45 protein-coding genes, 4 tRNA genes, 1 pseudogene and 1 riboswitch (2 of these 51 cut by a window edge) are annotated in these 57671 nt (G+C 59.9%); of the genes and pseudogenes, 35 read left to right on the top strand and 15 right to left on the bottom strand.

Going from position 1 to position 57671, the window contains the following annotated elements; all coding sequences use genetic code 11:
- From KSS91_RS22455 to argR, 4 genes are all read left to right on the top strand, one after another.
- On the top strand, window positions 1-99 hold the 3' portion of the coding sequence (locus tag KSS91_RS22455; protein ID WP_015096505.1) for an ABC transporter permease. Its footprint begins 600 nt before the window's first position; 99 of the gene's 699 nt are visible here — the last part of the coding sequence; the start codon falls outside the window, past its left edge; its stop codon occupies window positions 97-99.
- Window position 100: 1 nt separating this feature from the next.
- On the top strand, window positions 101-1213 hold the full coding sequence (locus tag KSS91_RS22450; RefSeq protein WP_217836154.1) for a M14 family metallopeptidase: 1113 nt from the start codon (window positions 101-103) through the stop codon (window positions 1211-1213).
- Between the two features lie 27 nt (window positions 1214-1240).
- A complete protein-coding gene (locus tag KSS91_RS22445; RefSeq protein WP_007971015.1) occupies window positions 1241-2005 on the top strand; it encodes an ABC transporter ATP-binding protein in 765 nt (254 codons plus the stop codon).
- Between the two features lie 159 nt (window positions 2006-2164).
- Window positions 2165-3157: a transcriptional regulator ArgR gene (gene argR, locus KSS91_RS22440; RefSeq protein ID WP_015096503.1), complete on the top strand. Its 993-nt coding sequence runs from the start codon at window positions 2165-2167 to the stop codon at window positions 3155-3157.
- 7 nt (window positions 3158-3164) lie between these two features.
- Here the strand turns inward: argR and KSS91_RS22435 are convergent, their stop codons facing one another.
- Entirely contained in the window at window positions 3165-8102 is a 4938-nt protein-coding gene (locus KSS91_RS22435; protein WP_217836153.1) for a dermonecrotic toxin domain-containing protein, read from the bottom strand.
- Between the two features lie 310 nt (window positions 8103-8412).
- Here KSS91_RS22435 and KSS91_RS22430 point away from each other — a divergent pair, with 310 nt between their 5' ends.
- The 7 genes from KSS91_RS22430 to astE all read left to right on the top strand — a co-directional run bounded on the left by KSS91_RS22430 (window position 8413) and on the right by astE (window position 16325).
- Complete coding sequence (locus KSS91_RS22430) at window positions 8413-9633, top strand: aspartate aminotransferase family protein (protein WP_015096501.1); 1221 nt, start codon at window positions 8413-8415, stop codon at window positions 9631-9633.
- Between the two features lie 214 nt (window positions 9634-9847).
- Window positions 9848-10867 carry an arginine/ornithine succinyltransferase subunit alpha gene (gene aruF / locus KSS91_RS22425; RefSeq protein WP_007971023.1) on the top strand — a complete coding sequence of 340 codons (1020 nt, stop codon included), beginning with the start codon at window positions 9848-9850 and terminating at the stop codon, window positions 10865-10867.
- 87 nt (window positions 10868-10954) lie between these two features.
- The gene (gene astA, locus KSS91_RS22420; RefSeq protein ID WP_217836152.1) at window positions 10955-11980 is read left to right on the top strand and encodes an arginine N-succinyltransferase; all 1026 of its coding nucleotides are present in this window, start codon (window positions 10955-10957) and stop codon (window positions 11978-11980) included.
- Window positions 11977-13446: a succinylglutamate-semialdehyde dehydrogenase gene (gene astD / locus KSS91_RS22415; RefSeq protein WP_217838463.1), complete on the top strand. Its 1470-nt coding sequence runs from the start codon at window positions 11977-11979 to the stop codon at window positions 13444-13446. Before astA ends, astD begins: the two co-directional genes overlap by 4 nt.
- Before the next feature lie 161 nt (window positions 13447-13607).
- Window positions 13608-14954 (top strand): N-succinylarginine dihydrolase, encoded by a 1347-nt coding sequence (gene astB, locus KSS91_RS22410; RefSeq protein ID WP_015096499.1) that lies wholly within the window; start codon window positions 13608-13610, stop codon window positions 14952-14954.
- Window positions 14955-15014: 60 nt separating this feature from the next.
- A complete protein-coding gene (locus KSS91_RS22405) occupies window positions 15015-15302 on the top strand; it encodes a topoisomerase II (RefSeq protein WP_103397753.1) in 288 nt (95 codons plus the stop codon).
- Between the two features lie 12 nt (window positions 15303-15314).
- Window positions 15315-16325, top strand: coding sequence for a succinylglutamate desuccinylase (astE, locus tag KSS91_RS22400; protein WP_217836151.1), 1011 nt, complete (start codon window positions 15315-15317; stop codon window positions 16323-16325).
- Between the two features lie 143 nt (window positions 16326-16468).
- Here astE and KSS91_RS22395 read toward each other — a convergent pair whose 3' ends face one another.
- Complete coding sequence (locus KSS91_RS22395; protein ID WP_217836150.1) at window positions 16469-16978, bottom strand: 6,7-dimethyl-8-ribityllumazine synthase; 510 nt, start codon at window positions 16976-16978, stop codon at window positions 16469-16471.
- 103 nt (window positions 16979-17081) lie between these two features.
- Window positions 17082-17252: riboswitch (FMN riboswitch) on the bottom strand.
- Between the two features lie 198 nt (window positions 17253-17450).
- On the opposite strand from KSS91_RS22395, the gene ltaE reads away from it, so the two are divergent.
- The 7 genes from ltaE (at window position 17451) to KSS91_RS22360 (ending at window position 23419) form a co-directional block, all read left to right on the top strand.
- Window positions 17451-18455, top strand: a complete 1005-nt coding sequence (gene ltaE, locus KSS91_RS22390; protein ID WP_217836149.1) for a low-specificity L-threonine aldolase — start codon at window positions 17451-17453, stop codon at window positions 18453-18455.
- Between the two features lie 146 nt (window positions 18456-18601).
- The gene (gene alaS / locus KSS91_RS22385) at window positions 18602-21223 is read left to right on the top strand and encodes an alanine--tRNA ligase (protein ID WP_095963655.1); all 2622 of its coding nucleotides are present in this window, start codon (window positions 18602-18604) and stop codon (window positions 21221-21223) included.
- 91 nt (window positions 21224-21314) lie between these two features.
- Complete coding sequence (locus tag KSS91_RS22380) at window positions 21315-22556, top strand: aspartate kinase (protein WP_007971040.1); 1242 nt, start codon at window positions 21315-21317, stop codon at window positions 22554-22556.
- Between the two features lie 188 nt (window positions 22557-22744).
- Window positions 22745-22933, top strand: a complete 189-nt coding sequence (csrA, locus tag KSS91_RS22375) for a carbon storage regulator CsrA (RefSeq protein ID WP_002554426.1) — start codon at window positions 22745-22747, stop codon at window positions 22931-22933.
- A gap of 62 nt (window positions 22934-22995) precedes the next feature.
- Window positions 22996-23086 (top strand) — tRNA-Ser (locus KSS91_RS22370).
- A gap of 107 nt (window positions 23087-23193) precedes the next feature.
- Window positions 23194-23270 (top strand) — tRNA-Arg (locus KSS91_RS22365).
- A gap of 72 nt (window positions 23271-23342) precedes the next feature.
- Window positions 23343-23419 (top strand) — tRNA-Arg (locus tag KSS91_RS22360).
- A gap of 19 nt (window positions 23420-23438) precedes the next feature.
- Here KSS91_RS22360 and KSS91_RS22355 read toward each other — a convergent pair.
- On the bottom strand, window positions 23439-23957 hold the full coding sequence (locus tag KSS91_RS22355) for a cell envelope protein SmpA (protein WP_217838462.1): 519 nt from the start codon (window positions 23955-23957) through the stop codon (window positions 23439-23441).
- Window positions 23958-24278: 321 nt separating this feature from the next.
- Here KSS91_RS22355 and mgtE point away from each other — a divergent pair, with 321 nt between their 5' ends.
- Window positions 24279-25721, top strand: coding sequence for a magnesium transporter (gene mgtE, locus KSS91_RS22350; protein WP_007971042.1), 1443 nt, complete (start codon window positions 24279-24281; stop codon window positions 25719-25721).
- Between the two features lie 379 nt (window positions 25722-26100).
- Here the strand turns inward: mgtE and KSS91_RS22345 are convergent, their stop codons facing one another.
- The 3 genes from KSS91_RS22345 to KSS91_RS22335 all read right to left on the bottom strand — a co-directional run bounded on the left by KSS91_RS22345 (window position 26101) and on the right by KSS91_RS22335 (window position 27262).
- Entirely contained in the window at window positions 26101-26427 is a 327-nt protein-coding gene (locus tag KSS91_RS22345; RefSeq protein WP_003178899.1) for an Arc family DNA-binding protein, read from the bottom strand.
- A gap of 412 nt (window positions 26428-26839) precedes the next feature.
- Complete coding sequence (locus KSS91_RS22340) at window positions 26840-27019, bottom strand: PA3371 family protein (protein WP_217836148.1); 180 nt, start codon at window positions 27017-27019, stop codon at window positions 26840-26842.
- Window positions 27020-27040: 21 nt separating this feature from the next.
- Window positions 27041-27262, bottom strand: a complete 222-nt coding sequence (locus KSS91_RS22335; protein WP_126047121.1) for a hypothetical protein — start codon at window positions 27260-27262, stop codon at window positions 27041-27043.
- Between the two features lie 290 nt (window positions 27263-27552).
- Here KSS91_RS22335 and KSS91_RS22330 point away from each other — a divergent pair.
- Together KSS91_RS22330 and KSS91_RS22325 are read left to right on the top strand one after the other, a co-directional pair.
- Window positions 27553-27629, top strand: a tRNA-Arg gene (locus KSS91_RS22330).
- Window positions 27630-27898: 269 nt separating this feature from the next.
- Window positions 27899-34336, top strand: a complete 6438-nt coding sequence (locus KSS91_RS22325; protein ID WP_225923711.1) for a DUF5801 repeats-in-toxin domain-containing protein — start codon at window positions 27899-27901, stop codon at window positions 34334-34336.
- A gap of 285 nt (window positions 34337-34621) precedes the next feature.
- Here the strand turns inward: KSS91_RS22325 and KSS91_RS22320 are convergent, their stop codons facing one another.
- Together KSS91_RS22320 and KSS91_RS28530 are read right to left on the bottom strand one after the other, a co-directional pair.
- Complete coding sequence (locus KSS91_RS22320) at window positions 34622-35335, bottom strand: response regulator transcription factor (protein WP_217838460.1); 714 nt, start codon at window positions 35333-35335, stop codon at window positions 34622-34624.
- Window positions 35335-35460 carry a hypothetical protein gene (locus KSS91_RS28530; RefSeq protein WP_256589392.1) on the bottom strand — a complete coding sequence of 42 codons (126 nt, stop codon included), beginning with the start codon at window positions 35458-35460 and terminating at the stop codon, window positions 35335-35337. The genes KSS91_RS22320 and KSS91_RS28530 overlap by 1 nt, the downstream gene beginning before the upstream one ends.
- A gap of 614 nt (window positions 35461-36074) precedes the next feature.
- Here KSS91_RS28530 and KSS91_RS22315 point away from each other — a divergent pair.
- From KSS91_RS22315 to KSS91_RS22300, 4 genes are all read left to right on the top strand, one after another.
- On the top strand, window positions 36075-37679 hold the full coding sequence (locus KSS91_RS22315) for a tetratricopeptide repeat-containing response regulator (protein WP_217836147.1): 1605 nt from the start codon (window positions 36075-36077) through the stop codon (window positions 37677-37679).
- Window positions 37676-38368 (top strand): sensor histidine kinase, encoded by a 693-nt coding sequence (locus KSS91_RS22310; protein ID WP_095963672.1) that lies wholly within the window; start codon window positions 37676-37678, stop codon window positions 38366-38368. Before KSS91_RS22315 ends, KSS91_RS22310 begins: the two co-directional genes overlap by 4 nt.
- Window positions 38369-38569: 201 nt before the next feature.
- Window positions 38570-39814, top strand: a complete 1245-nt coding sequence (locus KSS91_RS22305; protein WP_172435664.1) for a glutamine synthetase family protein — start codon at window positions 38570-38572, stop codon at window positions 39812-39814.
- 70 nt (window positions 39815-39884) lie between these two features.
- A complete protein-coding gene (locus tag KSS91_RS22300; protein WP_126047110.1) occupies window positions 39885-41255 on the top strand; it encodes an MFS transporter in 1371 nt (456 codons plus the stop codon).
- 64 nt (window positions 41256-41319) lie between these two features.
- Here KSS91_RS22300 and KSS91_RS22295 read toward each other — a convergent pair whose 3' ends face one another.
- From KSS91_RS22295 to flgA, 4 genes are all read right to left on the bottom strand, one after another.
- Complete coding sequence (locus KSS91_RS22295) at window positions 41320-42066, bottom strand: flagellar brake protein (RefSeq protein ID WP_217836146.1); 747 nt, start codon at window positions 42064-42066, stop codon at window positions 41320-41322.
- 93 nt (window positions 42067-42159) lie between these two features.
- Window positions 42160-42627, bottom strand: coding sequence for a flagella synthesis protein FlgN (locus tag KSS91_RS22290; RefSeq protein WP_217836145.1), 468 nt, complete (start codon window positions 42625-42627; stop codon window positions 42160-42162).
- A 48-nt stretch (window positions 42628-42675) separates the two neighbouring features.
- A complete protein-coding gene (flgM, locus tag KSS91_RS22285; RefSeq protein WP_095963677.1) occupies window positions 42676-43002 on the bottom strand; it encodes a flagellar biosynthesis anti-sigma factor FlgM in 327 nt (108 codons plus the stop codon).
- Between the two features lie 168 nt (window positions 43003-43170).
- Window positions 43171-43929, bottom strand: coding sequence for a flagellar basal body P-ring formation chaperone FlgA (flgA, locus tag KSS91_RS22280; RefSeq protein ID WP_217836144.1), 759 nt, complete (start codon window positions 43927-43929; stop codon window positions 43171-43173).
- Between the two features lie 83 nt (window positions 43930-44012).
- Between flgA and KSS91_RS22275 the strand changes: the two genes are divergently transcribed.
- The 6 genes from KSS91_RS22275 (at window position 44013) to flgE (ending at window position 49126) form a co-directional block, all read left to right on the top strand.
- On the top strand, window positions 44013-44945 hold the full coding sequence (locus KSS91_RS22275) for a chemotaxis protein CheV (RefSeq protein WP_015096472.1): 933 nt from the start codon (window positions 44013-44015) through the stop codon (window positions 44943-44945).
- A gap of 45 nt (window positions 44946-44990) precedes the next feature.
- The gene (cheR, locus tag KSS91_RS22270; protein ID WP_007980127.1) at window positions 44991-45818 is read left to right on the top strand and encodes a protein-glutamate O-methyltransferase CheR; all 828 of its coding nucleotides are present in this window, start codon (window positions 44991-44993) and stop codon (window positions 45816-45818) included.
- A 352-nt stretch (window positions 45819-46170) separates the two neighbouring features.
- A complete protein-coding gene (flgB, locus tag KSS91_RS22265; RefSeq protein ID WP_217836143.1) occupies window positions 46171-46578 on the top strand; it encodes a flagellar basal body rod protein FlgB in 408 nt (135 codons plus the stop codon).
- Window positions 46579-46581: 3 nt separating this feature from the next.
- Window positions 46582-47025 (top strand): flagellar basal body rod protein FlgC, encoded by a 444-nt coding sequence (flgC, locus tag KSS91_RS22260; RefSeq protein ID WP_007937507.1) that lies wholly within the window; start codon window positions 46582-46584, stop codon window positions 47023-47025.
- Between the two features lie 15 nt (window positions 47026-47040).
- Window positions 47041-47763, top strand: coding sequence for a flagellar hook assembly protein FlgD (gene flgD, locus KSS91_RS22255; RefSeq protein WP_095963681.1), 723 nt, complete (start codon window positions 47041-47043; stop codon window positions 47761-47763).
- 31 nt (window positions 47764-47794) lie between these two features.
- Window positions 47795-49126, top strand: a complete 1332-nt coding sequence (flgE, locus tag KSS91_RS22250; RefSeq protein WP_217836142.1) for a flagellar hook protein FlgE — start codon at window positions 47795-47797, stop codon at window positions 49124-49126.
- A 249-nt stretch (window positions 49127-49375) separates the two neighbouring features.
- On the opposite strand, the gene KSS91_RS22245 is transcribed toward flgE, so the two are convergent.
- Window positions 49376-52267 (bottom strand): ribonucleoside-diphosphate reductase subunit alpha, encoded by a 2892-nt coding sequence (locus KSS91_RS22245; RefSeq protein ID WP_015096468.1) that lies wholly within the window; start codon window positions 52265-52267, stop codon window positions 49376-49378.
- Between the two features lie 740 nt (window positions 52268-53007).
- Between KSS91_RS22245 and KSS91_RS22240 the strand changes: the two genes are divergently transcribed.
- Both KSS91_RS22240 and KSS91_RS22235 read left to right on the top strand, forming a co-directional pair.
- Entirely contained in the window at window positions 53008-53730 is a 723-nt protein-coding gene (locus tag KSS91_RS22240) for a response regulator (protein ID WP_007980115.1), read from the top strand.
- Window positions 53727-55337, top strand: a complete 1611-nt coding sequence (locus tag KSS91_RS22235) for an ATP-binding protein (RefSeq protein ID WP_217836141.1) — start codon at window positions 53727-53729, stop codon at window positions 55335-55337. Before KSS91_RS22240 ends, KSS91_RS22235 begins: the two co-directional genes overlap by 4 nt.
- Window positions 55338-55461: 124 nt before the next feature.
- On the opposite strand, the gene KSS91_RS22230 is transcribed toward KSS91_RS22235, so the two are convergent.
- Entirely contained in the window at window positions 55462-56187 is a 726-nt protein-coding gene (locus KSS91_RS22230; protein WP_217836140.1) for a 4'-phosphopantetheinyl transferase family protein, read from the bottom strand.
- A gap of 36 nt (window positions 56188-56223) precedes the next feature.
- Window positions 56224-56301 (bottom strand): annotated as a pseudogene (locus tag KSS91_RS28360) (hypothetical protein); the annotation flags it as partial.
- Window positions 56302-56512: 211 nt separating this feature from the next.
- On the opposite strand from KSS91_RS28360, the gene KSS91_RS22225 reads away from it, so the two are divergent.
- Together KSS91_RS22225 and KSS91_RS22220 are read left to right on the top strand one after the other, a co-directional pair.
- Window positions 56513-57115, top strand: a complete 603-nt coding sequence (locus KSS91_RS22225) for a porin family protein (RefSeq protein WP_217836139.1) — start codon at window positions 56513-56515, stop codon at window positions 57113-57115.
- A 120-nt stretch (window positions 57116-57235) separates the two neighbouring features.
- Window positions 57236-57671 carry the 5' portion of a response regulator transcription factor gene (locus tag KSS91_RS22220; RefSeq protein WP_015096464.1) on the top strand. It continues 242 nt past the right edge of the window, so the window shows 436 of its 678 coding nt (coding positions 1-436); the start codon lies at window positions 57236-57238; the stop codon falls past the right edge of the window.

Here is a 57671-nt window from a genome sequence, read left to right as displayed (position 1 = left end):
GCCGGCGTGTTCTACCTGTGCCTGACCTTCATCCTGGTGAAGCTGTTCAAGATGGCCGAGCGCCGCTGGCTGGGCTACCTGGCCCCGCGGAAGCACTGATATGGAACGCATCGATCATGCTTTGCCGTGGAGCCACCTGGGCAGCGAACGCCGGATTTCGGTGTTCCGCTTTGGTAGTGGCGAGCGCAAGGCGTATATCCAGGCCAGCCTGCACGCCGATGAGCTGCCGGGCATGCGCACGGCGTTCGAGCTGAAAAAGCGTCTGGCCGAACTCGAAGCAAAGGGCTTGCTCAACGGTGTGGTCGAACTGGTGCCGGTGGCTAATCCACTGGGGCTGGGTCAACTGCTTCAGGGCAATCATCAAGGGCGTTTCGAGGCGGGCAGCGGCAAGAACTTCAACCGCGATTTCGTCGAGTTGAGCGCACCTGTGGCGGCTGCACTGGCAGAAAGCCTGGGTGACGATCCGCACGCCAACATTCGCCTGATCCGTCAGGCGATGGTCGATCATCTGGCCGCTTTGCCAGAGGCGAGCAGCCAGTTGCAAGGCATGCAGCGCGTTCTGCTCAGTCACGCCTGCACCGCCGATGTGGTACTGGACCTGCATTGCGACGCCGAAGCGGCGCTGCACATGTATGCCTTGCCGCAACACTGGCCGCAGTGGCGTTCGCTGGCTGCGCACCTGAATGTGCGGGTTGGTTTGCTGGCGGAAGATTCCGGCGGCAGTTCGTTCGACGAAGCCTGTTCGTTGCCGTGGTTGCGCCTGTCGCGTCTGTTCCCGGAGGCGCAAATTCCGCTGGCCTGCCTGGCGACTACCATTGAATTAGGGGGGCAGGCCGATACCGGTCGCGCCGAGGCTTGCGCCCATGCCGAAGGCATTCTGGCCTTCCTTGCCGAGCAAGGATTGATCAGTGGCGAATGGCCGAAGCCTGCGCAAGACCCTTGCGAAGGCATGCCATTCGAAGGCACTGAATTGTTGTTGGCACCACACCCCGGTGTGGTGAGTTTCCTGCGTAAGCCCGGTGAGTGGGTTGAAGCGGGTGACGAGATTTTTGAAGTGATCGATCCGTTGGCGGATCGGGTCAGCACGGTGTGTGCTGGTACGTCCGGGGTGCTGTTTGCCATTGAACGGCTGCGTTATGCCCAACCCGGTTTCTGGCTGGCCAAGGTGGCGGGGCGCGAAGCGCTGCGTCACGGGCGCTTGCTCAACGACTGACTGACTGTTTTTGTGAGAACCGACCGCATGTACAAACTTGAAGTCCAAGACCTGCATAAACGCTATGGCAGTCACGAAGTGCTCAAGGGCGTGTCCCTGAAAGCGGCAGCCGGCGATGTGATCAGCATCATCGGCTCCAGTGGCTCCGGCAAAAGTACCTTCCTGCGCTGCATCAACCTGCTGGAGCAGCCGCACGCGGGCAAGATCCTGCTCAACAACGAAGAGTTGAAGCTGGTGGCGAACAAGGACGGCGCGTTGAAAGCCGCCGACCCGAAACAGCTGCAACGCATGCGTTCGCGCCTGTCGATGGTGTTCCAGCATTTCAACCTGTGGTCGCACATGACCGCGCTGGAAAACATCATGGAAGCGCCGGTGCATGTGCTCGGCGTGTCCAAGGCCGAAGCTCGGGAAAAAGCCGAACACTACCTGAACAAGGTCGGCGTGGCCCATCGCAAAGACGCTTACCCGGGCCACATGTCCGGCGGCGAGCAGCAGCGCGTGGCGATTGCCCGTGCACTGGCGATGGAACCTGAGGTGATGCTGTTCGACGAGCCGACTTCGGCCCTTGATCCGGAGCTGGTTGGCGACGTGTTGAAGGTCATGCAGGCCCTGGCCCAGGAAGGCCGGACCATGGTGGTGGTGACCCACGAAATGGGCTTCGCCCGTGAAGTGTCGAACCAGCTGGTGTTTCTGCACAAAGGTGTGGTCGAAGAAAGCGGCAACCCGCGCGAAGTGCTGGTGAACCCGCAATCGGAGCGTCTGCAGCAATTCCTCTCGGGCAGCCTGAAGTAATCAGGGCTGCCGTTGTGCACCGGGATAGTGCATGCTTCGCAACCTAAAGGCCAGCCCCGCTCCCACATTTGATCCGGGGCGGTTTCGAGATTTGCGTTCATTTACGGGCTAGCATTGGCCCATGCCTTCATCACTGTTCTTCGTTTCGGATTGCCCGCCATGACTGCCCATCGAATTGGTTTCCTGATTTGGCCCAGCACTAAAGCACTGACGCTTGCGCTGGCTGAGGAGGCCTTGCGTGTTGCTCAGCGTGTGCATCCGGACGTGGTCTACGAACTGTCGTTCCTGCAGGCCGAAGCCATTACAGAGGCCGCGGCCGACAGCGCCTGGCAATTGCCGGGTGAGGCATGGACCGGCAAGCTGGAAAACTTCCAGAAACTGTTCCTGCTCGCTGATGAGCCACCGACCGCACTGGCGCCGGCACTCAGCAGTGCGCTCAAACAGCTGGTGCGCTCCGGTTGCGTGATCGGCGGTCTGTCGGCCGGTGTTTACCCGTTGGCGCAACTCGGTTTGCTCGATGGCTATCGCGCGGCCGTGCATTGGCGCTGGCAGGATGATTTCGCCGAGCGCTTTCCGAAGGTCATCGCCACCAGTCACTTGTTCGACTGGGATCGCGATCGCCTGACCGCGTGCGGCGGCATGTCGGTGCTCGACTTGTTGCTGGCGGTGTTGGCCCGCGACCATGGTGCGGAGCTGGCGGGTGCGGTCTCCGAGGAACTGGTGGTCGAGCGCATCCGCGAGGGCGGCGAGCGCCAGCGTATCCCGTTGCAGAACCGTCTCGGCTCCAGCCATCCGAAGCTCACGCAAGCCGTGTTGCTGATGGAGGCCAACATCGAAGAGCCGCTGACCACCGACGAAATCGCCCAGCATGTGTGCGTGTCCCGTCGGCAGCTGGAGCGGATCTTCAAGCAATACCTCAACCGTGTGCCGAGCCAGTACTACCTGGAGCTGCGCCTGAACAAGGCCCGGCAGATGTTGATGCAAACCAGCAAGTCGATCATTCAGATCGGCCTGTCCTGTGGCTTCTCCTCGGGGCCGCATTTCTCCAGCGCCTATCGCAACTTCTTCGGTGCCACGCCGCGGGAAGATCGCAACCAGCGGCGCAGCAGCAGCCCGTTCGAGTTGTCATCGGTGCCGCCGGAACGCGGGTAGCCAGTACTCAGTCTTCAATGTCGGTGTCGGGCGCCCCATCCACCGGCACCGGCATGTCGGCTATCTCGTCGATACCCAGATCATTCTCGGTTGCGCGAAAGTACGCAGCGATGCGTTGCAAGCTTTGCGCATTGAACGGGTTGCCGCTGAAGTCAAAGCTTTCTCCGACACCCGGGTCCACCTCCATGAGTTCGGGCGGCATCTCGGTAATGGCGTTGAAGCTCAGGTCGACGTCGGTCCAGGTCGTGATGCTCAGCACTCCCTTGGGGATTTCAGTGATGCCCGTGTGGCTCAAGTCCAGTGAGGATATTTCTGTCATGTGGCTAAGGTCAGGGCTTGGACCGAGTGGATTGTCACGCAGGCTCAAGTAGTCAAGGTGCTCCATGCCCGCCAGGGCCTCTACGGTTTCCTGAGTCAGGGTAATGCCGCACTCCGACAAGCTCAGCACCGACAACCTGCCCATTCTGAAGATGGCTTCGGGAAGGTTGCCCAGGTGGTATCCCCGTATGGTCAGGGTGTCCAGGTTGGTAAAACTGTCCAGGAACCGGCCAAGTCCAGGTGCAATGCCATGAGTGGTCGTCAGGTACATTTCGGGCACATGACTGAAGTCGGCTGACAGCGTCGGCAGGTCACCCAGGATTGGCAGGTGTGAGATGAATCCGTACTCACCCACGGCAATATTTTCGATGGGGATCTGGCGCCAGCAGCGTTCCAGGTTTTGCTTGAATTCGTCTCTTTTGACGTGCTCGGCAAACATCTCGTCGGCCGTCAGCGGGGCGCCAGTATCGGAATGGGTGTCGGGCACATCGGCCGTCCACCGGCTCAGCTCGATACCGAGTCGGGTGAGTTCGAGCTCGCGACGGGTCAGGTCAGCTCGACCCTCTGCGAGGGTGCCGGGTAAGCGATAGACGAAGTCGCTGGCCTCTTCGTTGTCCAGACTTGGGTAGAGGGCTTTGACGCGATCGATATCGACCTGTTCGGCATGGACTCCAAAGTCCTTTTCGGTTCGCTGATAGTGACGCTTGATGTGTTCCCGGGTGGTCGGGGACAGAGGGTTGTTGCCAAAATCAAATCCCTCGCTGATGTCGCCGGGCAGATCGAAGAGTGCGGTGGGCAATTCGGTGATCTGGTTGTCATTCAAAATGGCGGTTCGAATGCTCGGGTGATTCACCAGGCCCTCGGGAATGCGGGTAATTGCGGTACCGGAAAGATCGACGTAGGTCAGCTTCGGCATGTTTTCCAGGGAAGGGCACACACCGAGCGGGTTTTTATACAGGTCGAGCGCAGTCAATTGGTTCAGGGCAGACAGGGTGGCGCGACTCTGCTCTGTGAGGGTCACGGCGCAGTCGCTGAGGATGAGTGCGTCGAGTTGGGGCCATTGGGCAATGGCGTCCGGCAACTGCCCCAGTTCGAAGTTGCGTAGCGCCAGGCGGTTGAGGTTGGAAAACCCCTTCAAAAAATCATTCACACCACGGGTGGCACGATGACCTTCAAGCGTCACGCTGCGCACCTGAGGGAAATCGACGTTCAACTTTGGCAGCTCGCCAACAACCGGCTGGGAAAATTCAAAGGAAACCGGTACGCCGTGGGTGCTGTCGTAGGTGGCCTGACGCCGCCAGCAGTCGAGCAATCTGGCTATCATTTGTCGGCGTGCATACCGTTGACTGGCGAGCTGCTCGACGCTCAAGCGGATTTGCGTGCCCGGAACATACAACGGGATCTCGTCGCACCAGGTGCTCAATTGCTCAAACAATTGCGCGTGTTGATAAAACAGGCGCTGGAGTTCTGCGCGCGGTCCGCCGGGATTGGCTTGCAATCGTGCGGCAAAGGCTTGCAGTTCCTCTGGGCTCAGATGGGGAAACAGCCGATAGATGTGGCTTTGTAATGAAGGGGTATTGGCCGGCATCCGGTGATAACCATCGCCCCCGCCCAGCAAACGCATGACCGCCGGATCGTAGGCAGGCTTGAGACTCGGCCGTTGCGCCAGCAGCGCACGCAATGCTTCACGAGTGAGAGCGTGGGTGTGAATCAGCTGCTTGAGCCTTGCGCCCTCACCGATGTTGATGTTCAGGGCGATTCGTTCGCTGTCGGGCAGTGCCTGTAAGAGGCTGGAATAGAGGGAGTCGGTGCCACTGAGCTGTTCACCGGCGTCGTCGTAGGCCTGATAAGCCCCTTCATCGGTCAATACCAGCACCTTGCGCACGAGCGCATCCGGCTGGCCAATGCTGTCGATCAGCGGCCCCGTGCGGGTGTATTGACGGATTTCCAGGCGCAGTTGTCCCGACCAGCCAGGCAAGCGTTCCAGGGTGTGCAACGCCAGGCGATCGGTGTCGAGATGGTTGCGCGTCGAGTACAGGTCGAGCCCTTCATAAGCGCGAGTGACGCGCACCTGCAGGCCGGCCTCCTGTGCCAGTTCCGTGAGGCGTTTGGACAATGTTCCACGCTCCAGTTGCTCGCGTTCGGCGGCACTGGCGCTGTCGAGCAGTGCTTCGGCGAGGCTGGTTGGCAAACCGGGTTCGCTGTCGATAATACGCTGGACCAAGGGGCGCGCACCTTGTTCGATTTTGCGGTAGCGCTGGCTGAAGAGGGTTTCCCGTTTGTCGGCGGCAAGCGTTGTCAGGTAGCGGCGCATTGAGCGTGCGTCGGTGTTGTCGAGGTGTTGCAACAGGGTGTTGATCAGGTCGCCATCGTCCAGTTGCGCTAGGTTGATCTGCACCACGACCTGGTTGCCCACGCCGCGCTCCCAGAGGGTTTCTCCTGTTGCATCGACCAGTCGCAGCCCCTTGTCCGCTGGCCAGTTACCGTAGTCGCAGAGCAGTTCCAGTTGAATCAGCGGATCAGCCTTCAGGTAATCGTCCGCACGATTGCTGCCGATTTGATCAATGAAGATCTGCAGGTCCTGATCAATCTTGAAGCGTTTGAGGGTGTCGGCCAGCAGCGGCGGTACCTGTTCGGCGTCGACATGCATCTTGCGCAAGGCGTTTTCGTGACAGCCGCTGATGCTGAGGATGCGCTCGCGCTCGCGCTCGGAAAAACGCTGTATGTCCGGGCCGAGGCGCCGCAGCAGGGTGGCCTGGTCCCAGGTCAGTGGCTGCTCGAGTTCGGTGTGCCAGGCCCCTTTTCCGTTGTGCCTCAGGGTGGGTTGGTAAGCTTCGGGACGCGTGGGGTGCTGGATCCGATGGCGCCCGGTCAACGGATCTTCGACCACGGAGTATTGGCTGGCGTCCAGTGTCAGCAGGGTTTTGCCTTGATGGGCGTGCAGTCCCATCGAGTCGGGTTGCGCGTCGTTGGGGATCGCGACGGTTTGTTCGTAAGGCGTCAGGTCGGGCTTCCAATAGCGGGTTTCGCCATTGGGGCGTTTCACGGCGTTGAAGCGGTCGATGAATTGCACGACTTCCCGGGGCAGGACCGCGCGAAATTCGCTGACGGCGATCGTGCCACCTGCCGCGAAAGTGCCCAACTGCACTGCAGATTCAACCACCCCCATGAAATGCTCGAAGGCTTCGTTGGTCAGGCCTTCTGCCCAGTCGACAACACCTTCGAAGGTGTCATCCAGTAGCTGATAGGCCGTGTAAGCCAGCATCAGCTCGCCAAGGAACGGGACGAACGGCAACGCGATGAAGGCTGCGATGTTCAGCAGCGCCGAGGCGATTTCCGTGAAGGAGTCCCATAACGCCCATCGGGCCTTGCGGTCGACCGTGGCCGTCGACACTGCGATCACGCGCGCGTCATTGAGGATCTTGTCGAGTTTGCGTTGATAGAGATGAACCCACAGGTCGCCTCTGATCGGCGTTACTGCCATTTGCAGGTCGGGACGCTGGTTGGGGTTTTCTCTCCAGGTCGGCCGTGGATCGCCGGGTGGGACCGGTTGCCAGGTGATGGGATCGAGGCGGTTGTTCAGCTCGGCGAAGAAGTAGCCGCGGTCTTCATGATTGATAAAACGACTGAAAAACTGTTGATAGTCGGGCGCCCGAAGGCGCTGGCTCAGTTCCTCGGCGAATGCCGCCGATGAGGGGTATTGCTTGATGGGATGCTCGGGGTCGTCAGGAATGTAGGCCACCACCCGGACCTCTTCGCGGGCGCGCTCCAGTCCCGGGGCGAACAGCACGATGCCGGTCAGGCGGGCATTCATGATCGTCAGGTCATGGCATCGCCAGGATTGGCCGTGTGCATCGGAGAGCAGGCGAAGGAGCGGCTGATGAACGTCGCTGGTCAGCAGGTTTTGCATCTGCGCCATCTGCAGGGCGACGGTCAGTGCGGTTTTTTGGCTTTCGCGAATTTTCGGTTGCAGGATCGCCGCAGCCACCGGGTTGCTGATGCCAAGGTTGTCGGCCAGGTAACTTTTATAGCGCTCGCCAATGTCGAGTTCGCGGCACAGTTGGGTGAACGCCGTGATGGGCATCGTCGCCAGAATCTGTGGCAGGGTGCTGAAGTGCCCGGTGGAAGAGGGCGCAGTGATGTAAGTCGAGGCGGGCTCAAAGGCGTCGGCCTCAGTTTCTGTGCTTTCGAAGTTGTGCAGCGCGGCGTCCAGCAACGACACGGTCCAGGTGCGTGCGGCTCCGGACTTCAGGCGCAACCAGGGTATGTGCGCGGGAATGTAAAGGCGCAGAAAAATTTTACTGACGTCCGCTTCCAGGCCGAATCGTGTCTTGAGTGCGCCCTTGAGCATGGGTTCGGCGAAGGCTGCAGGGTCCAGCAGATTCGCCAGGGCCTGATCGACCCGGTTCTGGCTCACCGTCTGCAGGGTAATGAGTCGGTCAAGTTCGACGCGCTGAGCGTCAGATACATCCCTGAGGGGGGTGGGCAACACTGGCTTGATGTTGCGCAGCGCTTCACGCCGTTTTGGCGTGGTTTGGCGAAGCCAGGGTGGAATGACGTTCATCAGATGCTGGTAATGCGCGTCGGGCCTGAAAGTCTCAGGGGTGTCGGGATTTTCGGTATTCATCGGGATAGGTCCACCATTGCGGTTGATAGACCGTCAGGAAAACCCGTAATCGAAGTCGACGCGCGGTACATATCTACCGCATTCATGGAATCGGCATGGGTTACGACACAGCGACCTGCCGCAAACGTCCGCCGCCAGTTAAACTGCGCCTTTGCGACCCTATATGTCGCATTGCCGTAAACCCGGGAAAATCCGGGGTTTGCGCTATAAGAAGTTGTCGCTTGGCGGCAAGGCCGGGCTGAAAACTGTCCTTACAATCCTCACCAAGCTCGCCAGTTTCAGGCGAGTGTTTTCTCTTCAGGAGACTCCGATGTCCGTTGAGCACGCTGCGGTACAACGCGCCGATTTCGATCAGGTAATGGTTCCCAACTATGCGCCTGCCGCATTCATTCCTGTGCGTGGCGCCGGTTCCCGCGTCTGGGACCAGTCCGGTCGCGAGCTGATCGACTTCGCCGGCGGGATTGCCGTTAACGTATTGGGCCACGCGCATCCTGCGCTGGTCGGTGCCTTGACCGAACAGGCGAACAAGCTGTGGCACGTGTCCAACGTGTTCACCAATGAGCCGGCCCTGCGCCTGGCGCACAAGCTGGTCGACGCCACCTTTGCCGACCGCGCCTTCTTCTGCAACTCCGGCGCCGAAGCCAACGAGGCCGCCTTCAAGCTGGCCCGTCGTGTCGGTTTCGACCGTTTCGGCAGCGAGAAGTACGAGATCATCGCCGCGCTCAACAGCTTCCACGGCCGTACCCTGTTCACCGTGAACGTCGGTGGCCAGTCGAAGTACTCCGATGGCTTCGGTCCGAAGATCACCGGCATCACCCATGTGCCGTACAACGATCTGGCCGCGCTGAAAGCCGCCATTTCCGACAAGACTTGCGCTGTGGTGCTGGAGCCGATCCAGGGCGAAAGCGGTGTCATCCCGGCTGAACTCGAATACCTGCAAGGTGCCCGTGAACTGTGCACCGCGCACAACGCATTGCTGATCTTCGACGAAGTGCAAACCGGCATGGGCCGCACCGGCCACCTGTTCGCCTACCAGCATTACGGCGTGACTCCGGACATCCTGACCAGCGCCAAGAGCCTGGGCGGTGGTTTCCCGATCGCTGCCATGTTGACCACTGAAGAGCTGGCCAAGCATCTGGTCGTCGGCACCCACGGCACCACCTACGGCGGCAACCCGCTGGCGTGTGCGGTCGCGGAAGCTGTGATCGACGTGATCAACACCCCTGAAGTGCTGGCTGGCGTCAAGGCCAAGCACGACAAGTTCAAGGCGCGCCTTGAGCAGATCGGCGAAAAATACGGCCTGTTCACCAAGGTCCGTGGCATGGGCCTGTTGATCGGCTGCGTGTTGAGCGATGCCTGGAAAGGCAAGGCCAAGGACATCTTCAACGCCGCTGAAAAAGAAGGCCTGATGGTCCTGCAAGCCGGCCCGGACGTGGTGCGTTTCGCGCCAAGCCTGGTGGTGGAAGACGCCGATATCGATGCCGGCCTGGACCGCTTCGAACGTGCTGCTGCAAAACTGACGCAAGCCTGATAGACCCTTCGACGCCTGACCGTTCAGGCGTCGAACCCAATTTTGATGCCGGGCACGATCAAATGTGGGAGCGGGCTTGCTCGCGAAAGCGGTGTATCAGTCAACATTTTTACTGTCTGACCCACCGCTTTCGCGAGCAAGCCCGCTCCCACACTGATCTCTGTGTAGGCCCGGGATTTTTCTTCTGTAAGTTCTGAGATTAAGGAGTGACACCATGCTGGTGATGCGCCCCGCGCAAATGGCTGATCTGGGCGAGGTACAGCGTCTGGCTGCGGACAGTCCGATTGGTGTCACTTCCTTGCCGGATGACGTTGAGCGCCTGAGCGACAAGATCGCGGCAAGCGAAGCCTCGTTCGCCGCCGAAGTGAGCTTCAACGGTGAGGAAAGCTATTTCTTCGTCCTCGAAGACAGTGCCACCGGCAAGCTGGTCGGTTGCTCGGCCATCGTGGCGTCGGCCGGTTACTCCGAGCCGTTCTACAGCTTTCGCAACGAAACCTTCGTCCACGCTTCACGCGAGCTGAAGATTCACAACAAGATCCACGTGCTCTCCCAGTGCCACGACCTGACCGGCAACAGCTTGCTGACCAGTTTCTACGTGCAGCGCGATCTGGTGGGTTCGCCGTGGTCGGAACTCAACTCCCGTGGCCGCTTGCTGTTCGTGGCCAGCCATCCGGAGCGTTTTGCCGATTCCGTGGTGACCGAGATCGTCGGTTACAGCGATGAAAACGGCGACTCGCCATTCTGGGATGCCATCGGGCGCAACTTTTTCGACCTCAACTACGCTGAAGCCGAGCGTCTGTGCGGCCTCAAGAGCCGTACGTTCCTCGCCGAACTGATGCCGCATTACCCGATCTACGTGCCCCTGCTGCCGGACTCCGCGCAAGAAGCGATGGGCCAGGTTCACCCGCGGGCGCAGATCACCTTCGACATCCTGATGCGCGAAGGCTTCGAGACCGATCACTACATCGACATTTTCGACGGCGGTCCGACCCTGCATGCCCGCGTCTCGGGGATCCGTTCGATCGCCCAGAGCCGCGTGGTGCCGGTGAAGATCGGCGAGCCGGTCAAAGGTGTCGGTCGCCAGTACCTGGTGGCCAACGCCCAGTTGCAGGACTACCGCGCAGTCATGCTCGAGCTTGACTACGCACCGGGTAAACCGGTGACCCTGGACCTGGAAGCGGCCGAAGCCCTGGGCGTCGGTGAAGGTGCCAGCGTGCGCCTGGTGGCGGTTTAACACCTGCTGCTATGCCTATAAAGAGTGAATGCTTAGTAAAGCAGCGAGTTTCACGGGTGGCGCAAGCGGCCCGTTTGAGGAGATAGCATGATCGTTCGTCCCGTACGCAGCAGCGATTTACCCGCTCTGATCGACCTGGCCCGCAGCACCGGCACCGGCCTGACCACCTTGCCGGCCAACGAAGAACGTCTGGCCCATCGGGTCGGCTGGGCCGAGAAGACCTTTCGCGGCGAAGCCGGGCGGGGCGACGCGGACTACCTGTTCGTGCTCGAAGACGACGACGGTCGCGTGGTGGGCATTTCCGCCATTGCCGGCGCCGTCGGCCTGCGTGAGCCCTGGTACAACTTTCGGGTCGGTCTGACCGTGAGCGCTTCCCAAGAGCTGAACATCTATCGCGAAATCCCGACGCTGTTCCTGGCCAACGACCTGACCGGCAATTCCGAGCTGTGCTCGTTGTTCCTGCACGCCGATTACCGCAGCGGCCTCAACGGCCGCATGCTGTCCAAGGCGCGGATGCTGTTCATCGCCGAATTCCCGCAACTGTTCGGCAACAAGATCATCGCCGAAATGCGCGGTGTATCCGACGAAGCCGGGCGTTCGCCGTTCTGGGAAAGCCTGGGGCGCCACTTCTTCAAAATGGAATTCAGCCAGGCCGATTACCTGACCGGCGTGGGCAACAAGGCGTTCATCGCCGAACTGATGCCGAAATTCCCGTTGTACACCTGCTTCCTGTCGCCGGATGCGCGCAACGTGATCGGTCAGGTTCACCCGGACACCGAACCGGCGCTGGCGATGCTCAAGAGCGAAGGTTTCAGCTACCAGGGCTACGTCGACATTTTCGACGCAGGCCCGGCCATCGAATGCGAAACCGGCAAGATCCGTGCGGTACGCGACAGCCAGGCGCTGGTACTGTCCGTCGGCACGCCGGGTGACGACGCCACGCCATTCATCATTCACAACCGCAAGCGCGAAGACTGCCGCATCACTGCTGCGCCGGCACGTCTGGCCGCCGGCACCCTGGTGGTCGATCAGCAGACCGCCAAACGTCTTCAACTCAACGCTGGCGATCAAGTGCGCGCCGTGGCGTTGTCCGCAGCTCGGGAGTCGAAATAATGAAGTCGCTTTACATCGCAGGTGAATGGCTGGCAGGTCAGGGCGAAGCCTTCGAATCGCTGAACCCGGTGACCCAGCAGGTGCTGTGGTCCGGCGTCGGTGCCACCGTCGCTCAGGTCGAGTCGGCAGTGCAGGCGGCGCGCCAGGCGTTCCCGGGCTGGGCGCGGCGTACCCTGGAAGAGCGTATCTCGGTGCTGGAAGCCTTTGCTGCCGCGCTGAAGAATCATGCGGACGAACTGGCCCGCACCATCGGCGAAGAAACCGGCAAGCCACTGTGGGAAGCGGCGACCGAAGTCACCAGCATGGTCAACAAGATCGCCATCTCGGTGCAGAGCTACCGCGAACGTACCGGTGAGAAGAGCGGCCCACTGGGCGACGCCACCGCTGTGCTGCGCCACAAGCCTCACGGTGTCGTCGCGGTATTTGGCCCTTACAACTTCCCGGGCCACTTGCCGAACGGCCACATCGTGCCGGCACTGCTGGCCGGTAACAGCGTGCTGTTCAAGCCCAGCGAGCTGACACCGAAAGTGGCCGAACTGACGGTCAAGTGCTGGATCGAAGCCGGTCTGCCGGCGGGCGTGTTGAACCTGCTGCAAGGCGCTCGCGAAACCGGTATCGCCCTGGCGGCGAACCCGGGTATCGACGGTCTGTTCTTCACCGGTTCCAGCCGTACCGGCAATCACCTGCACCAGCAATTCGCCGGTCGTCCGGACAAGATCCTCGCGCTGGAGATGGGCGGTAACAACCCACTGGTGGTCGATCAGGTCGCCGACCTCGATGCCGCCGTGTACACCATCATTCAGTCGGCGTTCATCTCCGCCGGCCAGCGTTGCACCTGTGCCCGCCGCTTGCTGGTGCCGCAAGGCGCCTGGGGCGACTCGCTGCTGGCGCGCCTGGTGGCCGTCAGCGCGACAATTGAAGTCGGTGCCTTTGATCAACAGCCAGCACCGTTCATGGGCTCGGTGGTTTCCCTCGGCGCAGCAAAAGCGCTGATGGATGCCCAGCAACACCTGCTGGCCAATGGCGCCGTGGCATTGCTGGAAATGACCCAGCCTCAGGCTCAATCGGCCTTGCTGACCCCTGGCATCCTGGACGTGACCGCTGTCGCCGATCGTCCTGACGAAGAGCTGTTCGGCCCGTTGCTGCAAGTGATCCGCTACGCTGATTTTGAAGCAGCGATCGCTGAGGCCAACGACACCGCGTACGGCTTGGCCGCTGGTCTGCTGTCGGACTCCGAAGCGCGTTACCAGCAATTCTGGCTGGAAAGCCGTGCCGGTATCGTCAACTGGAACAAGCAACTGACCGGTGCCGCGAGCAGCGCACCATTCGGCGGCGTCGGCGCCTCGGGCAACCATCGCGCCAGTGCCTACTACGCGGCGGATTACTGCGCGTACCCGGTGGCCTCGCTGGAAACGCCGAACCTGGTGTTGCCTGCGGCCCTGACGCCGGGCGTGAAAATGGCGTAGCGCCCATTCGCGAGCAAGCCCGCTCCCACAAGGACTGCGTCGAACACAAAATTTGTGAACACTGCTGAACCTGTGGGAGCGGGCTTGCCCGCGAAGGCCGCGACCCGGTCTCAAACTAGTTACTGAAGCCTATAACAACAGATTCTCGTGGAGCCTCGCTGATGAAATCCTATGAAGTCAATTTTGACGGTCTAGTGGGGCCGACCCATAACTACGGCGGCCTGTCCTACGGCAACGTCGCGTCCCAGAGCAACAGCCAGCAGTCTTCCAACCCCAAGGAAGCGGCGCTGCAAGGCCTGGCGAAGATGAAAGCGCTGATGGAAATGGGCTTCCAGCAAGGCGTGCTGGCACCGCAGGAGCGCCCGGATGTGGCCGCGCTGCGTCGCCTGGGCTTTGGCGGCACCGACGCTCAAGTGATCGAGCGCGCTGCCAAAGACGCGATGCCGCTGCTGGTGGCCAGTTGCTCGGCCTCGAGCATGTGGGTGGCCAACGCCGCCACCGTCAGCCCGAGCGCCGACACCGCTGACGGCCGTGTGCATTTCACCGCTGCCAACCTCAACTGCAAATATCACCGCAGCATCGAACACCCGACCACCAGCCGCGTGCTGGGTGCGATGTTCGCTGACCAGAAACACTTCGCCCACCATGCCGCCTTGCCGGCCGTGGCGCAGTTCGGTGACGAAGGTGCGGCCAACCACACGCGTTTCTGCCGTGAATACGGCGAAGCCGGTGTCGAGTTCTTCGTGTTCGGCCGCAGCGCGTTCGACACCCGCTACCCGGCTCCGCAGAAGTACCCGGCGCGCCAGACCCTCGAAGCGTCCCAGGCCGTTGCCCGTTTGCACGGCTTGAGCGATGACGGCGTGGTCTACGCCCAGCAGAACCCATCGGTGATCGATCAGGGCGTGTTCCACAACGACGTGATCGCCGTGGGTAATGGCGAAGTGCTGTTCTATCACGAGGACGCGTTCCTCGAGACCGAGAAGATGCTCGCTGAATTGCAGAGCAAACTCGCCAAGGCCGGTGGGAAATTTCAGTCGATCTGCGTACCGCGTTCCGCAGTAAGCGTGGAAGACGCGGTACGTTCCTACCTGTTCAATAGCCAGCTGCTGTCGCGTCCTGACGGCTCCATGCTGTTGATCGTGCCGGAAGAATGCCGTGGCAACGAGCGTGTCTGGCAATACTTGCAGGGTTTGACCAGCTCCGGCGGCCTGATCCGCGAAGTGAAAGTCTTCGATCTCAAGCAGAGCATGCAGAACGGCGGTGGCCCGGCTTGCCTGCGGTTGCGCGTCGCACTCAACGAAACCGAACTGGCGGCCGTCAACCCAGGGGTTATCATGACGGCACCGTTGTACGGCACACTGACCGAATGGGTCGAGAAGCACTACCGCGACCGCATGACCGAAAACGATCTGGCGGACCCGCAATTGCTGCTTGAGTGCCGGACGGCACTGGATGAACTGACGCAAATCCTTAAACTGGGCGCGGTTTATCCATTCCAGATCAATTGATCAACGACGCGCTGCCCGGATGGCAGCGCGCCGCTTCATCTCAAACGAGAGCGTAAACACATGAGCGATACCCTGCAGCTGATCCTTGAAGACACCGACGGCACGCAACTGGAGACGTCCTGCACCCGCGTCGCGGTCCTGTGGCAAGGCAAAGAGCTGTGGATCCAGCAGGACGGCCGTGGCCAGTTGCTGATCGGCGTGGACGTCGAAGAAGGCGATGCCGAATACGCCAACCTGCTGCTGCGCCCATTGGCGACTAATCTGGTAAGTCTGCAACTGGAGATGGAACCTGCCGACCTCACCGACGAGGACCATGTTCACGGCCCGGACTGCAACCACGATCACTAAGGAAACCGCTCTATGCTCGCCCTCGGCAAACTGCTTGAACTGACCCTCGCCGGCCGCGAACCGGCGGAGAAGACTCAACTGACTGTCGAAGGCGTGCGCATGCGCTGGTTGAGCGAAGGTGCGCTGGAAGTCCGGCCACCGCAAGCGCGTGACAATGGACTGGACCTGCTGCTGTCGGCGGGGATCCACGGCAACGAAACAGCGCCGATCGAGTTGCTCGATCGCCTGTTGCACGACATTGCCCGCGGCGACCTGAAGCCGCGCGCACGTATTCTGTTCCTGTTCGGCAACCCCGAAGCGATTCGCAAAGGCGAGCGCTTCGTCGAGCAGGACGTCAATCGGCTGTTCAACGGCCGTCACGAACAAAGCAGCGGCTCCGAAGCCTTGCGCGCCTGTGAGCTGGAGCGTTTGGCGGCCAGCTTCTTCAGCCTGCCGGACCGACAGCGTTTGCACTACGACCTGCACACGGCGATTCGTGGCTCGAAAATCGAGCAGTTCGCCCTATACCCATGGAAAGAAGACCGCCAGCATTCGCGCCAGGAACTGGCGCGCCTGCGTGCCGCCGGCATGGAAGCGGTGTTGCTGCAGAACAAACCGTCCATCGTGTTCAGCGCCTACACCTACGACAAACTCGGTGCCGAGGCCTTCACCCTGGAATTGGGCAAGGCGCGGCCGTTCGGGCAGAACGCCGGGGTCAACGTGTCGCTGCTGGAGGCGCGCCTCAAGCAGATCATCGAAGGCACCGAACCGGAACTGACTGAAGCGGCACTGGACGGTTTGCAGCTTTACAGCGTGGCACGGGAAATCATCAAGCACAGCGACAGCTTTCGCCTGAACCTGCCGGCGGACGTCGAGAATTTCTCGGAGCTGGAAGTGGGTTACCTGCTGGCGGAAGACATCGCCAACACCCGCTGGATCATCGAGGAGGAGGGCGCCCGGATCATCTTCCCGAACCCCAAGGTGAAGAATGGTTTGCGTGCCGGCATCCTGGTCGTGCCGACCACCGACGAAAACCTCGCCTGAAATCAGCGTAGAACCAATGTGGGAGCGGGCTTGCTCGCGAAGACGGTGGCACATCCAACATCGATGTGACTGTTGCACCGCTTTCGCGAGCAAGCCCGCTCCCACATTTGGTTTTGAGTGAGGCCATAGACCTCACTTAGCCATTAGACGGCTACCGCGCGCGGCTCACTGCGGCGCAGCGAACGGATTTTCATTAACGTATCCGCACAGGTCTTCGCCGCTTCCTGGCCTTTATGCACGAAATGCTCGAAGAAGAACTTCTGGTGCTCTTCGCCGGCATGGAAGTGGTGCGGGGTCAGGGATACCGAGAACACCGGCACTTCGGTTTCCAGTTGAACCTGCATCAGGCCGCTGACCACCGACTGGGCGACGAACTCGTGACGGTAGATCCCGCCGTCCACCACCAGGGCTGCCGCGACGATGCCGGCATAACGACCGGTCTTGGCCAGCAACTTGGCGTGCAGGGGCATTTCGAAGGCGCCGCCGACTTCGAAGAAGTCGATATCGGATTCCTGATAACCCTGGGCAATCATTTCGGCGAGGAAACCTTTACGGCTCTGATCGACGATTTCCTTGTGCCAGCAGGCCTGGATGAACGCAACGCGCTCGCCGTGATGGTGTTTGCTTTTGCTGTCAATTGCGGTGGGTTGCATGTTCTGACTCCTGTTTGTGTGAAAAACAGGGCGTTATGAATCGAAGGGGATCTGAGGGTACGCACGCTCGCACGAATGCCGGCGGAAGGCCCTCTGGTGTCAATCCCGTTCTCTCTTCATCCGGACTATGACCGTCGGCCCCGGGATCACACCGGGTCTGCTGACCTTGCTGTCAGGCACCGCCGAAGCCGTGCTGCCATCAAGCGCTCGCGGGCTATGCGCATTGCGCGCAATTACCGCCGGTGGGGAGTTGCACCCCGCCCTGAGAACGTTTTTTTGCCGCCGGAATGTTTGGCGGCGCAGCGTTTTTATCACATATTTGCGATATGCGCATGGCCCCTTTTGGATGATTGTCATCGACTTTTCCGTTGTTTTAATCGGCCTTTTCCTACGCAAGGGTTGATTAATCGTCGCCATGCCCGCAGTAATTCTTTCCTGAAAGGGATTTCCCCTGCTTACCGAGGCCAGATTCATGAGCGTTATCGATCTTCGCAGCGACACCGTCACCCAACCTTGCGCCGGCATGCTGGACGCGATGGCCAAAGCCGCCACCGGCGACGACGTGTATGGCGAAGATCCGACGGTCAATCGTCTGGAGGCCGAACTGGCCAGGCGCCTGGGGTTTGCCGCGGCGCTGTTCGTGCCCACCGGGACCATGAGCAATCTGTTGGGGTTGATGGCCCATTGCGAGCGCGGTGACGAGTACATCGTCGGCCAGCAGGCCCACACTTATAAGTACGAAGGTGGCGGCGCAGCGGTGCTCGGCTCGATCCAGCCGCAGCCGCTGGAGGTGCAGGCCGATGGTTCGCTGGACCTGGCACAGGTCGCGGCGGCGATCAAACCGGACGACTTCCACTTCGCCCGCACCCGCTTGCTGGCGCTGGAAAACACCATGCAGGGCAAGGTCCTGCCGCTGGAATACCTGGCCCGGGCACGCAGTTTTACCCGCGAGCAGGGTTTGCAGCTGCACCTGGACGGCGCACGTTTGTACAACGCAGCAGTGAAGCTGGGTGTGGATGCCCGGGAAATCACCCGGTATTTCGATTCGGTCTCGGTGTGCCTGTCCAAAGGGCTGGGTGCACCGGTCGGTTCGGTGCTGTGCGGCTCGGTCGAGCTGATCGGCAAGGCTCGGCGCCTACGCAAGATGGTCGGTGGCGGCATGCGTCAGGCCGGTATTCTGGCGGCGGCCGGCCTGTATGCGCTGGATCACAACGTTCAGCGCCTGGCCGATGACCATGCCAACGCGCAGTTGCTGGCCGAAGGCCTTCGTGCGGCGGGCTTTGAGGTCGAGCCGGTGCAGACCAATATGGTATATGTGCAAATGGGCGACCAGGCCGAGGCGCTCAAGGCCTTTGCCGCCGAGCGCGGGATCAGGCTCAGTGCGGCCGCGCGTCTGCGCATGGTCACGCACATGGACGTCAGCCTTGGGCAAATCGAGCAAGTCGTCGCGACATTCGTCGACTTTTCGCGCAAGTGATAGCGTTAGCGCTCCAATTGACCGTTTCTATCGTATAAACACGCTGTACCCCGCGCGCAGGGCCGATATAATGCGGCCCTTTGCCGTCGCTTCGTCTGTTGACGTTTCGAACAGGCCTTTGGCCGCAGCCTCCGTGGAAGAACCTAATGAAAAGCGCAGAAATCCGTGAAGCCTTCCTTCGCTTCTTCGAAGAGCAAGGCCACACCCGTGTAGCCTCCAGCTCTTTGATTCCGGGCAACGACCCAACCCTGCTGTTCACCAACGCGGGGATGAACCAGTTCAAGGACTGCTTCCTGGGCCAGGAAAAACGCGCGTACACCCGCGCGGTCAGCAGCCAGAAATGCGTGCGCGCCGGCGGCAAGCACAACGACCTGGAAAACGTCGGTTATACCGCTCGTCACCACACCTTCTTCGAAATGCTGGGTAACTTCAGCTTTGGCGATTATTTCAAGCGTGATGCCATCAGCTACGCCTGGAACTTCCTGACTTCCGACAAGTGGCTGAACCTGCCGAAGGAAAAGCTCTGGGTCACCGTCTACGCCAGCGATGACGAGGCGTACGACATCTGGACCAAGGAAATCGGCGTTCCTGCCGAGCGCATGGTGCGCATCGGCGACAACAAGGGCGCGCCGTACGCTTCCGACAACTTCTGGACCATGGGCGATACCGGCCCGTGCGGTCCTTGCACCGAGATTTTCTACGATCACGGCGCCGACATCTGGGGCGGCCCTCCGGGCTCGCCGGAAGAAGACGGCGACCGTTACATCGAAATCTGGAACAACGTGTTCATGCAGTTCAACCGCACCGCCGATGGCGTGTTGCATCCGCTGCCTGCGCCGTCGGTGGACACCGGCATGGGCCTGGAACGGATCAGTGCCGTGCTGCAGCACGTTCACTCGAACTATGAAATCGACCTGTTCCAGAGCCTGCTGAGCGCTTCGGCCAAGGCCATCGGCTGCACCAACGACGCCCAGGCATCGCTGAAAGTCGTGGCTGACCACATCCGTTCCTGCGGTTTCCTGATCGCCGACGGTGTGCTGCCGTCCAACGAAGGCCGCGGCTATGTACTGCGCCGGATCATCCGTCGCGCCTGCCGTCACGGCAACAAACTGGGCGCCAAGGGCAGCTTCTTCTACCAGATCGTCGCGGCCCTGGTCGCCGAGATGGGCGAGGCCTTCCCTGAGCTGAAATCCCAGCAGGCGCACATCGAGCGCGTGCTGAAAGCCGAAGAAGAGCAATTCGCCAAGACCCTGGAGCAGGGCCTGAAGATCCTCGAGCAGGATCTGGCTGAACTCAAAGGCGACGTGGTGCCGGGCGACGTGGTGTTCAAACTCTACGACACCTACGGTTTCCCGATGGACCTGACCGGCGACATCGCTCGCGAGCGCAGCCTGACCATCGACGAAGAAGGTTTCGAGCGTGAAATGGAAGCCCAGCGCGTCCGTGCCCGTTCCGCCAGTTCCTTCGGCATGGACTACAACAGCCTGGTCAAGGTCGATGTGGACACCGAGTTCACCGGTTACACCGCTCACAGCGGTTCCGCCAAAATCGTTGCTCTCTATAAAGACGGGCAATCGGTTGACGTACTGAGCGAAGGCGAAGAGGGTGTGATCGTCCTCGATCAGACACCGTTCTATGCGGAGTCCGGTGGCCAGATCGGTGATTGCGGTTTCCTGCAGGCCGGTGCTGCGCGTTTCGACGTGCGCGACACCACCAAGACCGGTGGTGCGTTCCTGCACCACGGCGTGCTGGACTCGGGCAGCCTGATCGTAGGTACTCCGGTGGAGACTCATGTCGACGCCGAAGTGCGTCACGCGACTTCGCTGAACCACTCGGCGACTCACTTGCTGCACGCCGCATTGCGCCAGGTACTGGGCGACCACGTCCAGCAGAAAGGTTCGTTGGTCGACAGTCAGCGCCTGCGCTTTGACTTCAGCCACTTTGAAGCGATCAAGCCTGAGCAACTGAAAGCGCTGGAAGAGATCGTCAACGCCGAGATTCGCAAGAATTCCGAGGTTGAAACCGAAGAAACCGATATCGAAACCGCCAAGCAGAAAGGCGCCATGGCGCTGTTCGGCGAGAAGTACGGCGATAGCGTGCGCGTACTGAGCATGGGCGATTTCTCCGTCGAGCTGTGCGGCGGTATCCACGCCAACCGTACCGGCGACATCGGCCTGCTGAAAATCATCAGCGAAGGCGGTGTGGCATCGGGTGTGCGTCGTATTGAAGCCGTCACAGGTGCTGCGGCACTGGCCTACTTGAACGCGGCGGAAGAACAACTCAAGGAAGCGGCGAGCCTGGTCAAGGGCAGCCGCGATAACCTGATCGACAAGCTGTCGGCTGTGCTGGAGCGCAACCGTCTGCTGGAGAAGCAACTCGAGCAGTTGCAAGCCAAGGCTGCCAGTGCCGCGGGCGACGATCTGTCGGCCCAGGCGCAGGACGTCAAGGGTGTGAAAGTGCTGGCCGTGCGTCTGGACGGTCAGGATGGCAAGGCGCTGCTGGCGCTGGTCGATCAACTGAAAAACAAACTCGGCCGCGCAGTGATCCTGCTCGGCAGTGTCCATGAGGAAAAGGTCGTTCTGGTTGCAGGCGTAACCAAAGACCTGACTGGCCAACTCAAAGCCGGTGATTTGATGAAGCAAGCCGCTGCGGCAGTGGGCGGGAAGGGCGGTGGTCGTCCAGACATGGCGCAAGGCGGCGGTACCGACGCTGGCGCACTGGATGCAGCACTGGCGCTGACCGTTCCGTTTGTTGAGCAGGGTCTATAAGGCAGTGTTTGCGGCTCGCAGTCTAGTGGCGGGCCGCAACGCTGTTTGAGTGATTATTTGGGCGCCCTTCATGGGCAGAGGCGGCTTTGAAATGGCTTTGATCGTACAGAAATTTGGAGGCACCTCGGTCGGCACTGTCGAGAGAATCGAGCAGGTCGCCGACAAGGTTAAGAAATTCCGCGATGCCGGCGATGACCTGGTGGTTGTGCTGTCTGCAATGAGCGGCGAAACCAACCGTCTGATCGATCTGGCCAAGCAAATCAGTGGCGACGGCCAACCGGTTCCGCGCGAGCTGGACGTGATCGTTTCCACCGGTGAGCAGGTGACGATTGCCCTGTTGGCCATGGCGCTGATCAAGCGCGGCGTGCCGGCGGTGTCGTACACCGGCAACCAGGTGCGGATTCTGACGGATAGCGCGCACAATAAAGCGCGTATCTTGCAGATTGATGACCAGAAGATTCGCGGTGACCTGAAGGCAGGTCGTGTGGTGGTTGTCGCCGGTTTCCAGGGCGTCGACGAGCACGGCAACATCACCACCCTCGGTCGTGGCGGTTCCGACACCACCGGCGTGGCGCTGGCGGCGGCCCTGAAGGCTGACGAATGCCAGATCTACACCGACGTCGACGGCGTCTACACCACCGACCCGCGTGTAGTGTCCGTGGCCCAGCGCCTGGACAAAATCACCTTCGAAGAGATGCTGGAAATGGCCAGCCTCGGTTCCAAGGTGTTGCAGATCCGCGCGGTCGAGTTCGCCGGCAAGTACAACGTTCCGCTGCGCGTACTGCACAGCTTCAAGGAGGGTCCGGGCACCCTCATTACTATTGATGAAGAGGAAACCATGGAACAGCCGATCATTTCCGGTATCGCTTTCAACCGCGATGAAGCCAAGCTGACCATCCGTGGCGTGCCAGACATCCCGGGCGTTGCCTTCAAGATTCTCGGCCCGATAAGTGCCGCGAACATCGAAGTCGACATGATCGTGCAGAACGTCGCGCACGATAACACCACCGACTTCACCTTCACCGTGCACCGTAACGACTACCAGGCGGCGCAAGCCGTGCTGGAAAAAACCGCTGGCGAGCTGGGTGCCCGTGAAGTCGTGGGCGACACCAAGATCGCCAAGGTCTCGATCGTCGGCGTCGGCATGCGTTCTCACGCAGGCGTGGCCAGCCGCATGTTCGAATCCCTGGCCAAGGAAAGCATCAACATCCAGATGATCTCGACCTCGGAAATCAAAGTCTCCGTAGTGATCGAAGAGAAGTACCTGGAGCTGGCTGTGCGCGCTCTGCACACGGCTTTCGAACTGGACGCACCGGCCCGCCAGGGCGAGTGATGCGTTTGCCAAAAGGCGCGGTCTGACCGCGCCTTTTGTTTTTTTGAATGGCGTGACCCCCGAGCCTGTTCTTTTGCTCGCGCTAGTCAATACTCAGGCATGTAGGGCTGCGACCGCTCCGGTTGTGGGTCGAGTGCCTTTTTTTTGCAGACTGTTGTCCCTGAAATGAAATGCGTGAGGAGAAAGGTATGCTGATTCTGACTCGTCGGTGTGCAGAAAGCCTGATTATCGGTGATGGCGAAATCACCGTGACCGTACTCGGCGTCAAAGGAAATCAAGTGCGCATCGGTGTTAATGCCCCCAAAGAGGTAGCTGTTCACCGGGAAGAAATTTACCTGCGTATCAAGAAAGAGAAGGACGAAGAACCAAGCCATTAATTTTTATCGTTTTTTATGTTTGCAAACGGGGAAGAAGCTGGTTAATATACGCCCCGTGTTGCGGAGAGCTGGCCGAGTGGCCGAAGGCGCTCCCCTGCTAAGGGAGTACACCTCAAAAGGGTGTCGGGGGTTCGAATCCCCCGTTCTCCGCCATTATTTGCTTAGTACGTTGTAATCTGGCTTTTTCGGTAAGTTGTTGAAATTACTAGAAAAAGTGTTTGACATAGAGATTAGACGGCCTATAATGCGCGGCAACAAATGCACTCGTAGCTCAGCTGGATAGAGTACTCGGCTACGAACCGAGCGGTCACAGGTTCGAATCCTGTCGAGTGCACCATTTAAGAGTCATCTGCAGTAATGTGAATGACTTGGCTTCAACCAGTTGTGATCTGGTCTAAAAACACAAATTGCACTCGTAGCTCAGCTGGATAGAGTACTCGGCTACGAACCGAGCGGTCACAGGTTCGAATCCTGTCGAGTGCACCATACAACAGAAAGCCCGCATTTAATGCGGGCTTTTTGCCGTCCGGGATTTGGCTTTTCCTTTCGTGCATCCCTTCTCATCGAACTCTACGTTTGCGCTACGACCTCGCAGGGTGTCGTAGCGGTAGCTCGTGGCTGAATTGCGAATACTGATCCTGTCCGGCTTGCCGAGGGCGCTTTCGACGTCTTGTTGGGTCATGCCGGCGATCACTCGTTGATGGATGATTGCCTCCCGGCGCTCCCGGGCACTGATCAGGTTTCCGCACTTGTCCTGCGCCTGACCGACCACGGTCGGCTCTTTCCTTTGGATTTTCATTCCTGATGTTTCACGGGGCTCGGCTGGCGGCATAAGCGCCATCGTGCTGCCGGGTGTAAACGTACGGATATCCTGAAGCGAAACGCTTTCTCCTGCGGCACAACTCAGTGTGGTGAAGGTGATGCGCCCGTTGGCCGCCTCGCAGCGGTGAACGCTGGTGGCGAGCGCCAAGGGCAGGGGGCTGAGCAGGCTGAGCAGTAAGAAGAATTGCGAAGATGATGGCATCAGGCGTCCTCCATGACGTTCCTTTTCAAGGGTAGCGGCTACAATTTTCGAAGCGGCGTGTGTTTTCTTTTCAGAATACGTCGTCGCACTTTCACTGGTCAGGACGATGCTCAGGTTTGTTGTGCAAGCGCTTGTTTCAGCCAAGATTTTTTAACGTTTAAAACCGTCAGGCGGTGTATCATTGCGCCCGTCAGCCCCGCCGGGGCTTGTGGAATACCTCCATGGACTTACCCAGTAGTTACTCAGTACCCCGTTTCACCAATCATGAATTGACTGATTGATCCTTCCGGCGTGCCCCGCTGCTGGGAGTGGAGTTCGCCTATGTCCGAAGTTGAAGTAAAGAAAACGCAGGAAAGCTTGCAGGATCGCCTGGCTCAGGTGGTTGAGTTGCTGCAGCGCCAGCGAGTGGTTGAAGACCTGACTCACCGTCAGGAAGGCCCGCATCATGACCGGGTCGAGAACCTGGTCCACCGGCAGAACCTCGTCGAGTTGCAACGCAAGCTCGATGACCTGCACTCCGCCGACGTCGCCTACATCCTTGAAGCCTTGCCGCTGGACGATCGTCTTACGCTCTGGCAATTGGTCAAGGCCGATCGCGACGGCGACATCCTGCTTGAAGTATCCGATTCGGTCCGTGAATCGCTGATCGCCGACATGGACGATCACGAGCTCCTGGCAGCCGCCAAGGACATGGATGCCGACGAACTCGCTGACCTGGCCTCCGAGCTGCCGCGAGACGTCGTCCATGAGCTCATGGAGACCCTCGACCAGCAACAACGCGAACGCGTGCGTTCGGCACTGTCCTACGACGAGGAGCAGGTCGGTGCGCTGATGGACTTCGAGATGGTGACTATCCGCGAGGATGTCAGCCTTGAAGTAGTCCTGCGTTATCTGCGTCGTCTGAAAGAGCTGCCGGGCCACACCGACAAGCTGTTCGTGGTCGATTACGACGGCGTCCTCAAGGGCGTGTTGCCGATCAAGCGTTTGCTGGTCAACGATCCGGACAAACAGGTTTCGGAGGTGATGGCCAGCGATCCGGTGAGTTTTCACCCGGACGAAGACGCCTACGATGCCGCCCAGGCGTTCGAGCGTTACGACTTGATCTCCGCGCCCGTGGTCGACAAGAACGGCAAGCTGATCGGTCGTCTGACCATCGATGAAATGGTCGACCTGATCCGTGAAGAGAGCGAAAGCGAAGTTCTCAACATGGCGGGTCTGCGTGAAGAGGAAGACATTTTTGCGTCGGTCTGGAAATCCCTGCGTAACCGCTGGGCCTGGCTGGCGATCAACCTGATTACCGCGTTCGTGGCTTCCCGGGTCATCGGTTTGTTCGAGGGGTCGATCGAGAAGCTCGTGGCGCTGGCGGCGTTGATGCCGATCGTGGCGGGCATCGGTGGTAACTCGGGCAACCAGACCATCACCATGATTGTTCGGGCCATGGCGCTGGACCAGGTGAGCACCGGCAATACCTCGCGCCTGATGCGCAAGGAGTTGGCAGTCGCCTTGATCAACGGTGTGATATGGGGCGGGGTGATCGGTGTGGTCGCCTATCTGCTGTATGGCAGCTGGTCGCTCGGGGTGGTGATGACCGCCGCGATGACGCTCAACCTGTTGCTGGCGGCATTGATGGGGGTCTTGATTCCGATGACCTTGGCGAAGATGGGCCGCGATCCAGCGATGGGTGCCAGTGTGATGATTACGGCCATGACCGACAGCGGAGGCTTTTTCATCTTCCTCGGGTTGGCGACAATTTTCCTGCTCTGATGCCCAGCTCACTGAAAACCCGCCTTCTGGCGGGTTTTTTGTGCCCGGGTTTCAGGCAAAAAGGTTCTTCACGCATTCCCGGGAAACTGTAGGAGCCAGCCTGCTGGCGATGGACTTAAGTGCGCCGCGTTTATCCGTTTCACCCGCGTTATCGTTAACGACCATCGCTGGCAAGCCAGCTCCCACCGGGGGCCATGCCCACGCTGAAACTGTAGGAGCCAGCCTGCTGGCGATGGACTCCAGTGCGCCGCGTTTATCCAGTTCACCCACGTTAATGTTAACGACCATCGCCAGCACAAGGGGTCGTGCTCATGCTCAAGCCAGTGAAATAACCAAAAAAAAAGCCAGCGATCAGGCTGGCTTGAGCTTTCTGGCTGAATCAGGACGCGTCGGCGGCCATTTCAGCGTCATGAGCGATCAGTGACACCAGGGCGTTCTGCTGTCGATGGGAGAGTTGGCGGAAGCGCTGCAACAGCTCCCGTTCGTGCAAGGAAAGCTCCGGGCTGTCCAGGCGCATGCTCAACTCTTCTCCCAGTGCGCCTTCCTGAATGAGACTCTGCTCAAGGCGCGCAATGATTTCGGAGTTCATGCTGCGATGATGATTGCGAGCCACCTCGGCAATGCGTTCACGCATTCCGTCTGGCAGACGTACGACGAACTTGTCAGCCGTACGGCTGGAATAAATTGCCTGTTTCAATGGGCGCATATATTTAACCGGTTAGTTCAGGGGAGCGGTTTTCGGGATTGGCCGCAGGATGTCTGATAGGACAAGCTCTCTGACCAAATGTTCAACCTGAATTGATAGAGGCGCGCATCATGCCTCAAACCAGCCAGATCCTTGGCGTCAATTCTGTGACAAATATTGAACTGGATAAAGGCGTTCTGCCAGCACCAATTATCAGAAATGCGCACTGGTTTGAAAAGTTTGACCGGGCCGTTTCGCTTTGCGTTTTCTCCGACCGACGAAAGGTCTCTGACGGGAGGATAAAGCGGACTCGATCCCTGTTCCCTACCCTTACAGAATAGTGGCAAATGGCCGATTTACTAGGAGAGGTCGTATTGAGGGGCTGAATTCAGGATGGATGGCAGGGCCTTGCGCTGAATCTGCCAAGCCAGGGTCAACGCAATACCGGATCAAACTTGATCTTGCGTCCGACAATCAATGCGAGCACGAACAGAGCGGTGAATACACCACAGGCGATCAGGGGGAGGGTGACGACCATGTCCTGGGTCAATGACAGATGAAAAATGCCGCTCAACAAGGCGAGGATTAAGAAACTCGCGGCTGATCTGGACATGCGGTGCTCCTGGTGGGGGATTCAAAATACCAAACGTTCAGCAGGCGGGTTCGGCGCCGTGATGTTTTCCTGGCTGACAAAGCCGTGCTGGTCGCTTATCGCTGCCAGTTGCGGAGCCTTCTGCAACTGAAGGTAATGCGGCATGCGTTGGGCAACCTGCGTAGCGCTGCTCTCGGGAAAAAAATGAAATCCCGATAAAACTGCCAGTGCGATTGCATTCAAGAGTAAAAGGGCGCAATTCATGGCGCGGACCTCGGTTGTTCTGTGAGAACAGCAGAAGCAGCTCGCATGCCAGAGTTTATCGACAATTAAATTCTTTAAAAACAATGAATTAAGTTATTTTTGGTAAAGCTCCATATTGCATTTTGCAATGATAGCTTTTTGCAGTGATGCAATTTGCACGGTAAACAAGTCCGCGCCCGGCCGAGGCGTCTGCCTACACTTAAAAAGCCCACGGACGACATGACAAAAGCTAGCCCGGCCGTTAACATGCACGCCGTCCATCGCACCGCGTTTCTTCGCGGCCGACTTGTGTCTCAGTAGCTCAATTGGATAGAGCATCCCCCTCCTAAGGGGAAGGTTGGCAGTTCGAACCTGCCCTGGGACACCATATTCTGCAGCTCCCCGCCTGTTTCAACGCTTCCTTTTCACGACTTGTAGATAAAATTCGACAGATTCAGGTGCCCTGGATTTATCGAAGCCATCAACCCTGTCTTCGCGACTTTCCGTCCTCCTCTCCCACGTAGTCTGAATCTCCCATTCCGTCTGGGAGTTTCCGCCGATGTGCGGCCTGCAGTGCTTGTTCATAGTTGGACCTATAGATCAGAAAATGGTCCAAGGTCGACCTTCGATGACTGGACCCCCGCTCAGGAGAAAGTCATGGCTATGCGCAAGAAAACCTCATCGCCAACGAATGACCTGGCCAGTAACGCCGGTGACCATCCTTCACCCGTCAACCACGACTGGACTTTTACCTACATACCGACCGTCACCACCAACCTTAAAGACTACGCACCGGGCAGCACTGCCATCATTACAGCCAGCGGTTTCGCTGCCGGCAGTACTGTGACGCTCGAAGTGGAGCACGCCGTCGGTGCTGGCGCGGATGGCGTGTGGGGCACGTCCGACGATGTGCTCGACACCAACACCGGCGCGGGTCATGAGCCCTGGTCCGTGACCGACGGCGGTGCCGGCGATCTCGACGGCCAGGTAAACGGCAGCGTCACCACCTCCTGGTACGTGAATCCCGACGACTCGGCAGGCGCGACGTTTCTGCTCACCGCGGCCTCTGCAGGCGTCGATGGAGTCGTCGGCACCGGTGACGACGCGGTGGCGACAACTTCGTTTACGGACAGCGTTTTGGGCGTTGTGGCGACTGGCGAGGACGTGACACTGGATGAAACGGCCGGGTTGCAGAACGCCACTGCCACGCCAACCCCTGCGGGGGACGCTGACGACAACGACATTCTGGTGGCGTCCCTGCCTTCGACCTTCACTACCCGTTTAGCCGCACTGGGGGCAGGTACTGCCACGGGCGCGGCCTTGAGTGGCTATACCGGTGCCACGGGCAACACGGGCAGCAATGCATTCACCATCACCGCTGACCCCGGAGCAACCATTACCGATATCAGCTTCGTCGGCAGTTCCGGTGCACCGCTCAATGGCGTGGACAGCGGACTGGATACCCTCGATGGCACCAGCATCCTTCTCTATACGGATACGAACAACAACATCGTCGTGGGCCGCGCCGGAAGCGCAACCGGCGCGATCGTGTTCGCTGCCTACATTGAAGAAACCGGATCGCCGGTCACGGGCGGCAAGATCTGGACTGTGGAGTACCAGCCACTCAAACATCCCGTCATGACGAATGCCGATGATTCGCTCAATCTGACGGATAAGGTTTTCATCGGGGCCAGCCAGGATCTGGAATTCAGCCTGGCCAATGCGCCCTCCGGTCAGAACCTCTTTCTGATGTTCACCAAGGCGAACCCGAACGTTGTCGATGTCGGTGGTGTGTTGCGGATCACCGATCCCACCATCATCGCCACCGGCAAGAATCCGGCAGACCAGTCAAGCGGTTTCAATATAACGACTGGCGACACGATCAATACCAGCCAGGCGGGGGGGCCGACCACCTTCGGCACCAACAATCAGATGATTGTGGAGCAAGAGGGCATCCGCTTTTCGTTCGTCACGGGTGCCAGGCAGAGTGTGACCATTCCCAACCTGGACCAGAACGAAGCCGATCTTGAAGCCAACGTCGACTTTACCGATGTCTTCAATGCGAAGTCGGCCAGTTTCGACATTGTGCAGTTGCAAAGCGGCAAGAGTGCCGTGGTAAGGGTCAGCGCATTCAGCACCGCTGCTGAATCCGGCACGAATTTCATCAATGGATATGTGGGTGATACGTCGATTGCCATCACCAATGTTCGCGTCTTCAACAGTACCGGGCAGGTGATCGAGAATTCAAACGGCTCGGTGAATGATCCGGCCATCTCCATCAGCTTTGCAGCAGGGGTTGCAACAATCACCGGCGTTAAAGCCGGCTACCAGATTGAATACACCACGACGTCGGACCACAACCGCGTGCTCGTCGAGAACGGGGCGGCCGTCAATGCCAAGGGCAATGAGCACGCCGATTTTGATATCGGTGCTTTCACGCTGGTCCAGGCCTCTATTTCGAAAGCCGAAATCGGTTCCAAGATCATCTTCGACGACGATGGACCGAGCATCAGCACTACTGGTACGGAACCGACGCTAACAGTGGACGAGACGCTACTGGCGACTGACGCCACCCAGAGCTTCGCCGCCAACTTCAACTCGGCGTTTGGCGCTGATGGTGCCGGCACCCTGACCTATGCGCTGGGCGTGGTGGCGGGGGCTTCCGGGCTGACGGACACCGCTTCGGGCCAGGCGGTGAACCTGTCACTCAACGGCACCGTAGTGGAAGGCCGCACGGCCACGGGCAACCTACTGGTGTTCACCGTCAGTGTCGCCGCCAATGGCAGCGTCACGCTCGACCAACTGCGCGCCGTGGTGCATTCCGACCCAAGCAATCCCGATGATTCGACGAGCCTGACCTCGGACAGCCTGGTGACGCTGACCGCGACCAAGACCGACGGGGATGGCGACAGTGCCCAGGCGACCCTCAATATCGGGCAGAACCTGGTGTTCAAGGACGACGGACCTAGCATCAGCACCACCGGCACGGAGCCAACGCTGACAGTGGACGAGACGCTGCTGGCGACCGACGCCACCCAGAGCTTCGCCGCCAACTTCAACTCGGCGTTTGGCGCCGATGGGGCGGGCACCCTGACCTATGCGCTGGGCGTGGTGGCCGGAGCCTCCGGGCTGACGGACACGGCCTCGGGCGAGGCGGTCAACCTGTCACTCAACGGCACCGTAGTGGAAGGTCGCACGGCCACGGGCAACCTGCTGGTGTTCACCGTCAGTATCGCCGCCAATGGCAGCGTCACGCTCGACCAGCTCCGCGCCGTGGTACATCCCGACCCAACCAATCCCGATGATTCAACGAGCCTGACCTCGGACAGCCTGGTAACGCTGACTGCGACCAAGACCGACGGGGATGGCGATAGCGCCCAGGCGACCCTCAACATCGGGCAGAACCTGGTGTTCAAGGACGACGGGCCGAGCATCAGCACCACCGGCGCGGAGCCAACGCTGACAGTGGACGAGACGGTGCTGGCGACCGACGCCACCCAGAGCTATGCCGCCAACTTCAACTCGGCGTTTGGCGCCGATGGTGCCGGCACCCTGACCTATGCGTTGGGCGTGGTGGCGGGAGCCTCCGGGTTGACGGACACCGCTTCGGGCCAGGTGGTGAACCTGTCGCTTAATGGCACTGTGGTCGAAGGGCGTACGGCCCTCAGCAACCAACTGGTGTTCACCGTCAGTGTCGCCGCCAATGGCAGCGTCACGCTCGACCAACTGCGCGCCGTGGTGCATTCCGACCCAAGCAATCCGGATGATTCGACGAGCCTGACTTCGGACAGCCTGGTGACGCTGACCGCGACCAAGACCGACGGGGATGGCGACAGTGCCCAGGCGACCCTCAACATCGGGCAGAACCTGGTATTCAAGGACGATGGACCGAGCATCAGCACCACTGGTGTGGAGCCAACGCTGACAGTGGACGAGACGCTACTGGCGACCGACGCCACTCAGAGCTATGCCGCCAACTTCAACTCGGCGTTTGGCGCCGATGGTGCGGGTACGCTGACTTATGCACTGGGCGTGGTGGCGGGGGCTTCCGGGCTGACGGACACCGCTTCGGGCCAGGCGGTGAACCTGTCGCTCAATGGCACTGTGGTCGAAGGGCGTACGGCCCTCAGCAATCTGCTGGTGTTCACGGTCAGTGTCGCCGCCGATGGCAGCGTCACGCTCGACCAGCTGCGCGCCGTGGTGCATCCCGACCCAACCAATCCGGATGATTCAACGAGCCTGATCTCGGACAACCTGGTAACGCTGACCGCGACCAAGACCGACGGGGATGGCGACAGCGCCCAGGCGACCTTCAACATCGGGCAGAACCTGGTGTTCAAGGACGACGGACCCAGCATCAGCACCACCGGCGCGGAGCCAACACTGAGAGTGGACGAGACGCTACTGACGACCGACGCCACCCAGAGCTTCGCCGCCAACTTCAACTCGGCGTTTGGCGCCGATGGGGCGGGCACCCTGACCTATGCGCTGGGCGTGGTGGCCGGAGCCTCCGGGCTGACGGACACGGCCTCGGGCGAGGCGGTCAACCTGTCACTCAACGGCACCGTAGTGGAAGGCCGCACGGCCACGGGCAACCAGTTGGTGTTCACCGTCAGTGTCGCCGCCGATGGCAGCGTCACGCTTGACCAACTGCGCGCCGTGGTGCATTCCGACCCAAGCAATCCGGATGATTCGACGAGCCTGACCTCGGACAACCTGGTGACGCTGACCGCGACCAAGACCGACGGGGATGGCGACAGCGCCCAGGCGACCCTCAACATCGGGCAGAACCTGGTGTTCAAGGACGACGGGCCCAGCATCAGCACCACCGGCACGGAGCCGACGCTGATAGTGGACGAGACGCTACTGGGGACCGACGCGACCCAGAGCTATGCCGCCAACTTCAACTCGGCGTTTGGCGCCGATGGTGCCGGGACGCTGACTTATGCACTGGGCGTGGTGGCGGGAGCCTCCGGGTTGACGGACACCGCTTCGGGCCAGGCGGTGAACCTGTCGCTCAATGGCACTGTAATCGAAGGGCGTACGGCCCTCAGCAACCAGTTGGTGTTCACCGTCAGTGTCGCCGCCGATGGCAGCGTCACGCTCGACCAGCTCCGCGCCGTGGTACATCCCGATCCAACCAATCCCGATGATTCGACGAGCCTGACCTCGGACAACCTGGTGACGCTGACCGCGACCAAGACCGACGGGGATGGTGATAGCGCCCAGGCGACCCTCAACATCGGGCAGAACCTGGTGTTCAAGGACGACGGACCGAGCATCAGCACCACCGGCGCGGAGCCAACGCTGACGTTGGACGAGACGCTACTGGGGACCGACGCCACCCAGAGCTATGCCGCCAACTTCAACTCGGCGTTTGGCGCCGATGGTGCCGGGACGCTGACTTATGCGCTGGGCGTGGTGACGGGAGCCTCCGGGCTGACGGACACGGCCTCGGGCCAGACGGTGAACCTGTCGCTCAATGGCACTGTGGTCGAAGGCCGCACGGCCACGAGCAACCTGCTGGTGTTCACCGTCAGTGTCGCCGCCAACGGCAGCGTCACGCTTGACCAGCTCCGCGCCGTGGTGCATTCCGATCCAAACAATCCGGATGACTCGAGGACGCTGACCTCGGACAACCTGGTGACGCTGACGGCGATCAAGACCGACGGGGACGGCGACAGCGCCCAGGCGACGCTGAACATCGGGCAGAACCTGGTGTTCAAGGACGACGGGCCGGCACTCAGTTTCGGCAATCTGATCGGGACCGGTAGCGTCCTGGCGCAATCCGGGTTCTGGAATATGGCGACTGGAGCCGACGGGCTGGGTGCGGCCGGTCTGGATATCTCGTTGGTCAATAACCAGTTCACCCTCGTCAGGCCAGACAACACGACCACGACCGGGACCGGCACGCTCACCGAGCTGGCGCAGTCACCGGATGTCAATGGCGCGTACCAGTTCGCGGGTACCTTGACCGGTGATTTCGACAACAACGTTGCAACGGCCAATACCACCGTCGACTACACGTTGACCGCCTATGCCGATGGTCGCTATGCACTGGATCTGGTGCAGGGCTTCAGTTCGACGATCGTGCTCAGCAGTGCCGACGGCTCGCTCGATGCCGGCGGCCCGGACTCGGTGCGCACATTGTTGATTCCTGAGACGAGTAACCCGGCTATTCCTTCGACATCCGAGGAGATCGTGTTCTTTTCCGCGAAGGCGCTTGCGTCGACCGCGGACATCCTGACCGGCATCGGGCTCGGAGCACCCGACCCTACCGAAGCCACGCTACAGACCAACCCCCTGCCGTCGTACATAGACCCGGCGGCGATGAACGTCAGCACGTCCGGCATCGGCGTCGGCAACAACGTTTTCCAGGGAGATAACCTGGCGGCAATCAGCGCCGCCGATGAAAGTTTCGTCATCAATCCAGAGAGCCTGCTGGCGGGAATGAAGGTCTTTATCGACAACTCCGTGGCGGGCTACAACACGGCGACCGAGGACCTGTACTACAGGATCTACTACGCCGATGGCACGAACTCGAGCCTCGTCGAGGTGAACACCCTGACGCCGGAGGCTGGCGGGCAGGTGTCCTTCCTCGTCCAGATGGAGGGTACGACACTGATCGACGCTGTCCAGCTGACGATGGGGCGGGGCGATGTCAAGATCCCGGTGATCCAGTTCATTCAGCAGAGCGAGAGTCTGGCCAGCGATGTCCAGCTGGCGTTCAGCGCGACGCTGACGGACAAGGATGGGGACTCGGCGACGAGTACGTTTGCCGCCAACCTGTTCGCCAACGACCCGGCCAACGCTACCTTTGACTTCTCGCTGGTTGGCACCATCGGTCAGCAGGATGCGTTCAACATCGACCTGTCAGTCAATGAGAACCTGTACCAGGTCAGCGGCTTCGATGTGGGCTCGGGCGTGCAAGACAAACTGGTACTCAACGGTGACCCGAACGCTGTTGTTCAATCGATCAACAACACCGGCGCAGACAGCGTCGTGACGGTTGCCGAGACGGGCGGACAAACAACGACCATCACCTTGGTCGGGGTCGATGTTCAGAGTACCGACATCTTTTTTGGCAGCGCCTGAGGCTTTGCGCGCATGAACGGATGCGAGGGTGGCGCAGGAAACCACCCTCGCATTCTTTTTGCTGTTCTGATGCGAAATCCCCATGATCCCATGCGCTGCGAACTGCCGGGCAGCACAAGGCTTGAAGAGCGCGGAGGGTCGGTGCAGGTGGGCAAGGCAGGATTTACCGAGATCGACATCAGTCTTGCGGGGGCACTCTGTTCCGGGCCAGCTGTAAGGAGGGTGGAACAGTGACGGCCAGGCCCCTGAAAGTGAGGGGCAGACCGCCTTGTATCGACCTGAAATTCAATCCAGTTCCACCCAGGCGGACTCGGTCGGTGCTTCGTTGTTGAGCCCGTGCTTGAGCGCATACATCAGCAAGTCGATGCGGTTGATCAGATCAAGCTTTTGATAGATGTTGCTGAGGTGGTTGTGCACGGTGTGCTCGCTGATCCCCAGGCGCCCGGCGATGCTTACATATTTGGCGGACGGTTCGCCTACGATGGCGCGAATCAGTTCTCTCTCGCGCAACGTCAACCGCGCCTGTTTTGCCCGCTCCAGATTGCATTTCATGGGGATATGTCCGTTCGCGGCATAGCCGCAAAGGCCGCCGGCCCAGGCTCTATCCATGGCGCAGTCGCTATGGTGGACCTTGAGGATCGCCTGGATAATCGACTCCGTCGGGTCTTCCGCCAACACGATGCCGCGAGCGCCAGCCTCTATAGCCTGGGCAGCGGGGACGACTTCGTACAGGCCCTTGAGCAGCAGCACTTTCATTTCGGCGCTACGGGTGAGTCCTGCGACGACATCCAGGGGATTGAGCGCATCCGGAAAGAAACTGAAAAAAATGACATCGGGCCGCAACTGATCGGCAAGATCCAGCGCCTGGGTATAGGTGGTGGCCTGTCCTGTCACTTCCATCCGGGGCTTTCTGGCATTGATCAAGTCGTGAAGGCCCATGAGTACGAGGGGGCGACAATCGATCAACATCACGCCAATTGGCTCTTTTTGGTCGGTCATCATCTTCCTGAGCCCCTTGAAAAGCCCATGATGGCTTCCACCGGCAGGCGGCGCGAACGTTTCCAGAAGGCAGCCAAAGCCCGGGAGAGCAGGTAAATACGAGTAATTATCAGTGGTTTACGCATGATGATTTGCTCCCTCCCGCCTCTCAACTGATTCTAGGCCAACGCGGAGCGCTACCGGCCCACCCGTCCGTCAGTCCTCGATCCAGGTCCGGTGCGGCCAGGCCTGTCCGATGCTCTCGAGAAGGAGGAGTAACCCTCGAAAATCAAGGTATTAGGCCCGTCATAGATGGCCAATTGCCAAGATCGGATCCGCATCATGGTCGTCAATTAATCGACGAGTGGCGATAACTTAGGAGCGCTAATATCGGACTGGTCAATTTATCGGCGAAATCTGCCTGGCCCGCCACTGGCAATTGCTGGAGTTCATGCATTGCTGGTGTTCATGTTTCAGCACTTTTTTGTGCGCGACGTCTCGTTTTCAGAAATGCCTTCACCTGTTCAGAGTGAGCGTTGGGGGAGGTTCTCAAGGGAATGCCATGGCTGGCCGATAACCCGGACAGTTACGAGCTTCTTCATCTGTGGTGGTCAGTGCATGTGCTGATTGGCGATGAGAAGCTGTTTGATGGCTAAGGGCTACCAGCTATCATCTGCGCGCCAAATCAAGGGCTGCGAAGCTGAGTCCGTCCGTGTATTTGCCTTTGGGTTCTTCGTCTTAAATTGCCTGGAAATCTTCGATGCTGTCGTATCACCAAAAGCGTTTTCTGATCGTCGATGATTTCTCGGACTTCCGCAGTTCGGTTCGCTCGATGCTGCGCGAGCTGGGTGTCAAGGAAGTGGACACTGCCGATACCGGCGAACAGGCGCTGAAAATGTGTTCGCAGAAGCAGTACGACTTCATCCTGCAGGACTTTCACCTGGGCGACGGCAAGAAGAACGGCCAGCAGGTGCTCGAAGACCTGATGGAAGAAAAGTTGATCAGCCATGAAGCGGTGTTCGTGATGGTCACCGCCGAAACCAGCCAGGCCATGGTGCTCAGTGCGTTGGAGCATGAGCCCGATGCCTACCTGACCAAGCCGTTCAACCGTTCCAGCCTGGCCCAGCGCCTGGAGCGCCTGGAGCAGCGCAAGACTTTGCTCAAGCCGATCCTGCAGGCCCTCGACCGGGGCAAGCCGATGGAGGTGCTCAACGCCTGCATCGCCTTGTGCAAGCAAGACATTCGTTACTCGCCGTTGTGCCTGCGCTATCGCGCCGATGCCTTGCGCGACCTCAATCAGAACGAAGCGCTGGAGCGGCTGTACGACGGCATCATCGCCGACCGTCCGTTGCCATGGGCGTTTGCCGGGCTGGGCAAGTTGCTGTTCAAGCGCGGTCAGGTCGCGCAGGCCAAAGGTATCTACGAAAAAGCCCTGAAAGTGTTCCCGATGATGCCGTCACTGTATGACGGCATGGCTGATGTGCTGGTCGCCGAAGGGGACACCAAGGGTGCGCAGCGCGTTCTCGAAGAAGCGATTCGCCTGTCGCCGCTGGCGGTGCGCCGGCAAGCGTTGCTGGGCAAGCTGGCTATGACCAACGAGGACTTCGATACCGCTTCCAGAGCCTATCGTCAGGCGGTAGCCCAAGGCGCGCAGTCACGTTTCAAGGACCCTGAAAGTAACCTCGGCCTGGCTCACGCCTTGATCAGCAAGGGCAGCGACAGGGGGCTGGATACCCGCACCCGGCTGGAAATCAATACCACGTTGAGCGCAGTGGCCAAGGACAACCCTGGCGACCCTGGCCTGCAAATTCGTGCGCGTTTGATGAAGGCCACCAGTCTGCTGATCAACGATGCGGAAACGGCCGACAAGCTCACCGAGCAGGCCCTGTTGCGCCTCGATGGCATGGAGCAATTCATGAGCGCCGAAGCTGCGTTGCTGGTGGCCAAGCAACTGAAAATGCTCGGGCAGTCCGAGGCCGGCACCGCGATGCTGAAAAACTGCGTGGAAATCTACGGCGACGATCCGGCGGTCATGAAGGACATCGCCAAGCAGACCGACGACCCGAGCATCCTCAATGCCGGCAACGCCGCCGCTGAGCTCAACCGTCAGGGCGTGCGCGTCTACAAGACCGGCAATCTGGTGGAGGCCCGACAGGTCTTTCGCAAAGCCCTGGCGATGCAACCGAAGAACATCAGTATCGCCCTGAACCTGGCGCAGTCGCTGTTGCACGGCACCGATACCAGCGTTGCTTCGGCGGAGCTGGAGGAATGCCGGACCTGCCTGAAAATGGTCGGCCTGATGCCCGACTCCGACGCGCGGTTTCCACGCTATCAAAAGCTCAAAAGCAAGGCGTTTGGCCAATGAACGAACATGAACAGGCACTGGATTTCTCCACGGTGATCGCCTCCACCGTGCACGACATGAAGAACTCGCTGGCCATGCTGATGCAGGCCCACAGCCAGTGGCTGGCGCGATTGCCGGAATCGGCGCAGCAGACGCCGGAGCAGGGCGTGATCGATTTCGAGTTCGCCCACCTCAACGGCATGCTGGTGCAGTTGCTGGGGCTGTATAAGCTCGGCGTCAACCAGATGCCGTTGCAACCGGCCTACCATGAGCTGGACGACTTCATCGAAGCGCAACTGGCGTGTCATCAAGAGGTGTTCGCCAGCCGCGGCATCATGGCCACCTATGAAGTGGACCCGCTGAGCCCGCTGGGTTTCTTCGACCGCGAGTTGATCGCGTCGGTATTGGCCAACTGCATCAACAATGCCATTCGTTTTGCACGGCATGCCGTTCTGATCAGTGTCAGTGACGAAGCCGGGCAACTGGTGTTGACCATCAATGACGATGGCGAGGGGTATCCGGCGCAGATGATCGAGCGTCAGGCCGATTATGCCCAGGGCATCAATCAAAGCACCGGCAGCACCGGCCTGGGCCTGTACTTTGCGGGGCGAATTGCCGCACTGCATCAACGCAACGGCGTGGGCGGGCACACCGAAATCAGCAATGGCGGTCCGTTGGGCGGTGGGGTGTTTCGTCTTTGCCTGCCCTGACAGGCAGCATATTTAACGACGCTGCTTGAAATTCCGAACACGCGAAGCCTATTTTGTACGGTCGCCGTTCGCGGCCCGCACAATAACAAGGATAGCGTCATGACGACCGTTGGCCTGAGTTCACTCGCGCAGCGATTGACGGGCATTGATGAAGTTGAGTGTGTCACGCCGGATTTGAACGGCGTACCACGGGGCAAGGTGATGACCTCCGAGGGTTTTCTCGACGGTCGACGTTTGCAGTTGGCGCGGGGTGTGCTGCTGCAATGCATCATGGGCGGATATCCGCCGGCGCGTTTTTACGGCAGCGATGATGGCGACCTGGCGCTGATTCCGGACCCTGCACAAATCCACCGTTTGCCCTGGAGCAACCCGCCGCGTGCTTTCGCCATTTGCGACGCGGACGAACTGGGCACTACCACCAGCTCAAACCTGTCGACCCGTGGCCAGCTCAAGGCAGTAATTGCCCGTTACGCGGCCCGCGGCCTGGCGCCCGTGGTGGCGACCGAGCTTGAGTTCTTCGTTTTTGCGCCTAACACCGACCCGACTCAGCCGTTCCAGCCACCGGTGGGGCAGGACGGTCGCCGCGAGGACGGTCAGTCGGCGTTCAGCGTCAGTTCCAATAACGGCTTGCGGCCGTTCTTCAATGAAGTCTACGCGTGCATGGCGGCCCTGGGATTGCCCCGCGATACCTTCATGCACGAGATGGGCGTCAGCCAGTTCGAGATCAACCTGCTGCATGGCGATCCGTTGCTGCTGGCCGACCAGACGTTCCTGTTCAAGCACCTGCTCAAGGAAGTTGCCCTCAAGCACGGCCTGAGCGTGGTTTGCATGGCCAAGCCCTTGGCGCATACGCCGGGCAGTTCGATGCATATTCACCAGAGCGTGGTCGAGATCGATTCGGGGCGTAACGTGTTCAGTGACGAGGCGGGGCAGGAGACGGCCACCTTCCGCCATTTCATTGCCGGTCAGCAAGTGTGCATGGCCGACTTCACCGCGTTGTTTGCGCCGAACGTCAACTCCTATCAGCGCTTGTGCCACCCTTACGCCTCGCCGAACAATGCCTGCTGGTCCCACGACAACCGGGCGGCCGGGCTGCGTATCCCGGCCAGTTTGCCAGTGGCCCGTCGGGTCGAGAACCGTTTGCCCGGGGCCGATGCCAACCCGTATCTGGCGATTGCCGCAAGCCTGGCGGCAGGGTTGCATGGCATCGAGAACGCATTGGAGCCAAGCGCACCGATCCAGGGTGAATTCGAAGTGCCGGACAATCTTTCATTGCCGTGTACCTTGCATGCGGCACTTGAGCGTCTGAAACGTAGCCAGTTGGCCAAGGAACTGTTCGGCACGGAATTCATCGAAGGCTACATCGCTTCGAAGACCCTGGAACTGAGCAGTTTCCATGATGAAATTACGCCCTGGGAACGACGTGTTTTAGCCGCCCAGGCCTGACGATCTGTCGACATCCGGCTATCGTTTAGCGATAGCCGATTCTCACTGCAAGGAGCCGCTCGGAACGCCGATGCGCCAAATCTGGAAATCCTTTCGAGCACTGTATTTCGCCTCGCTGATGATGTTGATCGGCTCGGGCCTGTTGAGTACTTACCTGGGCCTGCGTCTGGCGGCCGACAATGTCGACAGCCTGTGGGTCGGTGCGTTGATGGCCGCCAACTATTTCGGCCTGGTGCTGGGGGGCAAGATCGGTCACCGCTTGATTGCCCGGGTCGGGCATATCCGGGCCTACTCGGCCTGTGCCGGGATCGTCGGCGCGGCGGTGCTGGGCCATGGCCTGGTCGATTGGCTGCCGGCCTGGCTGTTCCTGAGGGTCATAGTGGGTCTGGGCATGATGTGCCAGTACATGGTGATCGAGAGCTGGCTCAATGAGCAGGCCGATGCCAATCAGCGAGGCATGGTGTTCAGCGGTTACATGATCGCTTCGTACCTGGGCCTGGTACTGGGGCAGTTGATTCTGGTCATGCACCCGGCGCTGGGGCTGGAGTTGCTGATGCTGGTCGCCCTGTGTTTTGCCCTGTGTCTGGTGCCAGTGGCCCTGACCCGGCGGATTCACCCTGCACCCTTGCATCCTGCACCGATGGAGCCACGGTTCTTTATCAAGCGTGTCCCGCAATCATTGAGTACGGTGCTCGGGGCGGGCCTGATTGTCGGCTCGTTCTACGGTCTGGCACCGCTGTATGCCTCGCAGCAAGGGTTGTCCACGGAGCAGGTCGGTCTGTTCATGGGTAGCTGCATTTTTGCCGGTCTGCTGGTGCAGTGGCCGTTGGGCTGGTTGTCCGACCGCTACGATCGGGCCGTGCTGATCCGCAGTTTCGCGTTCAGCCTGGCACTGGCTGCCCTGCCGCTGGCGATCATGCCGCAGGTGCCGCTGGAGGTATTGTTCATCGCCGGGTTCCTTTGCTCGCTGGTGCAGTTCTGCCTGTATCCGTTGGCAGTGGCGTTCTCCAATGACCATGTCGAAGGTGATCGCCGGGTGTCCCTGACGGCGATGTTGCTGGTCACCTATGGCGTGGGTGCGAGTATCGGGCCGCTGGTGGCAGGTGTGCTGATGAAGCTGTTTGGCAGCCAGATGCTCTATGCGTTCTTCAGTTTCTTTTCGTTGGTGCTGGTGTGGCGGATTCGCCCGAAAGCGGTGACCAACCTGCATCAGGTCGACGACGCGCCGCTGCATCACGTGGCCATGCCGGACAATATGACGAGTTCGCCACTGGTGGCCTGCCTCGACCCGCGTGTTGATGAACAGGTGGTGCAGGATCAGATGCACACTCCGGTGAGTACCGGGCCAGAACCTGAAACCGTCACCGAAACTGAAACAGATCAGCCGCCGCAAGACCCTGATACAGGGCGGGACCCTAACTTCAGCGAGGCCAGGCCTTAAATCCGGGGCACAAAAAAACGGGCAGTCACCGCAAGGGACTGCCCGTTTTTTGTGGAGGTGTCTATCAGATGTCGTCTTTGTCGAAGCGGCGCGCTTCACGTTGCAGCTGGTAGACGAAGCGTTCGACCTGACGCTGCACCAGTCCGCTCATGTTGTGGAAGCGAACGCCGGCGAAGGTGGTGGAGATCTTTTCTTCGAAGTGCAGATAACGCAACTCGACTGGAGCCGTCATCTTGCCAAAGGGCAGGTCGGCGTTGAAGCGGTCGTACACCTGACCCAGTTGCAGGCTGCCCGTGATGTCGCCGTCGAAACGCAGTTTGCAGCCGGTAGCGGAGATATCCAGCAGCTTGCCGCTGATGGGGGCCTTGAGCTTTTCGCCGTCGAGATTGACGTTGACCAGTTGTGCCAGCTTCAGTGCCGCGCGGAATGCATTGCGGCGCTGGTGGTACACCACTTCATCGGGCAGAGTGCCGCGATAGCAGCGGCTGCCACCGGATTCGTCGATCTTCAATTGGCCGTTGCTTTCCCAGGCAATGCGCACACCTTCGTGGAAGCCTTCGACCCTGAAGGGTTCGCCCGCCATCAGGTAGCGTTCGCCATCGCGAGGAATCATTTCGTCCAGGGCAATCATGTTGCTGTCACGGTCCAGGTCCACCAGATAGCTCTGGAAGCGCTGGCTGCGCTCGTGGAACGTGATGATCAGCGGGTCATGGCTTTCGAGCAGCTGGCGCAGATTGCTGGAGATTTCCAAGGGCGTGGAGAGCACCTTGGGTGGCTGCGGAGCATCATCCACGGATAAGGCATTGGACACGGTTAATCAATCTCCAGGCAAAATTTGACTACGGCTAGCCAGCATTTTGCCAGCATCTTTCGCGTCTTGGATAGAGCGGGCACATCAAGCGGCCTAAGCCTGACTGAGCGGGCGCGGCTTAGCAAGCTTGGAGAATGTTCCGCTGGCATCGTAAAGCGCCGGAGTTTCACCACCGGTGAGGATTTTCAGCTGGGTGGCCGTAGCGGCCTGCTGAGTGATGATCGACTGGCCGTTGTTGGCGTTGATGGCCCGGCACTGGGCCAGGAGATCGGTCAGCACGTCACTTTGCGCCAGCAACTGGTCGCCAATGCTTGACTGGCTGGCCAGTTGCTCCAGCCCGCCGCGGTTGGTCGGCAGGTTGAGGCTGGCGAGAATTTCACTGCGCTTGCGGCCATGCTGTTCGAGCAGGACGACCAATGCCTGTTTCTGCGCCAGGATGTCCTCGAGCAATGGCATGTCACGGCCATGCAAGGCGAGGGATTCGGTCTGCAATAAGTCCAGCAGTTGTTGCGCTGGAGCAAAGTCGTCGGTGATCAGTTGCAGTAAATTGGTGTCGTGCATGGCTGGCCTTGGGTTTTAAGCGTCCAAAAGCCTGGCGCCGGCGGTGGCCTAGCGCTGGGCTTCGAAGTTGAGCAGTTTGCTGGCTACACGGTTGCTGTCGACTTTATAGCTGCCATCGGCAATCGCTGCTTTCAACTCGGCCACCCGGGCTTTGTCGACGGCAGGCTGATCGCGCAGCTTGTCATTGACCTTCTGCAACTGTTGAGCCTCATTGCTGAGATGTACCGATTCCCCGCTGTTAACGGTACCGGCCTGTTCGGCCGCGGATTCCAGCGGCGCGGTTTTGCCGGTTTCGGCGCTTTCCTTGCTGGCGCTGGTACGTGTACTGCCCGTAAGGGACGAGGAGCTGTTCAAACGGCTGAAATCGATGACCATGATAAAAAAACCTCTGGGAATTTGGACGCTTGCCATGGTTTCGGCCATTCCCTGGAAAACTTTAGGCTCATTTATCAATGAACCTCGCGCGCGTCAGCGCTTGCCCTGCATGGAGCACAGTCTAGGGAACCGCCGCGGCAAGCGCCACATTCCGATGAACAGAGCGCCTTACATGGACACTTCCACCTGCCCCGGCGCCATGACCTGCGCCTTGATGACCCGCTGGGAATTGAGGTTCTTCACACGGATCTGTTCGCTGAGGCTGCCGTTGGACAGGGCTTCGCCGGGCATGCGCACGCTGAGCGTACCGCTGCGGGCGGTAATCACCACCTGATCACCCTTGCGGATCACCTCGGCCTGTTCGATATGCACCAGGGTAATCACCTGGTCGGTGACCATTGGTCGGGTCAGTCGCTGCCCGATCGCCTGGTCGAGGGAGGTCAGGTAGCCCTGGCTTATCAGGCTGATATCGCGCTCGCGCAGCACCACATCCCCAGGCTCGACAATGGCGGCACGGCGCAGTGGTCGGGCGGTGGTCACGACATCGCGAAACAGGCGGATTTGAGCGGGTACGAAGACAGTCCAGGGGGAGGCACCCTCGCAGCGGACCTTGACCGTGACCCGTCCCAGCGGCCTGGGACTCTCGAGCGTGGCTGTCAATTCCTTGTCGCACATGGGCATGTGCATGCGCGGGTCGAGCGGGTTGACCTGGATCTCGTAGCGACCTTCCGTTTGACTGGTTGCCAGATAGTCCTCTACGGTGAATTCAAGAAAGCCCTGAGTGACGCCGATAAGCATGTCAGGCAAGGTAACCGCGTCAGCAAGGGCAGGGCTGCCAGTGTTGAACAGGCAAACAGCCGCCAGCACGCCGAGTAATTTGCGGTAGGGTGTGGTCAGGCGTCGAAATAATGTCGGTTCTGTGTTCATAACGATTAAAAAAGCAAGCGCCGTGCCGTTTAGTGATGAAGGCGCGTCGCAACAACACTTGGCGTTGGTGTAGGAGTCTGGGCATGGCTGGTGTAATGGATTCGGTAAACCAGCGCACGCAACTGGTGGGGCAGAATCGCCTTGAGCTGTTGTTGTTCCGTCTCGACGGCCAGCAGCTGTACGGGATCAACGTGTTCAAGGTTCGGGAGGTGCTGCAATGCCCCCAATTGACGTTGATGCCCAAGTCCAGTCCTGTCGTGTGCGGCGTGGCGAACATCCGGGGGGCGACCATTCCGATCCTTGATCTGGCGATGGCGACCGGCTCCGGTGCGTTGAAGGACAAGAACAATCCGTTCGTGATCATCACGGAGTACAACACCAAGACCCAGGGTTTCCTGGTGCGCTCGGTGGAGCGCATCGTCAACATGAATTGGGAGGAGATCCATCCGCCACCCAAGGGCACCGGGCGCGATCACTACCTGACGGCGGTGACGCGGGTCGACAATCAGTTGGTCGAAATCATCGATGTCGAGAAGGTTCTCGCAGAAGTGGCACCGACGCCGGAAGCGATTTCCGTCGGCGTGGTGGATGTTGAAACCCAGCACAAGGCGCTCTCGTTGCGCGTGCTGACGGTCGACGATTCCTCGGTGGCGCGCAAGCAGGTCACGCGTTGCCTGCAAACGGTCGGCGTCGAAGTGGTGGCGTTGAACGACGGTCGGCAAGCGCTGGACTACCTGCGCAAACTGGTCGATGAGGGCAAGAAGCCGGAAGAAGAGTTCCTGATGATGATCTCCGACATCGAGATGCCGGAGATGGACGGGTACACCCTGACGGCGGAAATCCGCAACGACCCGCGCATGCAAAAGCTTCATATCATCCTGCATACTTCGTTGTCGGGGGTATTCAATCAGGCGATGGTCAAGAAGGTCGGTGCCGATGACTTCCTGGCCAAATTCCGTCCTGATGACCTGGCATCCCGGGTAGTCGACCGGATCAAAGCAGCAGATATCAGCTAGGGGCCTGCGCCCCTGGCAGTCAACACGATTTAAGAGGCGGCATCATTGTCTACGGGTAATTTGGATTTCGAACAGTTCCGGGTATTCCTGGAAAAAGCCTGTGGCATTTTGCTCGGTGAAAACAAGCAGTACCTGGTCTCCAGCCGTCTCAACAAACTGATGGAACAGCAAGGCATCAAGTCTTTGGGGGAGCTGGTTCAGCGCATGCAGACCCAGCCGCGCAGCGGTTTGCGCGAACAGGTGGTGGATGCCATGACCACCAACGAAACCCTGTGGTTTCGTGACACCTACCCGTTTGAAGTCTTGAAGAACAAGGTCCTTCCCGAAGCGATCAAGGCCAGCCCTGGCCAGCGTCTGCGTATCTGGTCGGCGGCTTGCTCGTCGGGCCAGGAACCGTATTCGCTGTCGATGTCCATCGACGAGTTCGAACGGGTCAACATGGGCCAGTTGAGGATGGGCGTACAGATCGTTGCCACCGACCTGTCCGGCACCATGCTGAACAACTGCAAGACCGGCGAGTACGACAGCCTGGCCATCGGCCGCGGTCTGTCGCCCGAGCGCCTGCAGCGTTATTTCGACCCGAAAGGGCCGGGACGCTGGGCGATCAAGGCGCCGATCAAGAGCCGGGTGGAATTCCGTTCTTTCAACCTGCTGGACAGTTACGCGAGCCTCGGCAAGTTCGACATCGTGTTCTGCCGCAACGTGCTGATCTACTTCTCCGCCGAGGTGAAGAAGGACATCCTGTTGCGCATCCACAGCACGTTGAAGCCCGGTGGTTACCTCTTCCTCGGCGCTTCCGAAGCGTTGAACGGTTTGCCGGATCATTACCAGATGGTCCAGTGCAGCCCGGGGATCATTTACCAGGCGAAGTGAACGGTTGGCGGGAGTCCTCAAGGGCTCCCTTTTTTTGTCCGCAATATCTCTCCAACACACCACAAATCCCTTGTGGGAGCGGGCTTGCTCGCGAAAGCGTCTGGTCAGTCAGTATTTGTTTTTCTGACACACCGCTTTCGCGAGCAAGCCCGCTCCCACAGTTGTTAGGTGGTGCTCTCGAAAGTGGATCAAGCGGCAGAAAAGCGGCAGGCGGCGGAAAACCGTTGCCGCTTTTCTGGCATTGCCGCGTTGCCATGTCCGGCAAAGCCCCGGTTTCCGGGCTTTATTGAATTGGCATGGGGCTTGCTAAGTTGATCCTACGAAAAATCAGGTCACCCGAAGGTTTCCCGACATGAGCATCAGCTTCGATAAAGCGCTCGGTATCCACGAACAAGCCCTGGGCTTCCGCGCCCAGCGTGCCGAAGTCCTGGCCAATAACATCGCCAACGCCGATACCCCGAACTACAAGGCTCGGGACCTGGACTTCTCGAAAGTGCTCGCCGAGCAGAACGAGAAAACCAAAAGCGGCACCTTCGCCTTGAACATGACCAACAACCGTCATATCGAAGCTGAAGGTCTGGGCAATGGCGACGAGTCGTTGCTGTATCGCACGCCGATGCAACCGTCGATCGACCAGAACACCGTGGACGCTCAGCTGGAACAATCGAACTACGCGCAAAACGCGGTCAATTTCCAGGCCAGCTTCACCCTGCTCAACAGCAAATTCAAAGGGCTGGTATCAGCCCTGCGCGGAGAGTAAGCCATGTCTCTATCCAGTGTTTTCAACATTGCCGGTAGCGGCATGAGTGCGCAGACCACGCGTTTGAACACCGTCGCTTCGAACATCGCCAACGCCGAGACCGTCTCGTCGAGCATCGACCAGACCTACCGCGCGCGTCACCCGGTGTTCGCCACCATGTTCCAGGGCGGCCAGAGCGGCGGCAGCGACTCGCTGTTCCAGAACCAGGACGCCGCCGGCCAAGGTGTGCAGGTGCTGGGTGTGGTCGAAGACCAGAGCAATCTCGAGGCGCGCTACGAGCCGAACCATCCGGCCGCCGATGCCAAGGGCTACGTCTACTACCCGAACGTCAACGTGGTTGAAGAAATGGCCGACATGATTTCCGCGAGTCGTTCGTTCCAGACCAACGCCGAAATGATGAACACCGCCAAAACCATGATGCAGAAAGTCCTGACTCTCGGTCAGTGATAAGGGGCGACTCAGATGAGTGTTACCGATTCCACCAGTGGTTTGAGCCTCAACGACATCCTGGCCAACTCTTCGATCAAGACCAACACCACGACTGACGGCCTCGCCTCGGCAGCCGGCAGCGCCTCGGGCAACCAGGCCCTGGGCAAGGATGCGTTCCTGCAGTTGCTGGTGACCCAGTTGAAAAACCAGAACCCGCTGGAGCCTCAGGACAACGGTGCGTTCGTGGCCCAGTTGGCGCAGTTCAGCAGCCTGGAAGGCATCACCACGCTCAACGACACCGTGAGCGGCCTGGCCAGCAACTACAACTCGTCCCAGGCCTTGCAGGCGTCGTCGCTGGTCGGCCGTTCGGTCATCGCGCCGGGCGACAAGGCTGTGGTCGATACCACCAAGAGCCTCAGCGGCACGGTGGTGGTGCCGTCTTCGGTGGCGTCCGCCACCCTGAAAATCACCGATTCAACGGGCAAGACCGTGCGCACCATCGACCTCGGCTCGCAGAAGGCCGGCAACGCCAGCTTCATCTGGGACGGCAAGAACGATGCGGGTGAGACGGTACCTGCGGGCACCTACACCTTCGGCGCCACGACCACGATCGATGGCCAGTCCGTCGCGTTGATCACCAACCTGCCCGCGACCGTCAACAGCGTGACCATCAGCCAGACCGGCGGTGAGTTGATGCTCAATCTGGCCGGGCTGGGCAGCGTTGCCCTGTCCAAAGTACAAACCATTGGTATGTAAAGCCGACTAACCCGGCATAAAGGAGTGGATGATGTCTTTCAATATCGGCCTTAGCGGTCTCTTTGCAGCCAACAAACAACTGGACGTGACCGGCAACAACATCGCCAACGTCGCGACCACCGGTTTCAAATCGTCCCGTGCAGAATTCGAAGACGTGTACTCGGCGACTCGCCTGGGCACCGGCAGCAAGACCGTCGGCAACGGCGTGCGCCTGGCCAACGTTTCCCAGCAGTTCACCCAGGGTGACGTGAGCAACACCGGCAACGTGCTCGACATGGGTATCCAGGGCAACGGTTTCTTTGTCCTGAGCAACAACGGTTCGCTGACCTACACCCGTGCCGGTACGTTCAAGACCGACAAGGACGGCTACGTTACCAACAGCGACGGTACTGCCCGCCTGCAAGGCTACGGCGTGGATTCCAACGGCAAGATCGTCAACGGCGTGCTGACCGACCTGCGGATCGACACCTCCAACCTGGCGCCAAAGTCCACCAGCAACGTGTCGTCGACGATCAACCTGAACTCGACGTCGCCGGTGATCGACCAGACGGTTGCGGCCAACAAGTTCGACCCGTCCAAGACCGAGACCTTTACCAAGTCGTTCAGTACCCCGATCTTCGATACTCAGGGTAACCAGCACACCATGGATCAATACATGGTCAAGACTGGCGCGAACACCTGGGACACCTACACCCTGATCGATGGTCGCAACCCCGATGGCAGTGATCCCAAGGTTACCGCTCCGATTGCTTCGACCATGTCGTTCGATGCCACCGGCAAACTGACTTCGGTCAGCACACCCGTGACGCCGCCAACCACGCCACCGACTTCGGTGATCAGTAGTGACCTGAAGATCACCAACTGGACTCCGGGCAGTGTCACCAATGGCGTCTGGACAGCCAACGGCGCCGCAGCCGATCCGGCTGGCTTGACCATCGCCATGGCCAACACCACCCAGTTCAACGCCGACACCGCGCGTTCGATTCCATCGCAGAACGGTTATGCCACTGGCCAGATCACCAACCTGACCATCGACGGCAGCGGTGTGCTGCTGGCCAACTTCAGCAACAACCAGACCAAGCCGATCGGCCAGATTTCCCTGGCCAGCTTCACCAACGAGCAAGGCCTGCAGCCGGTAGGCGGCTCCAGCTGGAAAGAAACCTACACCTCGGGTATCCCGGGCTACGATGCGCCGCAGACTGGCACCCTGGGGTCGATCGTTTCCAATTCCCTGGAAGAGTCCAACGTCAACCTGACCAACGAACTGGTCGACCTGATCAAGGGGCAGAGCAACTACCAGGCGAACGCCAAGACCATTTCTACCGAGAGCACCATCATGCAGACCATCATTCAGATGGCTTGATGCTGGATAGCGCCGCATAAAAAAGCCCCTCGGAAGAGGGGCTTTTTTTGTGCTCGAAAGAAAGACCTGTAGGAGCGAGCTTGCTCGCGATGGTCGTTAACGATAACGCGTGCTGTCTGGATACACGCGGTGCCCTCCAGACCATCGCGAGCAAGCTCGCTCCTACAGACAGGCAAAAGAAAACCCCCGACCCGCCAGAGGCAGATCGGGGGGTTCGAGTAAGCGCCTTGCGGCGCTTGTCGGCTCAGCTTATTGGCAAGCTTCGCAATCCGGCTCGTCGATGGCGCAAGCCTTCGGCACTGGAGCAGGGCCGGCAGGCGCTGCCAGGACCGAATCTTCACCGTGGTTGCCGCCGCTGGAAACAGCGTTCAGCTTGCCGGTGTTGATGGTCGACTTCTCGGTGCTGGTCGCGGCCAGGGCACGGAGGTAGTAAGTGGTTTTCAGGCCACGGTACCAGGCCATGCGGTAGGTAACGTCCAGCTTCTTGCCCGAGGCGCCGGCGATGTACAGGTTCAGCGACTGAGCCTGGTCGATCCACTTCTGACGACGGCTGGCGGCGTCGACGATCCACTTGGTGTCCACTTCGAAGGCGGTCGCGTAGAGCTCTTTGAGTTCCTGCGGGATGCGCTCGATCTGCTGCACCGAACCGTCGTAGTACTTCAGGTCGTTGATCATGACCGAGTCCCACAGACCGCGAGCCTTGAGGTCGCGAACCAGGTACGGGTTGATCACGGTGAATTCGCCCGACAGGTTCGATTTCACATACAGGTTCTGGTAGGTCGGTTCGATCGACTGCGATACGCCGGTGATGTTGGCGATGGTCGCGGTCGGTGCGATGGCCATGATGTTGGAGTTACGAATGCCTTTCTGTACACGGGCGCGAACCGGTGCCCAGTCCAGGGTTTCGTTCAGGTCGACATCGATGTACTTCTGGCCACGGGCCTCGATCAGGATCTGTTGCGAATCCAGCGGCAGGATGCCTTTGGACCACAGCGAACCCTGGAACGTCTCGTACGAGCCGCGCTCGTCGGCCAGGTCGCAGGACGCCTGGATCGCGTAGTAGCTGACCGCTTCCATCGACTTGTCGGCGAAATCGACGGCAGCATCGGAGCCGTAAGGGATGTGCTGCAAGTACAAGGCGTCCTGGAAGCCCATGATGCCCAGACCGACCGGACGGTGCTTGAAGTTGGAGTTCTTCGCTTGCGGCACCGAGTAGTAGTTGATGTCGATCACGTTATCGAGCATGCGCACGGCGGTGTTCACGGTGCGTTGCAGCTTGGCGGTGTCCAGCTTGCCGTCGACGATGTGGTTCGGCAGGTTGATCGAGCCCAGGTTGCAAACGGCGATCTCGTCCTTGTTGGTGTTCAAGGTGATCTCGGTGCACAGGTTCGAGCTGTGGACCACGCCGACGTGCTGCTGCGGGCTACGCAGGTTGCACGGGTCCTTGAAGGTCAGCCACGGGTGGCCGGTTTCGAACAGCATGGACAGCATTTTGCGCCACAGGTCTTTGGCCTGGATGGTCTTGAACAGCTTGACCTTGCCCGGGTACTCGGTCAGGGCTTCGTAGTACTCGTAGCGCTCTTCGAAGGCCTTGCCGGTCAGGTCGTGCAGGTCCGGCACTTCGGATGGCGAGAACAGGGTCCACTTGCCGTCATCGAAGACACGCTTCATGAACAGGTCAGGGATCCAGTTGGCGGTGTTCATGTCGTGGGTACGACGACGGTCATCACCGGTGTTCTTGCGCAGCTCGATGAACTCTTCGATGTCCATGTGCCAGGTTTCCAGGTAGGCACACACAGCGCCTTTGCGCTTGCCACCCTGGTTAACGGCAACGGCGGTGTCGTTGACGACTTTCAGGAACGGAACCACGCCCTGGGATTTGCCGTTGGTGCCCTTGATGTACGAACCGAGCGCACGAACCGGCGTCCAGTCGTTGCCCAGGCCGCCCGCGAATTTCGACAGCATGGCGTTGTCGTGGATCGCGTGGTAGATGCCCGAGAGGTCATCCGGCACGGTGGTCAGGTAGCAGCTCGACAGCTGTGGACGCAGGGTACCGGCGTTGAACAGGGTTGGGGTCGAAGCCATGTAGTCGAAGGACGACAGCAGGTTGTAGAACTCGATGGCACGGGCTTCGCGGTCTTTTTCTTCGATCGCCAGGCCCATGGCCACGCGCATGAAGAAGATCTGCGGCAGTTCGAAACGCACGCCATCCTTGTGGATGAAGTAACGGTCGTACAGGGTCTGCAGGCCCAGGTAGGTGAATTGCTGGTCGCGCTCGTGGTTGATCGCCTTGCCCAGTTTTTCCAGGTCGAAGGAGGCCAGCTCAGGGTTCAGCAGCTCGTACTCGATACCCTTGGCAATGTAGGCCGGCAGCGCCTTGGCATACAGGTCGACCATCTCGTGGTGGGTAGCGCTTTCGGCGACGCCGAGGAAGCCCAGGCCTTCGGCACGCAGGGTGTCCATCAGCAGGCGGGCGGTCACGAACGAGTAGTTCGGCTCGCGTTCAACCAGGGTACGGGCAGTCATCACCAGGGCGGTGTTGACGTCGGTCAGGGCCACGCCGTCGTACAGGTTCTTCAGGGTTTCACGCTGGATCAGGTCGCCGTCGACTTCTTCCAGGCCTTCGCACGCTTCGGTGACGATGGTGTTCAGGCGGCCCATGTCCAGCGGCGCCAGGCTGCCGTCGGCACGGGTGATGCGGATCGACGGGTGCGCTTGTACCGGCTCTTCGGTGGTACGAACGGCACGTTCCTTGGAACGGGCATCACGGTAGATCACGTAGTCGCGAGCGACTTTCTGCTCGCCGGCACGCATCAGGGCCAGTTCGACCTGGTCCTGGATTTCTTCGATGTGGATGGTGCCGCCCGATGGCATGCGACGCTTGAAGGTCGCGGTGACCTGTTCGGTCAGGCGGGCAACGGTGTCGTGGATTCGCGACGAGGCAGCAGCGGTGCCGCCTTCAACTGCGAGAAACGCTTTGGTGATGGCGACGGTGATTTTGTCATCGGTGTAGGGAACGACAGTGCCGTTACGCTTGATCACGCGCAGTTGGCCAGGCGCGGTGGCGGACAGATCCGAATTCGAATCAGCGGCCTGCGGCAAGGTGCCCTGCGGGTTCTCGCGAGTTGTGTCGGTTTGCATGGGGGAGTGTCTCCACATTCTCTATGTTTGTTTGGGCACCATCACGGTGCCCACCGTTCCGTCCTGAAGCACTACAACCGGCGAGCGCCGGGCATAACAACTTCGGGACAGTAGGAAGGGGGCTTTATGGGGCGCCGCTTCCATGCCGAAGTCTTTGGTCTCACGCCTTGGGCCTGAAACCATGGTCCTTTGCAGGTGACAGTTGGGACTGCAACACCCGTACCGTTTTCACCACTCGGGGCCGAAACACAGTAGCCATCCGCATGCGCGGTTTGGTCTTTCGAAAATACGTTTGGTTCAACCGGACAGAGGCAATAAAAGCGCTTGAAATTGGTGTCTGGTTTGTGTTTGGTTTTTCGCGCAAAACCCTATATCTAGGGTTTTTTTAGCGCCGGGCTACAAGATAATGCGTTTTAGGGGGGGATTGCAACGTACTACCTGTGGATAAACCTGTGCGTAAATTGTGTGTGAAAGAGGGAACCAGCGTGTAGGCCGCGACGCTGCTGGACCGGACCTTTTTTCAGCGATTTTCTGCGATCGAAAACGGTCGGTCGGATTTTTAAGGGCGCGAACCCTATCACAAAAAACCGCGTTGTCCGAACGCATTTACCCGCTTGTGTTCTCGACGGGCGGCGTTTATACATTCGGCCCAGCGTGTATACATATTTGTCCCCCCGAATCATTACAAGAAAACGGGCGGATCCTTTCTTATTAGCGGTTTTGGCAAGCAGAGGTCACCCGTGGAGCAAGAAGCCTGGCAGGTATTGATTGTGGAGGACGACCAGCGACTGGCCGAACTGACCCGCGATTACCTGGAAGCCAATGGCCTGCGTGTGTCGATCGAAGGGGATGGCGCCCTCGCTGCGAACCGCATTATCAAGGAACAACCGGACCTGGTGATCCTCGACCTGATGCTCCCCGGTGAAGATGGCCTGAGCATCTGCCGCAAGGTCCGCGCCCGTTACGACGGCCCGATCCTGATGCTCACCGCCCGCACCGATGATACCGACCAGATTCTCGGCCTGGACCTGGGGGCTGACGACTACGTCTGCAAACCGGTACGCCCGCGCCTGCTGCTGGCGCGCATCCAGGCCCTGCTGCGCCGTAGCGAAACGCCTGAAGTCGCCCCGGAAAAACAGCGGCGTCTGCAGTTCGGCCCGCTGATCGTCGACAACGCCTTGCGCGAGGCCTGGTTGCAGGGCAACGGCATCGAACTGACCAGTGCCGAATTCGACTTGCTCTGGCTGTTGGTGGCCAATGCCGGGCGCATTCTCTCCCGGGAAGAGATCTTCACTGCGCTGCGAGGTATCGGTTATGACGGTCAGGACCGTTCCATCGATGTGCGCATCTCGCGCATCCGCCCCAAGATCGGCGATGACCCGGAGCATCCACGGCTGATCAAGACCGTGCGCAGCAAAGGCTATCTGTTCGTTCCCGAGGCTTGCGTAGACCAGACCCTGTGAACTCGATCTTCCTGCGTATCTATGGCGGCATGTGTGCCGCGCTGATTCTGGTGGCGGTGCTCGGTGTGCTGGCCTTGCACCTGCTCAACCAGGTGCGCAGCGAGCAATACCGCGAGCGCCTGGCCCACGGCACGTTTTCGCTGATGGCCGACAACCTGCAACCGATGAATCAGACCGAGCGCCATCGGGCCTTGCTGGTGTGGGAGCGGTTGCTGGGCATTCCGCTGGCGTTGAAAACCTTTGCCGAGACTGACCTGGACCTTACCCAGCGCACTCGTGTGTTGCGCGGCCAGGCTTTGGTGGAGCAGACCGGCCCGCACGCGGCGAAGGTCTACAAGCTGGTCAGCGACAAGGAACAGTTGATGCTGACCGGCGAAGTGCAGCAGATCAGCGAGCAACTGGCCCGGGCGACCATCTACCTGTTGACCGATGAACTGGTGCGCACCCCCGTTGCCGATCAGCCCCTGCGTCTGGCGCAATTGAAGCAGGACAAGGGCTTTGGCTTCGACCTGCGCCTGGTCACGGTTGACGAGGCGGACATGGACGAAGACCAGAGCCGCCGGGTGTCCGAGGGCGACACCGTGATGGCGCTGGGCAAGGAAGGCGATTCGATCCGGGTGTTTGCCGGCATGGTCGGAACACCGTGGGTCCTGGAAATCGGCCCGTTGTATCAGATGAATCCTTATCCCCCGCAATGGCTGGTGCTGATCGCCGCGCTGGGCCTGACGCTGATCGGTTTGATCGTTTATCTGTTGGTGCGCCAGCTCGAGCGGCGTTTGCGTGGCCTGGAGGCCGCCGCTACGCGTATTGCCCAGGGCAGCCTGGAAACCCGCGTGCCAGCGCGCGGCGCGGACTCGGTGGGACGGCTGGCCTCGGCGTTCAACGGCATGGCCGAGCACTTGCAGCAGTTGTTGGCGATCCAGCGCGAACTGGTGCGCGCGGTGTCCCACGAATTGCGCACGCCGGTGGCGCGCCTGCGCTTTGGCCTGGAGATGATCGGCTCGGCCACCACGCCGCAAGCCCTGGAAAAATACTGCCAGGGCATGGACAACGACATCGAGGATCTCGACCGGTTGGTGGACGAGATGCTGACCTACGCGCGGCTCGAACAGGGTTCTCCGGCACTGAACTTTCAGCGGATCGATCTGGATGCCTTGGTCAACCAGGTGATTGAGGAACTGGCGCCGTTGCGGGCCGACGTCACGGTACAGCGGGGTTTGTGCCTGTCGGCCGCTGATAACGACGATGCCTGGGTCGAGGCCGAACCGCGTTATCTGCACCGGGCGATCCAGAACCTGGTGAGCAATGCCATGCGCCATGCTCAATCACGGGTGACCATCAGCTATCAGGTGGGGCAGCAACGCTGCCGGGTGGATATCGAGGATGACGGACCGGGGGTGCCGGAGTCGGCGTGGGAGAAGATCTTTACGCCGTTCCTGCGTCTGGACGATAGCCGCACCCGTGCGTCGGGCGGGCATGGGCTGGGGTTGTCGATCGTGCGGCGCATCATCCATTGGCATGACGGGCGTGCGTTGATCGGCAAGAGCAAGAGTCTGGGTGGGGCGTGTTTCAGCCTGAGCTGGCCGCGCAATCAGGAGAAGCGTTGAGATTTCCGGTGAATGTTCAACCGCTTTCGCGAGCAAGCCCGCTCCCACAGTTGACTTGTGTACGACACAAAACCTGTGGGAGCGGGCTTGCTCGCGAAGGGGCCCTGCCAAGCTCCGAAAACCCTCAGGCCTTGATACTGACCAGACTCAACAACTGCCCATCCTTGACCCCGAACTGCGCATCCAGCTCGGTGCCGTTGCGCCATTCGCGGGACAAATCCGTGAGCAGTCGCAACCGCACCTCACCCGACTCACGCCACTCCAGCACTTCGGCGTGTTCGAAATAAAACCGTTGCTGAACGATCGGATAGAGTGCCTTGAACAGGCTTTCCTTGACCGAGAACGTCAGGGTCACCAGCAACGCCCGTTGCTCGCGAGGACCGAGCGCCATGCGCTGTAGCTCCGGCGGGTTGAGGATTTCCCCGGCCAGGCGTTCGGCGCGTTCGACATTGAGCAGGTTTTCCAGGTCCATGCCCAGGCCGCGCCAATGGCTTTTGTTCGCGACAATCGCCGCGGCCCGGCCCGTGCTGTGGGTGATCGAACCCGTGATATGAGCAGGCCAGACCGGTGCCCGGTCTTCACCAATGGCCGGAATGACGCTCAGACCTTCCAGGCGTTGTAACGCGGCCCGGGCACACACCCGCCCGGCGAGAAATTCCGCCTGCCGTTTGGCGACAGAGCGCTGAATGCTCGCCGGCACCTCCACTGCGCTGCGCTGAAAGTCATCGCTGGCCAGTCGGGCGCTATCGAAGTGAGTGCTCAACAGGACCGTATCGGGCAACACCAACGGCAGCGGCCAGTGGTCATCGAGGGGGGTGCAGCAGAAGGGCAGGGCGGGGGTTGAATTCATGTCAGGCATTTTGCCGGGTTGGCTTGGGACTGGGTAGTAGCAGATGGCGGCGATTTTATGTGGATCGGTCTGCGGTTGTTTTTTCAGTAGTTCGAGCCCGGCCTGGAACCTTGCACTGGGATGGCAGCCTGGCTGAGCCCGCTCAAGGCCAGCAGAAGGGCAACGAAGAACATGCGCAGGGTCGGGTCTCCTGTTGAAACGTGTCGAAACATTCGGGAAAGGGCGGTTCAGCTCAGGTTCAGAGTGCGTTCAGGGGGAGTTCAGGGCGCGGTGCGTAACCTTGCCCCGTACCCCAAAAACAAACGGCACATGAGGAAACTCCCCAATGACTGCATTCAAAAAACTGCTTCTGGCATTCACGGTTCTGGGCGCAAGCACCGCAGCCTTCGCCTCCGACGACAACTTCGCCAGCCTTACTCTTGGACAAACCAGCGACAAGATCAAAAAATCTCACGCACTGAATGACAACCTAAATCACCCGAGCGCCGATGGTGTGATCGGCAAGGACACCACCTGGGGTGTTCGTCTGGGCCAGCAGAATAGCCAGGGCCGTTACTACGCCACTTACGACAACGTGTCGGGCTCGCACAACGGCATTAAACTGCGTCAGGAAAACCTCCTGGGCAGCTACGATCTGTTCTACCCGGTGGGCGGCAGCACCAAATTGTTCGGCGGCGCCACGGCGGGCCTGACCAAAATGACCCAGGAGTCGCCAGGCTTCAGCCGCGACAGCAATATTGGCTATGCCATCGGTGGCCAGGTGGGTGTGCTGCAACAGGTTTCGCAGAACACCTCGGTTGAACTGGGTTACCGTTACCTGCGCAGCAACGCCAGCACCGAGATGAGTGAGCGCGGTGGCAGCAAGCAGGGTTCGCTAGACCTGACCAGCAGCGCCCAGACTTACCTGTCCGCCAACTACGCTTTCTGACAAGCGTTTCGTGAACGGCCTGCGCCGGATCAGCCCGAGTGACTGATCCGGCGTTGCCCTGTTAGCCATTGAGGTGCGACGTTGTGCCTCTGGAGATGTTGATTTGCCCGGGAGAGCGTTATGAAACTGCTGGTCGTCGAAGATGAAGCATTGCTGCGTCATCACCTGCAAACCCGCCTGACGGAGAGCGGCCATGTGGTCGAGTCCGTGGCCAACGCCGAGGAGGCGCTGTACCAGACAGCGCAGTTCAACTTTGACCTGGCGGTGATCGACCTCGGTCTGCCGGGCATGAGCGGGCTCGACCTGATCCGCCAGTTGCGTTCAGGTGGCAAGGTCTTCCCGATCCTGATCCTCACCGCGCGTGGCAACTGGCAGGACAAGGTTGAAGGCCTGGCCGCCGGCGCCGACGATTACGTGGTCAAGCCGTTTCAGTTCGAAGAGCTGGAAGCTCGTCTGAATGCCTTGCTGCGCCGCTCCAGCGGTTTCACCCAGTCGACCATCGTCGCCGGTCCCTTGCTGCTGGATCTCAACCGCAAGCAGGCGTCCCTCGACGAAC

The organism is Pseudomonas azerbaijanorientalis (genome assembly GCF_019139795.1).
GTDB lineage: Bacteria > Pseudomonadota > Gammaproteobacteria > Pseudomonadales > Pseudomonadaceae > Aquipseudomonas > Aquipseudomonas laurylsulfatiphila.
The sequence above is the reverse complement of the archived record's forward strand: the minus strand, read 5'-3'. Positions and strand labels throughout refer to the sequence as shown.

What these genes read in the sequence shown, in the direction of transcription:
- KSS91_RS22380 (WP_007971040.1), top strand. Translation starts at nt 21,315, where the DNA reads ATGGCTTTGATCGTACAGAAATTTGGAGGCACCTCGGTCGGCACTGTC.
- KSS91_RS22245 (WP_015096468.1), bottom strand. Translation starts at nt 52,267, where the DNA reads ATGCAAACCGACACAACTCGCGAGAACCCGCAGGGCACCTTGCCGCAG.
- KSS91_RS22405 (WP_103397753.1), top strand. Translation starts at nt 15,015, where the DNA reads ATGAGCGATACCCTGCAGCTGATCCTTGAAGACACCGACGGCACGCAA.
- flgM (WP_095963677.1), bottom strand. Translation starts at nt 43,002, where the DNA reads ATGGTCATCGATTTCAGCCGTTTGAACAGCTCCTCGTCCCTTACGGGC.
- flgD (WP_095963681.1), top strand. Translation starts at nt 47,041, where the DNA reads ATGAGTGTTACCGATTCCACCAGTGGTTTGAGCCTCAACGACATCCTG.
- mgtE (WP_007971042.1), top strand. Translation starts at nt 24,279, where the DNA reads ATGTCCGAAGTTGAAGTAAAGAAAACGCAGGAAAGCTTGCAGGATCGC.
- alaS (WP_095963655.1), top strand. Translation starts at nt 18,602, where the DNA reads ATGAAAAGCGCAGAAATCCGTGAAGCCTTCCTTCGCTTCTTCGAAGAG.
- flgA (WP_217836144.1), bottom strand. Translation starts at nt 43,929, where the DNA reads ATGAACACAGAACCGACATTATTTCGACGCCTGACCACACCCTACCGC.
- KSS91_RS22320 (WP_217838460.1), bottom strand. Translation starts at nt 35,335, where the DNA reads ATGACCGACCAAAAAGAGCCAATTGGCGTGATGTTGATCGATTGTCGC.
- KSS91_RS22430 (WP_015096501.1), top strand. Translation starts at nt 8,413, where the DNA reads ATGTCCGTTGAGCACGCTGCGGTACAACGCGCCGATTTCGATCAGGTA.
- csrA (WP_002554426.1), top strand. Translation starts at nt 22,745, where the DNA reads ATGCTGATTCTGACTCGTCGGTGTGCAGAAAGCCTGATTATCGGTGAT.
- KSS91_RS22305 (WP_172435664.1), top strand. Translation starts at nt 38,570, where the DNA reads ATGACCTCCGAGGGTTTTCTCGACGGTCGACGTTTGCAGTTGGCGCGG.
- KSS91_RS22435 (WP_217836153.1), bottom strand. Translation starts at nt 8,102, where the DNA reads ATGAATACCGAAAATCCCGACACCCCTGAGACTTTCAGGCCCGACGCG.
- flgE (WP_217836142.1), top strand. Translation starts at nt 47,795, where the DNA reads ATGTCTTTCAATATCGGCCTTAGCGGTCTCTTTGCAGCCAACAAACAA.
- KSS91_RS22310 (WP_095963672.1), top strand. Translation starts at nt 37,676, where the DNA reads ATGAACGAACATGAACAGGCACTGGATTTCTCCACGGTGATCGCCTCC.
- KSS91_RS22355 (WP_217838462.1), bottom strand. Translation starts at nt 23,957, where the DNA reads ATGCCATCATCTTCGCAATTCTTCTTACTGCTCAGCCTGCTCAGCCCC.
- KSS91_RS22300 (WP_126047110.1), top strand. Translation starts at nt 39,885, where the DNA reads ATGCGCCAAATCTGGAAATCCTTTCGAGCACTGTATTTCGCCTCGCTG.
- flgC (WP_007937507.1), top strand. Translation starts at nt 46,582, where the DNA reads ATGTCTCTATCCAGTGTTTTCAACATTGCCGGTAGCGGCATGAGTGCG.
- KSS91_RS22395 (WP_217836150.1), bottom strand. Translation starts at nt 16,978, where the DNA reads ATGCAACCCACCGCAATTGACAGCAAAAGCAAACACCATCACGGCGAG.
- KSS91_RS22275 (WP_015096472.1), top strand. Translation starts at nt 44,013, where the DNA reads ATGGCTGGTGTAATGGATTCGGTAAACCAGCGCACGCAACTGGTGGGG.
- astA (WP_217836152.1), top strand. Translation starts at nt 10,955, where the DNA reads ATGATCGTTCGTCCCGTACGCAGCAGCGATTTACCCGCTCTGATCGAC.
- aruF (WP_007971023.1), top strand. Translation starts at nt 9,848, where the DNA reads ATGCTGGTGATGCGCCCCGCGCAAATGGCTGATCTGGGCGAGGTACAG.
- KSS91_RS22230 (WP_217836140.1), bottom strand. Translation starts at nt 56,187, where the DNA reads ATGAATTCAACCCCCGCCCTGCCCTTCTGCTGCACCCCCCTCGATGAC.
- KSS91_RS22290 (WP_217836145.1), bottom strand. Translation starts at nt 42,627, where the DNA reads ATGCACGACACCAATTTACTGCAACTGATCACCGACGACTTTGCTCCA.
- KSS91_RS22335 (WP_126047121.1), bottom strand. Translation starts at nt 27,262, where the DNA reads ATGAATTGCGCCCTTTTACTCTTGAATGCAATCGCACTGGCAGTTTTA.
- flgB (WP_217836143.1), top strand. Translation starts at nt 46,171, where the DNA reads ATGAGCATCAGCTTCGATAAAGCGCTCGGTATCCACGAACAAGCCCTG.
- astE (WP_217836151.1), top strand. Translation starts at nt 15,315, where the DNA reads ATGCTCGCCCTCGGCAAACTGCTTGAACTGACCCTCGCCGGCCGCGAA.
- astB (WP_015096499.1), top strand. Translation starts at nt 13,608, where the DNA reads ATGAAATCCTATGAAGTCAATTTTGACGGTCTAGTGGGGCCGACCCAT.
- KSS91_RS22225 (WP_217836139.1), top strand. Translation starts at nt 56,513, where the DNA reads ATGACTGCATTCAAAAAACTGCTTCTGGCATTCACGGTTCTGGGCGCA.
- KSS91_RS22345 (WP_003178899.1), bottom strand. Translation starts at nt 26,427, where the DNA reads ATGCGCCCATTGAAACAGGCAATTTATTCCAGCCGTACGGCTGACAAG.
- KSS91_RS28530 (WP_256589392.1), bottom strand. Translation starts at nt 35,460, where the DNA reads ATGCGTAAACCACTGATAATTACTCGTATTTACCTGCTCTCCCGGGCT.
- argR (WP_015096503.1), top strand. Translation starts at nt 2,165, where the DNA reads ATGACTGCCCATCGAATTGGTTTCCTGATTTGGCCCAGCACTAAAGCA.
- KSS91_RS22315 (WP_217836147.1), top strand. Translation starts at nt 36,075, where the DNA reads ATGCTGTCGTATCACCAAAAGCGTTTTCTGATCGTCGATGATTTCTCG.
- KSS91_RS22450 (WP_217836154.1), top strand. Translation starts at nt 101, where the DNA reads ATGGAACGCATCGATCATGCTTTGCCGTGGAGCCACCTGGGCAGCGAA.
- KSS91_RS22445 (WP_007971015.1), top strand. Translation starts at nt 1,241, where the DNA reads ATGTACAAACTTGAAGTCCAAGACCTGCATAAACGCTATGGCAGTCAC.
- KSS91_RS22325 (WP_225923711.1), top strand. Translation starts at nt 27,899, where the DNA reads ATGGCTATGCGCAAGAAAACCTCATCGCCAACGAATGACCTGGCCAGT.
- KSS91_RS22340 (WP_217836148.1), bottom strand. Translation starts at nt 27,019, where the DNA reads ATGTCCAGATCAGCCGCGAGTTTCTTAATCCTCGCCTTGTTGAGCGGC.
- ltaE (WP_217836149.1), top strand. Translation starts at nt 17,451, where the DNA reads ATGAGCGTTATCGATCTTCGCAGCGACACCGTCACCCAACCTTGCGCC.